Source organism: Wolbachia endosymbiont of Encarsia formosa (assembly GCF_039540065.1).
GTDB lineage: Bacteria > Pseudomonadota > Alphaproteobacteria > Rickettsiales > Anaplasmataceae > Wolbachia.
On the sequence record NZ_CP154278.1, the window covers coordinates 633,871 to 691,541 of the forward strand.

Here is a 57,671-nt window from a genome sequence, read left to right on the forward strand (position 1 = left end):
TAGACTGTTTTCGAAGCTTGAGCTCAAAGAAATTCTATAGGGCAATTAATTTAGCTTACAGAGCTCTTTTACTGCACTTACAGATTTATAAAACATCTCTTGTTCACTATCGTTCATTTTAACTTCTAGAACTTTCTCAACTCCATTTTTGCCAATAATAGTAGGAACACCAATGAATAAGTCTTTCACACCATATTCACCATTAAGATAAGCAGCGCATGGTAATATACGCCTTTTATCTTTTAAGTATGATTCTAGCATGCTTATGGCTGAAGATGCAGGAGCATAGTATGCAGATCCAGATTTAAGTAGATCAACTATTTCTTTTCCACCATTACGAGTGCGCTCAACTATTTCATCAACTTTTCCTCGCGTAATCAAACCCATCTCAATGATTTGGGTAAGTGGAATGCCAGCAATTGAAGCATAATTGATTAGTGGTACCATAGTGTCACCATGTCCTCCAAGCACAAAAGCAGATACATCTTCGACAGAAATATTTAACTCAGTTGCAAGAAAATAACGAAAACGAGCAGAGTCAAGCACTCCTGCCATACCAACAATCATATTAGTTGGCAGACTTGAAGATTTGTATACTACTGAAACCATAGAATCTAAAGGATTGGTAACCACTATTACAAATGCGTTTGGAGAATGTTTTTTAATATTTTCCCCAACCTCTTTCATTACTGCAGCATTAGTTTTCAGAAGGTCATCTCTGCTCATTCCAGGTTTTCTGGCAATGCCAGCAGTTATTATAATTGCGTCAGAGTTTTTTATATCTTCATACCTATTTGTACCAGTAATATTGACATTAGATCGATCAATAGGAGATGATTCTGTAATGTCAAGCGCTTTACCTTGTGGTATTCCATCGCTTACATCAAGCAAAATAACATCTCCTAGCTCTCTTAGTGCAATCATATGGGCAAGAGTCCCACCGATATTTCCTGCACCAATCAAAGATATTTTTTTTCTTTGTGCTGTCATTTTCTACTCCTTTATATTTACTTTTGTGGCTTTACTACCTTCCCAAGGGGATAAGCTGTCAAACATACGAAAATCTTGTGGTAAGTCTATAGGATTATATACAACCTTTTTTGCCTCTATATCGTATCTTACTTCCTCGTAGCCAGTGAGAGGAAAATCTTTTAACATTGGATGACCTTTGAATCCATAATCCGTTAAAATCCTACGTAAATCTGGGTGATCAGAAAACTCTATTCCATACATATCAAATACTTCACGCTCAGACCACGAAGCTGCGTTAAATATCTTTGCTACACTTAGAGGTATATCACCTTCACATAACTGAAGCTTTATGTGCACTCTGATATTGTGTACAACGCTGAGCAAATTGTATATTAGCTCGAAACGTTTTTCTCTATCTGGGTAATCAACTCCAAAAACGTCAACTAATAATTCAAGCCTACACTTTTCATCATCACGTAGAAAGAGTAAGTGATTTTCAATGTCATTCAAAGCTGAATATATTACAATAGTGCCATCATTTTTCTGAATACATTCACATTTAGTCTTTTTTTGTATGTATTTTGCAGTTTTATCCATGCTATATATTTTTAGTTCGTTTTATTTTATTTTGTAGACATAGCATTCCATATAGCAACGCCTCAGCAGTTGGAGGGCATCCAGGAACATACACATCAACTGGCACAATTCTATCGCAACCACGGACTACTGAGTAAGAATAATGATAATAGCCACCGCCATTTGCACAACTTCCCATAGAGACGACGTATTTGGGATCTGCCATTTGATCATAAACTTTACGCAATGCTGCTGCCATTTTATTAGTTAACGTGCCAGCAACAATCATAACATCTGCTTGCCTTGGGCTTGCACGAAAGATTATGCCATATCTATCAAGATCATAACGACTGGATGCAGTGTGCATCATCTCTACTGCGCAACATGCAAGACCAAATGTCATTGGCCACAATGAACCAGACCTTGCCCAGTTCATTATATAATCTATTAAATCGCCAAATTTAGTGATAAGAAAACCTTCTTTTTTGTAACGATTCCAGTCGCCATTAGATAAATTTATTCCCATTCCAACGCACCTTTACACCACTCATAAATAAAGCCTATAGTAAGTATTGCAAGGAATATCATCATAGACCAAAATCCGCAATAGCTTATTTTAGATAAAGAAACGGCCCAAGGGAAAAGAAAAGCAATTTCTAAATCGAATATTATGAACAATATTGCAACTAAGTAAAATTTTATGTCGAAACTTTTTCTGGCTCTTGATAAAGGATTAAAGCCACACTCATATGTAGAAAGCTTTTCACCATCTGGGTTACTGACTGCAAGAAACATAGGTAATACACCTAAAGTAAAGGATACTACAATTGATACACAGATAAAAATTAATATGGTTAAATATTCACTCATTTAAAAAACATATAACACTATGAATTTACATGCTTTCCTAATCTTTTACCACCTAAAATATGTATGTGAAAGTGCGGTATAACTTGCTCTCCATCTTTACCGTGATTAGTAACTAATCTATATCCTGTTTTTTCTAAGTTATATTTATGTGCTATTTCTCTAACAGTTTTAAAAAAACTTACTATTTCCTCTTCGGAAGCTTTCAGAACAAAATCATCGTATGAAACGTATTGAGCTTTTGGTATAACTAGAATATGAACTGGTGCATCAGGATACTTATCACGAAAAGCTAGCACATTTTCATTTTTATGTACCTTCTCACAAGGTAACTCACCTCTTAATATTTGAGCAAAGATGTTATTGCTATCATAAACTTCATTTCTCATATTTTAAGAGCGACCTTTTCCTCTTCCTTTATTTCTTTCTACATCAGGCTTAGATAGTGGTTTTATTACTTCACCAGAGGCATCTTCAAAATTCAAAAAAGTACTTCCCAATCCTTCTACTTGCTTTTTGATATCTTGTTCTGATAACAGCATATTTTTTATAGGAGAAATAGCTTCTTTACTTTTACCAAAAGGAAATTCGCTAGGATTAGTAATGTTAAAAGATTTTACTAATTCATCTGTACTTGTAACAGTTTCTGAAGACTGCCCTGGTGACTTTCCAATTTGTGCTGACCTTAGAGCTTCTGATGATTTGTTCTGGTTATCATATTCTCGATACAATTTTTCTGAAATACCATACAGCAATTTTAAGTCTGTGTGAACTTTAAATTCTCCACCAGTGATTTCTGCAAACTTCTTGAGGTCGCCTTCAACTTTATTAGCAATTCCTTTAAGAACAAGCTCTTTTATTTCTTTCTCGCTCTTGCCTTTATTATCAGGATTAGTTTTAATAGTGTTAGATATTTCCTCAACGTTAATTTCAATTACAATTTTGTTTTCTTCTCTAAATATAGTTATATTTGGCAGATCTTTCCTTATTTTATCTAATTTCTCTGGACTCAAGTAAGGTATATCCCCCGTTAAAGTTCTTGACGCTAAAAAACTTACCTTACCTTTTTCTTGTTTTGTTATTTGTATGCCAAGGTACTTACTAGCTTCTGTGGTTTTTATAGGTGGGTCATATTTCTCTTCTTCTTTAGGTACATCACTCACAGCCTTTTTTAATGAAACTTTAGCATCATGCTTCATTTCATCAATTGAAGCAAACGGTTTCTTTATAGGATAAATAAGTGCTTTAGGCGCAAGAAAAAACACGCCTTTTATCTTAGCCAAAATAGACTTTTTATTTGACTCATCTTTTGCCATACATACCTCCAAGTCACTTTATACAATCAGATAGTAAAATACACCCAATTATAGACAAAAATATTTAAGCTTGTATATCTATTATAAGATGAAATTATAGAGACAGCAATCATTATTTGTACATTACCAAAGTATGTAGTATTTTTGCTGCTTTTCTTGTTAAAATTACCTTTAAAGATAAATTATGTTAAAATGGAACGCAAATAATATTATCGATGCTACTGGCGGAAGAGGGGAGGGTGTTTGTAATTCGGTATATAGCTCAAATATTTCAACGGATACAAGAAGCATAAAAAAAGGCGATTTATTTATTGCTTTCAAGGGAAAGAAATTTGATGGGCATGATTTTCTACATGAGGCATTTTTAAAAGGAGCTGTTGCTGCGGTAGTAAGCGAAGATAAATATAGAAATTTTCCTCTAATTATTGTGCAAGATACTCTAAAAGCTTTGCATAATATGGCATCATATTACATTAGAAATGTTCTTGTTAATACTAAAGTTATTACAATTACAGGTAGTGTCGGGAAAACGACTACAAAGGACATGCTGCACACTGTTCTATCTCAATATGGAGCGTCTTATGCAAACAAAGATAACTTGAATAATAATATAGGATTACCTTTTACTATTCTAAAAGTCCCAAAAAACTGCCAGTACTTAATCCTTGAAATGGGAATGAATAGAGCTGGTGAGATAAAAGAGCTATCGAAGATTAGCAATCCGGATATTGCAGTTATTACCAACATCGAACCTGCGCATGTTGAAAATTTTTCATCTCTACTTGATATTGCGCAAGCGAAGTTAGAAGTCCTATGTGGTATGAAAAATAATGGTACTTTGATTTTGAACAAGGATAATAAACATTATGATTATCTTTTATCAAATGCTGAAAGAAATGTAGTGAGCTTTGGTAAGAATGAAAGTGCTACTGTTCGTTTGTTAGACCTAATAAGAAACGATAGCGGTATAAATTTAAAAATTAAACCGCACAACGGTCAAATTATAAACTGTAATTTACGTTTGCGGGGTGAGCATTTTACATACTCTGCATTAGTTGTGACAGCAGTTGTGCAAAGTCTAGGACTTGATTTATCGAAATTACCACTAGCACTTGAGAATTTTACTGTAACAGAAGGTAGAGGTAATGTTCATCAAGCTAAATACAATGGAAAATTAGTACATTTGATTAACGACTCCTATAATGCTAACCCTACTTCAATGAAGGCTGCAATAAGAACTTTAGGTACATATTCTAATTTAAGAAAAGTGGCACTACTCGGCGATATGTTAGAACTTGGTAATGAAAGCATAGTATTTCATACAGAATTGCTTGACTCTATAGTAGAACAAAATGTGAATAAAGTTCATACATTTGGTAAATTTATGTTAGAATTGAATAAACTTTTACCGGAGAATATAAAAGGCATGCATTTCGATGATTCTAACCAATTGAAAAGTAATTTAGCTAATATTATTCAAGGTAATGATGTAATTTTAGTTAAAGGTTCTCATGGAATGAGAATGGACCTTATAGTGCAGGAATTCACAATAGAATATTAAATAAAACTATTGTATTAATTTAAAGTTAAGTTATTGGAAGTTTTAACTGTGATAAAACGTATAGTTATTTTTGGTGGAACGGGATTTATAGGAAAACACATCGTAAGACGCTTGGCAGCGGCGGGGTATTTAATAAGAATATTTACTCGTGATCAGGAAAAAGCTGCTTGTCTAAAGTTATGTGGCAACTTAGGGCAAATATCAATACTTGAAGGAGATTTTTTTAATGAAAAATCAATTTTAGAAAGTATGGAGGGGTGTGATGTTGTTATAAACTTAGTAGGAATATTATATGAAAAAAGAAAATACGATTTCTATACAGTTCATGTTGGAATAGCTGAAAGAATAGCAAAAGCTGCGCAAATAAAAAATGTATCCATGATGATACATTTTTCTGCCATGGGAATAGAAAATGGTAAGTTATCAAAATATGCCCAAAGTAAATTGAAAGGTGAGAAAGCTGTAGCTTCGGCGTTTCAAGGAGCAATGATAATTAAGCCCAGTCTTGTATTTGGTAAAGAAGATAATTTCTTTAATAAATTTGCAAGATTAGCAACAATTCTTCCTTTTTTGCCGTTGATCGGTAGTGGAATAACGAAGTTTCAGCCGATATGTGTAACAAACTTAGCTGAAGTGGTATACCGTATTATCAGCTTTAATAAGCAAGATAAAAAAATTTATAATATAGGTGGATCAAAAGTTTACTCTTTTAAAAGCTTATTAAAGTTTATTCTGAATGTGACTAACAGAAAGTGTCTACTGATCAATGTACCTTTTCCAATGGCAAGATTGATAGCCTTTTTCTTAGAAAGTAAAGTTGTTTCTGTGCTGTTAAAACCTATAACTGGAGATGCAAGCCCTATACTTACTCGAGATCAGGTGAAAGTTATGATGAGTAGTTCAATCGAAAAGTCAGATGATCTCGAAACAATGAAAATTAGACCACTAGCAATTGAAAATGTGGTACCAGAATACTTGAAAATTTATAGAAAGCATTGATAGAAGAATGTGCCCGGTAGGATTCGAACCTACGACCCACAGCTTAGAAGGCTGTTGCTCTATCCAACTGAGCTACGGGCACACATCATATATAAAATGCTTCTTAGTACACGTGAAGTCAAGTATTTCTTGTGAATATAATGTTTGTGATAATATCTCAAAACTTTGTCAGTACAGCATGTAACGATAAAACTGAGAAAAAAGAAGCGTGGGTAATAGGAAGTCTAATAGCGCAGTAACACAGAACCCCAGGCTAAACCTGCACCTATTGAAATCAGCAATATCAGATTTCCTGACTTTATTTTTGATTCTTGTACTGCATAGTCCAAGGCTAGTGGAATTGACGCTGCTGAGGTGTTTGCATGCTTATCAACTGTATTAATTACTTTTTCTACAGGAAAATCTAATTTCTTTACTACTGCTTCAATAATGCGAATGTTTGCTTGATGGGGAATTAACCAGTCAATATCAGTAATCTTTAAACTATTGCATTTTAGAGTTTCCTCTACTGAGGCTGTTAATTTCTCTACTGCATGTTTAAACACTTCTCTTCCATTCATAAGTATCTTTCCAGAATCACGAGTAGAGGATATTCCTCCGTTTGTACATAATAAGTCCACATTGCCATCAGAGTGTAAGTTTGTTGATATAATCCTACTGCTACTCATTTCTGATTTCATTATCACTGCACCAGCACCATCACCAAAGAGTACACAAGTTGACCTATCTTCCCAATCAACAATCCTAGACATTATTTCAGCACCAATAACAAGCGCGTATTTAATTCTATCGTTAGACTTTATAAGTGCATCAGCAACTGTAACTGCATATATAAAACCAGAGCATGCTGCCTGTACATCAAAAGCAAATGCGTTTTTACACTTTAATTTACTTTGTATAATCGTTGCACAGCTAGGAAAAGTTTTGTCAGGTGTTGTTGTTGCAACTATGATTAAACCAATTTCATCTATTGAAATTTTCGCTTTTTCTATAGCATTTTTCGCTGCATTAACAGCTAAATCTGACGTTAGTTCTCCTTCATCTGCTATATGTCTTTGAACTATTCCTGTTCTTTGCCTTATCCATTCATCGTTTGTTTCAACTATCGATGCAATTTCGTTATTACTCAAAATTTTTTTTGGTAGGTAAGAACCAGTGCTCAATATGAAACTTTTATTCAATATTACTTACCCCGTTAATTATCTTCTGGTTTAAATTTTCACTGATTGCATTTACTGCAAATTTTATAGCGTGAGCAAAAGAAATAGCATCAGAATTTCCGTGGCTCTTTATAATGATACCATTTAGCCCTAGAAACATAGCTCCACTTCTAATTTTAGGATTAAAACGCTCTAATGCTTTATTTAGCTTTGGTTTCAACAATATGCCAACAAGCATTTTTGTCATCCATGAATTAAATACTTCCTGTTTTATTAGACTGATAAAAGTACCAGCAGTTGCCTCAGCTGTCTTGAGCATTACATTACCAACAAAACCATCAGCAACAATTACGTCTATATTACCATCTAAAAATTCACTTGCCTCTATATATCCTTTGAAGTTAATACTTGGAGCATTTTTGAGTAACTCAAAAGCTCCTCTTACTGAGTCAGTACCTTTCACTTCTTCTGTACCAATGTTTAGCAAAGCGACTTCAGGATTTTCAACTTTTAATGCTATTTTTGCAAATATACTCCCCATTAATGCAAATTGAAATAATGAGTCAGTATTACAGTCAACATTTGCACCAAGATCAAGCAATGCAAAGCTTTTTGTCTTAGTTGGACAGACAGATGCAATAGCAGGACGATAGATATTGGGTAATGTTCCTAAAATAAATCTGGAGATAGCCATCAATGCTCCAGTGTTGCCTGAAGACACCATTCCAAAAGCTTTACCTTTTTTCACTGCTTCAACAGCTGCCTTCATACTTGAATCTTTGCGATGTTTCAGTGCAAAAGAGGGTTTATCATTTGGAAGAACATTATCAGAGCAATGGGTGAATTCGGAGTTATCGATTACTTTTTTGTATTTTGAAAGCAAAGGAGATATTTCTTTCTGATCTCCATAAATATGAAAAAAAACTTCAACACCTGGATCAACAAGATTATCCAAGAAAAAACTAGCACCCTGAATTACGGAAAGAGGTGCAAAATCACCCCCCATAGCATCAAGTGCAATTACTATATTATTGTTGACTGTGGGTAACATATCATGAGTTACTCCGCCTTTTGTTTAATGAAAACACGTTTTCCTTTGTAACTATTGTCAACTGCTATGTTGTGAGGCAACATGAATTCTCCAGTTGTTGCACATACCACAATATTCTTAGGCTTAATAGCATGATGAGAACGATGCATATTACGCCTTGACTTTGACTTTTTTCTCTTCGGAACTGCCAAAACTTACTCCAATTCAATTATATAACACAATTTATTAGTAGCATGTTTTTTACAAGAAGTAAATAGCGAAATAAGTAATGTTTTCTTATACAATTCAGTCTTATAAACTTAAACTCAAGCATTTTGATCAAAGTATATTGAACTTAAGACATATCTTGACTATACTCTGGCGAAGTTAATAAAAATTTTAATAAAATCAGTAAAACTAATTTTAGCTAAGATAAATGTAAAGTGAGTTCCTTTAATATAGACAGCGTTAGAATAATCGGTAGATGCTTTATGAACTTTCTCTTGAGAATTGGTAACGCATTTGTATTTTTTATTCAATCTCTATATCACTGCTTTACTCCTCCATATTATTTTAGCAATGTGGCAAGACAAATTATAGAGATAGGCTTTTTCTCTTTGCCAATTGTTGGGCTAACTGGAGTTTTTATAGGAGCAGTGATAGTTTTACAGAGTAGCTTAAGTGGTATATTGATTAATCAAGAACAAGTAGTACCTAAACTTGTTACGATCACTATCATTAAAGAGTTAGGGCCAGTTTTGATCAGCTTAATAATGGTAGGAAAGGTTGGGTCCTCAATTGCAGCAGAAATTGGCACAATGCGCATTACTGAACAAATAGACGCACTTACAACTTTGGACATCAATCCTTTCAAATATTTAATTGTACCAAGAATTCTAGCGTCAGTTATAGTATTTCCAATACTTACAGTATGTGCAGATCTAATAGGAATATTTGGAGGGTATGTCACTGCAGTCTTTGAATTTAACCACAATTTAAATATATACATAAAATATACAGCTCAATTCTTTAATATGTACGATTTTATTGTTGGACTAATGAAAGCGACTGCTTTTGGCGCCATAATTTCTGTCTCAAGCTGCTATTACGGTTACCATTGCAAAGAAGGTGCACGAGGAGTGGGTGTTGCTACAACATCAACTGTTGTTTTATCGTCCATACTGATCATTTTAGCAAACTACATGATTACTTTGATACATGCGTAACCCCATAATATCAATATCGAACTTAAATTTATCTTTTGATGAAAGGACAGTACTAAAAGATCTAAGTTTCGATATATTAAAAGGGGAATCATTAGTCATACTTGGCGGATCAGGAAGTGGCAAATCTGTATTAATAAAAACAATCATTGGCTTGGTGACACCAGACTCAGGGTCTATTAAAATAAATAGTAAAAGCAAAAATAAATTTGGGGTGTTATTTCAAAATTCCGCTTTATTTGACTACGTTACAGTGTGGGAAAATATATCTTTTAATTATAAAAAGCGCTTTAATATCAGCAAAAAGGAGGCAAAACAGCTAGCAATTGAGAAGTTAAATGATGTTGGACTGGAGGAAAACATAGCAGATATGTTTCCAATAGAGCTATCAGGTGGAATGAAAAAAAGAGTGGCACTTGCAAGAGCAATTGCACACAACCCAGAAATTATTGTATTGGATGAGCCAACTTCAGGATTAGACCCAATCATGTCAGATGTAGTAAACGAGATAATAATAAAATTATCTCAAGATCTTCGCCCTACAATTATCACGATTACACATGCTATTCATAGCACATTTAAAATAGCTGATAGAATAGCAGTATTATATGAAGGGGAGATCATTTCTCACGGAACTGTTCAGGAAATACAAAATACTAACAACGAATATATAAAAAAATTCATTTATTGTATATAGCTAAAGGTTTACAAATGATATTGTGGATGCTATAACTAGAGTAACTTGAGCTATCGGCAACCTTCGGTCTGTTACTAGTGTAGTGATATAGTGTGTTAGCTATAAAACAACGCATTAAATATAGGTAAAGTAACTTATATCAATTTTTATTATCATGCCAATTCTAACTGCAGAAATTTATTGAATTTATTACTTCAAGCTAAAATAATATATTTTACTATTCAACAGCAATTACAACTGATGATTTTATTTCATTCCGCTACTTGCTGAATTACTTTCTGCTTAGCATATTCATCAAATCAGATTCTTTGAGTTTACTATGATCGACTTTACTGAACTTATTTACCATAGAGCTCATTTGATTATACTGCTTAATTAAAAGATTAACATCAGTTACACTTGTACCGGACCCTTTAGAAATTCTAAGTCTTCTTTTGCCATTTAAAATATCCGGATTTTGTCTTTCTTTTTCAGTCATTGAATTTATAATGGCTATATATTTTTTCACTTTATTATCGTCTGGTATACCACTGCTTAACTTTTTTGTGAATGAGCTAGGAATGAATTTCATTATGTTGCTAATACCATCCATTTTATTGAGGGTTTTTAACATGCCCACTAAGTCGTTCAGATCGAACTTACCCTTTTTTACTTTCTTTTGCAGTTTATCAATTTCTTCCTGACCAACAATCTCAGCAGCTTTCTCAACCAATGAGACAACATCACCCATACTCAGTATCCTTTTTGCAATTCTATCAGGATAAAAATCATCAAGGTCACTTAATTTTTCACCACAAGCAATAAATTTAATTGGACAATTGGTGATCATTTTCATAGAAAGAGCAGCACCACCACGTGCATCACCATCAACACGGGTGAGAATAATCCCAGTTACACCTATTATTTCATTGAATGATTTGGCAATGTTTACTGCATCTTGACCTATCATTGCATCGGTTACTAAAATAACCTCTGTAGGTGAGGATATTTCCTTCACATCTTTCAGTTCATTCATCATATTATCGTCAATATGAAGCCTGCCTGCGGTGTCTAGTATTAATACATCATAATTATCGTTCTTTGCTGCTGCCAGTGCCCTTTTTGTAATTGTAGTGGGCTTCTCGTCTATTACTATAGGTAAAGTTTGCACATCTATTTGTTTACCTAGCACTTCAAGTTGTTTTTGAGCAGCTGGTCTATAAATGTCCAAAGAAGCAAGCAACACTTTTTTCTTTTGTTTTTTTAACTTCAGAGCAAGTTTCCCTGAAGTAGTTGTTTTTCCCGCACCTTGCAAACCCACCATCATAATCACAGCAGGAGGTTTAACCGATAAATTTAAGTCACTTTTTTCTGATCCAAGAACTGCAACTAAATTATCCTGCACAATTTTGATTATCATTTGTGCCGGAGAAACACTTTTTATGACTTTTTCCCCAATCACTTTATCTTTAATGTCGTTGATGAATTTTTTTGCAACTTCAAGTGAAACATCAGATTCAATTAAGGCCATGCGTATTTCTCGCATGGCAAGGTTAAAATCATCTTCAGAAATAATTGACTTTCCTCTCAGTTTATTAAATACAGAATTTAAACTTTCAGTTAACGATTTAAACATAATATAATTAGTAGAATACTCATTAAAAAGAGAGAAGAAGCTGAAACAAAACTCACTGAGTTATAACTCAGCACTTCTTTAAGTTTATTAATATCATTAAAGTATAAACTAGCAGGTGAATTAGTCAAGTTTTGCAGTAGGTTGGCAGATATTTCTCTCACTTTAAAGATCAGTTGATTGAACACCAAAGCAATATATGGTATAAGAGCTCTGAAAATCCAATCAACATCCATTTTAAAATTTATTCTTGGATAAAACAACTTGCGTAAAGGAATAAACAATAAAGTGGTACATAATAACAAATTAAATTGCGACAAAATATTTTTTGTGTTGTACACAAAATCGAAAATCGAAGATTTATTGTAAATAGGTAAGTAAGGATTTCCAGCGATTACACATATAAATGCTAAAATAAGCATAGGTATTTTACCTTCCCTCTTTGCTAAAGGTTTTGACTTACTTTTTGCAATAAATATGTAGTAAAGAAATTTGAGTCCCACGCTTAAATAAAGCAGTAAATTCAGAATCTTGTATAAATTTTTATATCCTTTTAGGGCAGCACCATTTATTTCAATTTCAGCTGCAATGTATGATTTACTGACGAATCCAGCAGTTCCAGGAAATGTAGCCATTGTGAGTACTGCGATCATAGCGCACATACCTTCCACTGACATTAGTTTACCCATTCCATTAAAACTAATTGTTTTTGTTTGTGAAATAATCGAATTGCTGACTACAAATAATAGTGATTGATAAAGAAGAGAGAAAATTATGTGTAACATCAAAATTGGTATTGCATTTTCTGAAGGGATGAGTAAACCTCCTGCAATAATCAGCAAGCCCATTTGTCCTACAGCATTGTAGCATAAAAATCTACGAATATTTTGCTCAAGGGAAGCAAATATAATGCTGTAAATTACAGTAATGGCGCCTACAAGTGCTAATATTTCAGTACAATCTTGCCATAGGGTATAAGTGTGTAAAAGCATCACTAAAAAAGAGACTTTAGTGGTAAATAAAGAGAGATATGTAGTGCCATGCAGTGACGCATCAGGATACGCATCAACAACCCAAAATGAAAAAGGGAAACAAGCACAGTTTATCAATAAACCCAAAATTATCAGGTTAGTGCTTTGAGATGCCAATCCTGCTATCAATATAACTCCAACGAAAAAGTGTATACAAGCATACCTTATTGCAGATCCACTATCTTTACAGCTAGCCGCGATAACAAAAAATGCACTGATGGTCATTAACTCAAAGAATATTATAACCAATATCATATGTTCAGATAAAACTGCATAAAGTGAACTAATAGTGTAAGCAGCAAAAGATAGCATCTCTGAAAAAGTCAAATTTTGTGCTGGTAGAACAGCTAAAAATGCAACTGATAAAAAAGATATTAGTACGATACGAAAAGATAAATCAAAATTTAGAACTGGATGAGAGCAATTCAGCGTAGTACCTAAATTTTCAGGTAATATTAGGACTATCACTATTAATGTAGTCAATAGAAATAGCAATAAAAATTTATAAAGTTGCACAATGATGTAAAACAGTATGGTTTATGCTACCTCAACATACAAATAAAATCAATTTGCGTATTAACCACTAGTTAAGCTAATTACCATATAATTATATCAGGGTTTAGAAGGTCATAGAGAAACCGGTCAGATTAGGTTTTTAATCTAATCTGACCGATAGCTTTAATAGTGAGGTAATCTTTAATATAGCACTCCTAATTCACAGTGCTACACTCGTGCATAATTTATTTTTAATTTGTGCACGAGCGTTAGTAAATTATTTACTTTTTGAAATAAAGTTTGGCATCACTTTAATATCTAGAACTTCATTAAGTCTGTCAATTGAGAGTTATTTACTCGCTTTTTCTTCAGTATTTGCATAAATATAATGGAGCTGCCAGTTTTTAATGCACTCATTCGACTTTGATGCTCTTCGCAATATCTGATTCTATTAAAGAATTCTTCTTTAATTTAGTTTTTTATGTTTTTTGGATAATGATATAGATAGGTTCCGCTAACACGTAATGGAATATTAAATTGTTTATCTATAGATCCCTGTATCAAGCATTGTAATGAATGCATTCGAGTAGAGATAATGGAACCAAGAGAGCTCTGAGTAGCTGTATAATGAAAATTAGATTATATAAAAACCTCTGACAACACATTCTGTGTTGTATCATTGTCCATAACTGTGTAATCAATATTATATTTATCGAATTCATTGTGCATCCTAGTTAAATGTCCTTTATCATGATCCAAAAGAACACTTACGTAGCTCAAGCTATCATTAAAAAGATCATTATAAATTACTGGAAATTGAACTGTGTAGGATGTTGTACACTCATCTTGACCGTTATTATCTTTACAAAGGGACATTTTTCCTGTTTTGCCAGTATCATCTTTAGTAGAAATAAGAAATTTCATACCTACGTCTTCGTTTTTTGCTATAAACTCCTTACACTTTCTACTTTTTTCAGAACATGGTCCTATAGCTATAGAGTAGCTTTCTTTTGGAAGTGTGAATATTAACTGATGTGTCATAATACTACCTTAATAAAAATCATTATTGTAGTATAGATTTATTAATAAATAATATACATTATGGTATAATTAGTACAAAATAGGTTTAACCAATCTCAGTAGGACTGCCAGTTGGACCCATAAGAATTATTTGTTCACCTTTTTTAAAACATTTACATAAATTAGTGGAACCGCCAGTTTCAAGCACAATAGTAGAAATAAATCCTTTTTTTTTGTCTACTTCAGTGCCGGTTACTGCTATACCTTCCATAGTGAGGTGAGTTTTTCTGCTATTGGTTTCAAAATTTTGCAACCTAAAGAATTGTCCAGGTTTAAAATTCTTTGCCGCAAGTGGTGCTTTGATCACTATTTCCACAACTTTGTCTGTTAAATATTGAACTTTTATAACCTTTGCAGTGAATTTCTCTTTGATTCTATTAAAGAATTCTTTGTTAGCTTGACGGAACAGCGTCACTCCAGCTCGTGACGCTGGCTGATTAGCTGTTTGGATCACTCCACTCAAAAGCTGAGAAATAATAGGGTAGCCGTTCTTAGCACTTGCCATAGCTTTCACGACGCTGCCGCTATACGAAGGGTGAAGATCACCAAAAAAGCTGATTGTTTTATTGCCTTGCTTATATACTAATATTCTGTCTTTATCCTGCATCTTAGGAGAAAATATTGGATCTATTTCTTTTCCTGATGAATTCAAATGAGTAAAATACCCATTACTTAATTTAAAATGCTTTTTATCTTCTGTTGCAATAACTGTATTTGGCTCAGTACCTGCTGCTATAAAAATAGAACGTGCTTTCATGCATTTGATTTCACCGGATTTTGTGTCTATTAGTTTTATTGATTCAGCATGGTTATATTTATCCGTCACAACTTCAACTGGCTCTAAGTTTTCAACAAAGTAAATCCCTTCTGACAGTGCATTTTCCACCTCTTCGCTATTTAATCGATAACTTGGTGAATCTTTTAGCTCTTTTCTATATACAACTTTCACTCCCCCCAAGCTCTGCATTAACTCTAATATTTTTATTTCTCTATTCTCTTTTTTTGCTAACTCTTGTTCTGCTTGGATCAACTGTGCGTGCGATATGAGCTCATTTGCAATTTTGTGTTCTTCCTCTGTCCAATCTTCTTCAATATAGTCCTCTCCATACTTATCAACTAATATCTCATAACGAAGAAGAAATTTTTCTACTTGAATTGGGTAATACGCTAAAGCTTCAGTGGCAGTGTCAATCGCAGTAAGCCCCGCACCTATGACAATTATCGGCATACGAACTTGCAGATTTGCTATAGAATCAAATTTAAGAGCGCCAGTCAGCTGTAACGACATAAGAAAGTCAGATGCCATACGCACTCCACGAGCTAGTATATTCTTTATTTTGATCATTCGTGGCTTGCCAGAGCCAAGCGCTAAAGCGATGTGATCAAAACCCAAGTTGAACGCGTCATCAACATTAATCGTGCCACCAAAACGAATGCCACCATAAAGTGCGAAATTCTCACGTCTTTCCAGCAGTAATCTAATAATCTTTAAGTAATTTTTATCCCACCTAGAAGTAATGCCATATTCTGCCACTCCACCAAACCCACCTGCCGTGCGTTCACTCAATTTTTCGTGTTCAAAATCTTTAATTAGCTGGAAATTATCGATTAAAGGTTCAATCTTTAGTCCATCAATGGCGATAACGTTATGCCCATCATTCAACAAATGATGAGCTAAATTAAAACCCGCAGGACCAAGCCCTACAACTAGGACGTTTTTTCCTGTGTTTCCTTTTGGCAATGGACGCTGAAAATTTAAAGGATTCCAACGGCTAAGCAGAGAATATATTTCAAATCCATACGGTAAACTGAGCACATCATCTAGAATCCTTGTTTCAATCATTGGCACATTTACAGGCTCTTGTTTCTGATATATGCATGAGTTCATGCAATCATTGCATATTCTTTTCCCAGTAGCTGCACATAATGGGTTATCTATTACCACAATTGCAAGGCTTGCTATGCTGTACCCTTCGCTTTTCACCAGATTCATTTCTGATATTTTCTGTTCTAGTGGACAGCCGTGCAATTCAACTTTGAGTGGGGACTGTTTAAAGGTATTGTCGTTATTAATTAGCCCCTTTGAACAACTGTCCTTATTTTGCTTATGACAAAATATGCAGTAATGAGCATTATCCAATGCTTTATTCAAACTCACCTTTTCACTTGTCAAATCAAAACCATGTCGTCTTTTTGTTTTGCTTGAATACAATACCTCAACTTCGTCTACTTCTTTTTTGAAGAACGATACGAGATTTTCGTGATCAATTTTTCTGTGAATACTAAAAAGTATACTCTGTTTATTTTTCACTCTCCACGCTGCATATTGCGCTGCAAATTCTATTTCTTCTTTGTGATCCTCTTTATTTTCCAACCAACGCATCACCTGCTCAGCAAAATTTTTTTCTGTTGTTGGTAGGGCAAGAAAGCGATTTAATTTGCTGGTAACATAATCAATATCTATATCTGCTATATCAGTGTACTTCTTTAATGCATAGCGTTGAACAAATAACCTTTTACACTTATATATTGCAGCAAAGTCGTTGTGCTTTTTCTTTAGCTCCTCTGCTTCTTTTCCAATATTAAAAAGTTTTTCAATAAATTCATCAAGTAAATATGAGAGGTCTATTATTAACTGACTATCTGTCATTTGAGTGGCCAACATTGGTTGTTCTATGGATCCCAGTGTCAAGCACTGGGATGACATCAAAGAAGAAGCTGCTTTTTCTCTTGCTTCAATTAATGAACAAAACAAGCTTTCATCACATGATTTAATATAATTCAAAAATGTCTCATCCAATTTTATTAATCCACTGCGAGTATATAAATTTGAAAATGAGATATTAAGCTGCATTATACAGTATGCACACTGTCTTTTGTATATTACGTATTTTGTAGCATAGCTAAAATCGTTGCTTCTGCAACCTTTTCTTCACCAACACACGCAATACACTCAAATTTACATGCACTTAAACGTGCGTTTTTAACATTAGCTTGCAGAATCAGTGTGTCCCCTGGAGTGACTGGCTTTCTGAATTTTGCATTTTCAATAGACATAAAGTAAATAGCTTTGTTTTCTATTGTACCTTGACTTTCTTTACCAAGAACACATATAGCAGATGCTTGAGCTAGAGATTCAATTATCAAGACTCCTGGCATTATTGGATGACAAGGGAAATGACCAATAAAAAATGGCTCATTAAAAGTCACATTTTTGATTGCTTTTATACTTTTACCAGGATCACACTCTATAACCCTATCTACTAAGAGAAACGGATAAGAATGTGGTAGTATTTTTATAATATCACTGATATTAAATTGCATAAGCCTACTCAATGCTTTGCAAAGCAAATTCAGGTATTTCCTTGTTTACATTTTTTAATACCACATCCGATAAATCGACTTCATCTATGGAGTATAAAACTTGATTCTTTTTTGAAATAAATAGTACTAAATCTATATTGTTTTTTTCTGCCGTTCTTTTAGCAACTTCTTTTATCTTGTTAAAGACACTTTCTACTGCTTCTCTATAATTTTCTTCTAAATGTGACATTTTCTTAGCGTAATTATCCCTAACGCTTACAGTATGCTTACTAAATTGTTCTGTCTTTTCTTTTTTTGCTTCCTCTGACAAAAGGTCAAATTCTTCTTTCGATGGCTTAAATTTTTCTAACTCATTTTCAAATTCTTGCTGTAATCTATAATTCTGCTCCTTTATTTGTTGTTGTATATTTTGCAGACCCAGAGATTTGTTGATAACTTTGTCACTATCAATAATGGCAGCCTTTGTATTAAGCATGCTCTGAGGTTGATACCCTACAAACTTATACCCTACAAATAAGGAAACAATTAAGGCAATGACTGATGTAAATAACTGTATATATTTCATTCAAATCCCCGCTTCAATAGAAATTTTAACGTTTGGTGATGGTATTATATCATAAGTTTCCTTTACTAAAGGAAACCCAAAATCTAATCTAAGTCTACCAAAAGGAGAGGGCATTGAAAAGCCAAAACCTGGTGATACTCTTATAAGCTTACTATCGTAATATTTTCCACTATATATCTCCTTTTCATCTAAACCAAAAAGTGTTGCGTAGTCAACAAATAGTGAGCCTTTGATACCAGCATAGTCGTATAATTTAGATAGTGGAAAATCTACTTGCTGTGTTAAATTAAAATAAGTTTTGCCTCCCAATGAGCTTTTATTTTTGTCTTCTGCTCTTGGTCCAATGCCGGAAAGGTCAAATCCTCTAATTTCATTACCACCTTTAAAAAAGTGCTGGCCAATATTTAGCTCTTTATCGGTATAAGAGAAAATATGACCTGCTGCTATTTTAAAGCGCAATGTTATATCATCATCAATTTTGCTTAGTATAGGGAGTGTATAAAAAGATAAAAACTCAGATTTTAGGAAATTTACATTTCCTCCCAATCCTGAAATATCCTGATTTAAGCGCAACAAGTACCCCTCCTTTGGAGTATATAGATTATCCAATTTATTGTACGCTAACGTGTATCCAACTGATGAGATCTGATACTCACCTTTTTGATCTCTTATTATCTCAGAGATATCCTCATCTTTTCCACTCTTATTGTCCATATGTATATGGTTATATTTATAAGAATAGCTAATAGAGTTGGTTAGATTTTCTAAAATTTTATAAGATAATTTTACTGTTCCTCCCCAGTTACAAGTATCAAAAGTGGTGTTTGGCTTATCTTGTTTTTCATAAAATATACCTATGCCTAATGACGTATCAGAATCGTTAAAATTATTTTCAACAGCGTCTATACTAGTAGAAAGAACATATTGACTTTTTTCAAGAGCAAAAGATACCTCTTTACCACTACCAAATAAATTACGATCTGTGAAATCGGTTTTAACAAATACTCCACCAGGAAGAGACATGCCACCTGTTAAAGATAACGAGGCAGTTCTTTTTTCTTTGACATTTAAATCAAGATTTACTGCATTTTCATCCACTATATAACTATTTATTTTTACTGTTTCAAAAAAATCGCTATATATAAGTTTTCTACGTGATTTTTGAATCTCATATGTGTTATATGCGTCGCCTTCTGCCATGCTAAGTTTTCTTCTAATTACTTTATCTAAAGTGCGGTCATTGCCATCAATAGTAATTTGGTTTATATAAATCTTTTTACCTGGTAGCACTTTGTAAGTTACATCCAAAATATTGTTATGTTGTGTATATTCTGGATTAACTTTTGCAAATATATATCCTTTTTCGTTTAAATGTTTACTTATTTTTTCTGCTGTATTGTTAATTTTAACTCTATTAAATATTTGATTATTTTCCTCTTTGATAAATTCTAATATTTCTTCCCTTAAACTTAAATCCTGAATCTCAGTTTCAATATCAACTTCATTATTTCCAAATAAGTATTGCTGCTTTTCATCAATCAAAAAAGTTAACTCTATTTGGTTGTTATTATCAACCTCAACAATTGGTTGGATATTATTTTGAATATATCCCTTAGATGAATAGAAGAGATCAAGGAGTTCTGTGTTAATCATTAGATATTGAGGTGAATAATGAGTTCCGCTTTTAAAAATGGCTCTAAATAACTTACTAAATATATCATTGCTATGCCTTTTGATAACTTGCTCTAGCTCATTTGCTGAAAAGTTTTTATTACCTATGAATCGTAAACCCTTAATTTTAGACGTTCTTCCTTCTTTTATCTTAAAAATTAGGTTTATCCTATTGCTACCAAGCTTATCTAGCTCATATGCAATTTTAACACCAATTTTACCACTGTTCCTATAAAGAGTAGCTAGATTTATTAAATCGTTTTGTAATTTTGTTTCAGTGAAAATAGTTAGTGATTTTGACTGGATAACGTTATTTAGCAACTCTTTACTGTTAAATAACTTATTGCCTTTCAATATTACTTTGTTAATCAATGGATTCTCATGAATTTTTACTACTAAGTTTTTTTCATCATCGATATAGGCGTTAATACTAGCAAATAACTTTGTTTTGTATAAATCTTTTATAACTGAATCTACATCATCGTCATTTATATGACTACCTGGTTCTAATTTTGTATAAAACCTTATTGTTTGATCACTTACTCGCTCATTGCCAATATACTTAATATTTTTTATCTGTACTTTTTCTTTATTTTCTAGAGCAACAAGTAGAGTGGGAAAAGAAATAAGTATTATTATTAGTATGTGAAATAACTTTTTCATATGTATCTTAAAAAAGATGCCTAATATCATTTGTGATTGCAACTGCCATCAACAAAAACAGTATGGTAGCACCAAAAGTGACTGCATATTTTTGATATTTCAAACTCAAATCTCTACGTATAACTGCTTCTATAATATAATGAAATAAATGCCCACCATCTAGTAGTGGTATTGGCAGCAAGTTAATTGCAGCTAAATTAGCTGAAATAATTGCCATAAAATATAGAACCATCATAAGTCCCTTTTTAGCTGATTGCCCTGAATATTTTGCAATTTTTATTGGTCCACCTATTTCATTTATACTCCTTTTACCAACAACAATTTGAAAGAGTGCTTTGATTGTTAAACACATAGTGTGGTAGGTTTCATTCACTGATAGGCTAGCAGCTCCAAGAAAAGATGACTGTTTTAACCCTATCATATTAATTGAGGTAATTCCTATAGTTTTTCTTTCTATTATGTTACCAAAGACATCTCTATCCTCAACTGTAAACGGAGTTAGAATAGTTCTGTACTCTTCGTTATTTCTGCTATACTTAATTTCTATTCTTGTTTCAGGGTTGGACATTATCACGCGTGAAATATCTTCAAAGTATTTTATTTTGTACTCATTGATCTGTGTAATAGTGTCACCTGGTAATAGGCCAGCTTGCTTTGCTGCACTTTCTTCAATTACATTACCAATTACTGGTGGAGTACGATAATAACCTGCCACGCTGAAAAATATTGTGAAAGCTATAACGGTAAATATCATGTTTGCAAAAGGCCCTGCAAAAACTATTGCTGCTTTTTGATATCGAGGTTTTGTATGGAATGAGTATAATTTTTCTTCTTCAGTTAATTTTTGTTGATCAACAGGAACGCTTGCTGCATTAGTATCCCCTAACATTTTAACGTAGCCACCCAATGGAAAGGCACTTAATTTCCATCTAGTTCCAGATTTGTCGTTAAAACCAAAAATTTCAGGACCAAAGCCTATAGAAAAAGATTCAACTTTAACCTTGCATGCTTTAGCGACAATATAATGCCCACATTCATGCACGAATACTATGATAGAAATTATTAAAGAAAACGATAAAAAATAATATATTCCAGCGCTAAGTTGATGAGAAATTAATTCCACCTATGTTTTAAATCTTAATCAAACGTTGAGTATATTAAAATGCGCCTTGCTTGACAAGTATTTAGTTTAGTCTTTAAATTAAAAAAAAGTTTAATGACAATGATAGATATCTCCTTATTAAGAAGAAAACTGATCTATAGGAGTTGGCATAGGGGTTGTAAAGAAACTGATATACTTTTAGGGCATTTTGCATTGAAATATCTTGATAAATTTTCCTTAAGTGAACTAATTGAATACGAAAAAATAGTTGATCTTGATGATTGCGAGTTATATTGTTACATCACTCGTAAGAAACTTCTCCCCCCTGATTTGAGTAGTGAGGTAGTAGATTTGATTGCTTGCTTTAATCACTTATTCACCCAATAATCTTGTTTACCCTATCTAATACTTCAGCATATTCTACTCTTTTTTTCTCCCTATACTTTTTGTATTCTTGATTTATTTCGTCTAATCGCTTTGTTAATTCTAAAATTTTGTCTTCGAGAGTCAATGCTGCAAGTAAGAAATTTAATGCATCTGAGCCCTTACCTCCAGTTCTTTGAGATATGGAGCTAACTAGCTTGTTGAAGCTATTAGCAAGTTGTAATAAATGGTCCTTCTTTTTACTTTCGCAAGATATTTTATATGTGTTATTATGTATAACTATTTCTACTACTTGCATATGATGCTATATTGTACAACTTTCAAATCTACAATATAGATTTTCATTCATTTATCAAGAGGGATAACTTTTTACTGCTACGAAAATAAGTTTTAAAGTATTGATGTTTTGCAACCTTCTGTGACGTCAAATTACTTGCTTCTTTCAAGTTATAGATTCTAATTGAAAAAGAACCAAACCCCCTGATTTCAACTCTATTATGATATTTCAACGTGTTTGAAAACACTTGAAAAAAAATATCAACTATGGCTGCTATAATGACCTTATCTAACAAAAGGTGTTTTTTTGCCACCCTTGCTGTTATATCAGATTTCGTTGCCATTTATATGAAGCACAAGAAGTTATTTGGCAGATAATATTATATTATACTTTTCAACACCTACTACTTCAACTTGTATTTTTTCTGATATAGAAAACTTTTTATTTTCTGGTAAATGCTCTTGATCTACTAAAAGGGTTACATTGTTCTCAACCTCAACGATTAGACCATTTTCCTCTCTCTTACTTACAGTAACCTGAATTTTATCCCCTACTTTAACTTTCTCTATCAGTTCTTCAAGAGGATCATACTCTATTTGCTTTACTCCAAGATAAATTCTTGTCCGATCTACGTTAGCCCTTATCACTTTTGCTTCTATTTCATCACCTACATTATACTTTTTTATCTCATATGAATTGTTTTTCGACCAACTTAGATTTTGCATATAAATTGTTCCTTCTACGTCCTCAGATATCTCAGAATTATCAAAAGTCACAGATATTTGTGAACCATTGTTGCTTTTAACTTTACCAGAAACAATAGAACCAAGAGGATATTTATCAATAAATACTTGCCAAGGATTCTCTACGCACCTTTTTGTGCTTAAACTCATCTTATTTTTAATAATGTCAATACCGAGAATTTTTACATCCACTTCTTGTCCTATTGTTACAAAACTACTGATTGGTAAATTATTCTTGCTCCAAGTTATTTCTGATGAGTGTACCAAACCCGCAATCCCAGGTTTAATCTCAACAATGAATCCACAATCTTTTATACCCATTACACATCCTTTGTGTACGCTGTTAATTGGACATTTTGACTCTAGATCTTGCCAAGGATTGTCTCCTAATTGTTTTACACCCAGGGAGATTTTTCCATTTTCTCTATCTATTTTTATAATTTTAGTTTTTATATGCTGACCATAAGAAAAAATTGCAGATGGATGACTTACATTACTCCAAGAGATATCTGTAATATGTAGCAGCCCATCTATAACTCCCACTGTATCTGATTCATGAATGCCAACAAATGCACCGTAGTGAGTGATACTTTTTATTTTGCCTTCTACTACATCACCTTCATTTAAAGATTCTAAAAACTTAGTTTTTTCACCAGCATGCAATTTCTCCAATACCAGCTTTCTTGATACTACAATATTCCCCTGCTTCTTATCCATTTTAAGCACGATGAATTTTTGTTCAGTTTCAATAAGGTGATTAGCATCTTTTATTTGCTTCAAATCCACATGACTCAGCGGTAAAAACGCACTTATTCCATCACCAAGATCAACAATAAAACCGCATTTAATTGAGCGTTTAATGATTCCTGTTACTTCATCTTTTGTAACTGCGCTTTCTTCCAATTTATTCCATTTTTCGTCTCTGATTGCTTTCTCACGACTAAGAACAACATTACCATGGTAATCTTCAATTCTTTCAACATAAACTCTAATTTTCGAGCCAACAGTGATATCATCATTATAACTGAGCTCCTTAATCAGAATTCTTCCATCTGACTTTAAACCAACATCAACGACAATGTCATTAGAATTTCTTCTTGTGATTATACCTTCTACCACATCTCCTTCTTTGATTTTGTTAGCAAAAGAATCTTCACAAAAGTCATTATCTTGATTATCAAATTGATCTTGAAATATCTCTTCTATGAACCTATTTGATAATAGTCTCTTGATAGCAACTGTACTTTCCATACCTTTTAATTTTAACTTCATTAGAACTTATATATTATATAATATTAATAATTAGTGACAAGTAAATTCTCATTAATTCATTTCGAGAATTGTTTAATCTATAAAAGATTAAGTTATGTAAGATATGCTATCTAGGAATAATAATTGGATTAGGTCATTTTCCAGAAGATCTAGGTTGAAGTTGAATGTTTTGGAGAAGTATTCTATTAAAAACAGCAAGGAATCTATAAAAAAGATCGTAGACTTACAAAAAAGAATACTGGTAGAAATAGGTTTCGGTAATGGTGAAAATATGCTTCATCAAGCATCCAATGAACCTGATCTATTATTTATAGGATGTGAACCTTATTTAAAGGGGGTTTCTTCCTTGCTAAAAAGTATAGAAGCATACAGCATAAAAAATATTTTAATATGGAAAGAAGATGCAAGAGAATTAATTGTCAATTTTCCTGACCACAGTGTTGAAAAATTCTTTATTTTCTTTCCAGATCCATGGCCAAAAAGAAGTCACAACAAAAGACGGTTAATTAATACGGAATTTTTAAATTTATTAGCAAAAAAAATACTTATCACAGGGGAAATATTTATTGCAACTGATCATCAGGATTATGCAGAGTGGATAGAGTTACATATAAAGCAGTGTAATTCTTTAACCTACAAGGAAGGTAGTTTTCCAAATTATACTCTAACAAAATACCACAGAAAAGCGCTAGAATATCAGCGTAAAATAAAGTTTTTTAAAGTAAGTGTTATGTCTAAAATGATTTAGAATTTACCTCTACTTGTTAGTACAGATGTGTACGTGAAACTCTACAGTGCAAGCAGCTCATCATGTACTGGAAATAACAGTTCACTAAATTCTTTAATCTAACTAGGAAGATCAATAAACTATCAACATTATCAGCCAGCATTGCTTTTGCAACTTCAATTCTACCTTTTTTATGATCGGTTTGGATAATTTTATAACCTATAGCATTTTGTCTAGCAACCAATCTGGTGCTTCTCTACCTTTTTCCCACTTAGCAAATCTCATCTTTTCTTTTAGGTAATATTCTCTATATGCTTCTATTGGGTTACTACATTTATATCGATCAGGTAACGCTTGTGTAAAAGCTTGTATATCAGCTGATCGAAATATTAGCAAATCCTTGTTATTATCGCACCAATCTATAACTTCTTCGGATTTATGCGTTCTTTTGTATCGCAAGCTATATTCTATACACAATTCTTTTCCATGTTTTATTAACCAATCAAAGTTTCCTTTTGATTGTCTAGCCCATAAAGAACAAGGATGGTTTTTGTGAGTAAGTTTATATGGAACTTCTATATTCTGGTTTGTAATGCTAACTAAAGGATTTGGCTCTTTTAATGCTATTGAAAAAACACTGCTAAGCAATTGAGCAGTTTCTAGCGGCATTTTTACTATGTGCTTATCGCATAACATTTGTGCTGCAGTTACAGGATTTTCGTCTAATATAAAGATATTCATCTAAGCACCCAGAGATAGAATTTTTGCGTAGTATTTATTTCAATAAACCCTAAAATATCATTCGGAAAATGGATAAGTTAAATAAGCTCAGTTAAAAAAATTATACACAATTCCGAGGAACCTTTTCAAGCTACAATGAACGTATAGCTACCACTCTAGCAATATTATTTCTCACCCACTGAAGATATTGCACGGTACTGTCTACTTGATCGTCGTGACGGGTTTCTGGAAACATTAAAATCTCATACTCAAAGTCGCTAAGCCATACTGCTTTGTTAGGGAGAAAAACCCGCTCAGATTCTATAATTGGGACAATTCGGTGAAATCTAGTTAATTTGTCATCATGTGGTACTATTTTAATAATAGGTAAATCACTGTTTTTCCTGAGCTCCTGAACCAATTGCTGACCGCTTGCTTTTCCTTCGATTAAAATTGCGTGTGGCTTCCACCTTGCAGCCAGCGATAGAACTTTCTCTTTAAGTTTTGGATATTCAAGTTTTGCGCGATATATATCGAGTAAATAGAATGTATTATCTACTTTTGTCCAGGTAGTGCAGACACTAAAGTCACTTGTATTGTTTGTTGAAATTGCAGTATCCCAACTTTGTGTTACATGCAAGAGGCTATCAGGAAAATTTTTATAGCGCTTCAACCACTCTCGTTTAATTATACCACTTGAAAGTGGTAGAGGATTTTGTTGGTATTGAGCAGCAAAACCATAACTTCCAAGTTCAGCTTTTATCATCTCAATTTCTTCTTTTCCTTCATTGAGGTGATATAGCAACTGACCTTCTTCTCTTGAGTATAATGCCCTTTCAGGTACAGCGCGTGACCATTCTTTTACGGTTGAATGTTCTGAATCGCGTTGTCTCGGCACTGGAATGACAGGTTCGATTGAATAAATAATCTCCTTATCTTCAGCTATTATTGGTAAACAGATATGGTGCCATATGTTTTTTGGTTTACAGAGGAGGTGACCGGTTAAATCTTCCAGGTGTAACCTGTGCATTACAAGAACAATGACTCCTTTTTTTCTGTCGTTGAGTCTGGTCACTAAAGCCTGATCAAACCAGTTTGCAGCACGCTTTCTAAATGTTTCGCTCAAAGCTTGTGCGGGACTTAGTGGATCATCCACGATAATGAAATCTCCACCTTCACCGGTTAATGTTCCCCCAACTGATGTTGCAATCCTACATCCTCTTTGCACTGTTTGAAATTTATATTTAGTGTTTTGATCTTTGCATAATTCTACTTTCGGAAATAGCTCTCTATACCAATCAGATTGCATTATGCACCTTGTATCGAGTGAGTGCTTTTCGCTAAGCAACCGAGAATAACTTGCAACTATTATTCTTGCAGTTGGCTGATTTCCAAGTATCCATGCGGGCCATGCAACACTTACACAAATGGACTTCATTGAACGCGGCGGCATATTGAATATTATTATTCTTGCTTCACCAGCGCTTGCTGCTTCAAGCCTTTCTGCTATGACTTTTATATATTGATAATCATTATACTCACACCCCGGCACTACCGTTTGAAAGCATAATTCAATGAATTTGAGAAGGTTTATATTGTTCATAAAATTGAGATTTTGTTGATTTTTTAAGATTTTTTTGTATAATTATAGTGAGAGTTAAAATATGAAAGAAATAAGAGAGCAAACTGAGAGAGAATTTATAAAAACTCAAAACGGGATGAAAATTGAGACAATTACGCTTCTTGGTAAAAATCAAAATAGTAATCAAGGTGAAAAACATCTGATATAATTTATTGGCGGAAATAGAGCATTAAGTCCTAGTAAAGATTATTCCCAAAATTGGAATTGGGTCACAGAGCAATGTACATCTCTTTAATTATCCTGGACTTGATTTAAGTAAAAACAGTTCATTGATACGTAGCAATAGAGTTAAATCTGGTATAGCAGTTGTAACTAACTTGTTGGAAAAAGGTATAAAACCAGATGATATTATATTGTTTGGAGACTGCCTAGGTGGACATGTGTCTGCAGAGGTTCATAAAAATTTTAAGTGTAATGATATACATTTAAGATGCATCGTTAGCAATGCTGCAAGTTCACTTAAACAAGCTTCTCTTTATTATTTTGGATTCATAGCAAAATTAAAAATTTTTCTTGCTCCGATAATCAAATTGGTACTAAAGATTTTTGGCTGCCACTGGAAGACATATAAAATCGTAAATTCAATTACTCCTTATACAATCTACTTTAATCGAGAGGGAGATAAAACGATAAAACAGCCAGCGCAACTTGCAACAGAAATAGAAAAAATAGATCAAAGAGGTAGAAGGAAAGATTATCAAAAGAAAGAAATATTTGAAGATTTTGAGGAATATGAAGGCTTTTTTAAGCAGCATACAACATTAAGAAAGAATGATAAATGTATTGATTCTAAAAAATCTGATAAAGATATACATAAATTGCCAATTACGTGTTTAAAGTCTTCCAACAAAACTGATTACACTTTTCCTGAGTTTATATATTCACATTACAGATGAACATTTTTCTAAATATGGCTCATTAAATAATGAAGAGAAGATTAAAGCATTTAAAGAAAGTAAATTTTATAAAGATTTTTCAAGCTGCAAAAATTCAAAGGACTTTTTGCATAATTACATGAAGAAGCAAGAGCATCCTTTGATGTCATTTCAGCATGTGATAATAGAATCTGGGTAAAAAAGACCTTTCTTAACAAGTCAAAGAAGGCTATTTGCTCTTAACTTGACGCGTATACTTTTTTTAACATTTGAGCCATCTGTATCTGTTCAGATGCATGCAAATATTGAAACCAGTGTTTCTTTTCTTATCATCCGAGTACTTGGATCCAGAAGAATTAATTGTGAACAAATAGCTATACGATATTTTCAATGAAGTTACAAAAAAGCTGGATTCCAAACTGGAATGACACCGTCATAAACTGCTAGGTCTTCATGATGTCATTCCAGTCCTCATAGTGTTTATCCCGGCCTTTATAATTTCACCCCAGTGTCCTCTTTCTCTTGTCATCCCAGTACTTGATACTGGGATCCAGATGCATGGCTAATGCTGAAACCAATACTCCCTTTTCTTGTCATACGAGTACTGGGACCCAGAAGACTCAGGTAATAAGAACTAGATTCCAGCGCCACGCGCTGGAATGACACCGTCATAAACTGCTAGGTCTTCATAATATCATACTAGTACTAGTATCCAACTAAATTGGTGAACACTTTACAGCATTTTTGATGGAAAGAACTAGATGCCAGTGTCAAGCACTGACCCATTTTTCCTTAAGTTTTTGCATCTTGTGTTCTATTACAAAACCACTGTGGTACTAACGAGCGGTAAAATGGTAGCGAATCTAAACTAAAAAGAATGCATTCTTACACTGCTTGAAAGTTTACTCAATTCGATTTTAAAACAATTATTGAAACAATTCAAATATACTTTGTGTGTGGTTAAGATAGCTCTGGAATAGTATAAAGAACTATGTCATCATTGAAGAGAAATTCATCTGTTGCTGTGTACTCTTTATTAATTTTATAAGAATCATAAATATCGTAATCTGCTTTTCTATGGTAATCACAATATTGAAACTTACCCTCTTTATTAAAAACGCCAAATTGATCAATTAATGTAGCCATTTTCTTACCTTTTACACTTTTTGTTAATTCAAATACATCAGCTGGGCAGTGGCCTGAAGAATCTTGATTAGTAGTTCCTTTTGCAATAAAAAAAGATGGTTTATCGTTAAGTAACTTGCAGAAATTTTGCTTATATTCCTTTTTCATACAGTTTAAACTTATATATTGATATTTATCTGGAATATTTGAGTATTGAGAATCGTATTTTTTATGTTCAAAAAACTCATTACCTAAGAAATTACAAAACGTTAATTTATAATCATCATTATTACTAGACTTAACGACTTTAAGATAATGAAAGTCTCTAGGAATTTTTATCTCTTCTTCTGTAATGTGATTATGTATGACCAATTGGTCATCAAGCATGCAGTAACCTATTTTTGGTAAAGTAGCTACAAGCTTACCATTCAACATGATATTTGCTTGATAGATATCATCCGATAATTCTTTTCCCTTCTGCAAAGTAAAATCCTGCCCTGCCTTAGCTGGTGTACTGCACTGCTCAGTCTTAGTTAAGTTTTTTATTATTGTTGATACCTCACTAATTTCTAATATATCATGTTCATTTTTTGTGTATTGATACTTATAGCAACTACCATCTTCACATACTGGAAGACATTTTCCTTCTTCATCTGATATATAGATATAATCACCTTCTATTGTAAAATAAAGTCCACTTTTTTCTTCTTTAATCTTTTCTAGTACTGGGTCATTTTCATCGTTAAAATTGATAAAATTGAGTACTCCAGTTATATCTCTACCAGACAATTTGAGGCCAAAGTCAGGACTATCTTTTATGTTGTAAAGCGAAATCAAGATAGGTTTTGATTCAAGCTTTTCTATAATATTGTTTCTATTTGTACTTATTATAGCTTCTTGTTATACAATAAGATCCTCTTTAATAGAGTTTCCACTTTCATCAGATCTTTCTTCCTGCAGGGGTAAGTTTCCTTCATATAAAGATATTTTATCTCCCTGCTTCTTTAACTTTAAACCATTAATATTCTATACTTTAATTGGACCAATATGTGAATGGATAACCTTACTATTTTTGTTTAATATATAATATTCAGCAGGAAGTTTAATCAATTTTTTATAGAGCGGATTTTTATCCTCTATTTTAAATATATGTTTTTCCATGATATTACCTTAAATAACCAACAACTTTCTGATTAATGGCACTTAGGCTACTAGGAGGAGAGACATAACTCATAAAACTCCTTGGCTGCTCATTATCTGCAACTATTTTTTCAGTATTAACGAAAGCTCTTTGCTGCTCATTTAATCTTTTTTCCATATGATCTTTGAAATTAGCCAAACATTTACTAGTTTGTTTGTAATCAGGTAATGATTTTTTCGCAGCTACACATAAGAGCTTCAACAACTCATTATGATTTTCATCATTAGATAATGACTTATTTATAATGGTTGACTGCAGTTCTACTGGATTAAAATTTAGACTTTTCTTTGAAATGCCGCATTTCACAGCTGTTTCTCCTAATACTTCTTCAAATTTTTTTACAATATCTACTGCATCTATTATTTTTGTCACTCGATTAAGCTCCTCTATTTCATTTTTTACTTTATATTCGTCCTGTCCTACCGCAGGGTAAAAGAAATTTATTACTTGAGATATAAATGAAGTTGGTCTGCTTGCTCAGCTTGTCACTGATGATTTTTTAGCTTCCCTCCTTCTTCTACGTGCACTACAAACTTGATCTGTAGGATTTGCTGTGCAAAACATATCTCTTACGCTATCATGAAATGCTTCCGCGTTGTTTGCGGATTGCAGTGCTTGATCAGAAGAATCTTCAGCTTCTCCTGTAAGATTCACTGTTTGATTGTGTAGTATTTTAACCTTATCTTCCGTATCTTTAGCTTGTTTGGCAAAACCTTCTGAAGCATTTTTAGCTGCCTCTGCTGCTTTTTTAGCATCCAGAGTTTCATTTTTTGCTTTTCTTATCTCACGTAAAAACTGATCAACTAATGTAGCACCTATTCCATCTTCTCCCTTGGAACCTGGCAATCCATTCGCACCTGGAGCTCCGGTATCTCCTTTTGGACCTTGTGGACCTGGCATACCCTTAAGACCAGATCTACCAACCTGACCTTTGGGCCCTTGAAGACCTATATCACCTTTGTCACCTTTTGATCCATTTATGCCGGATGCTCCAATTTCTCCTTTCTCACCCATATCACCTTTTATTCCCATGGCTCCGTCTAATCCTTTAGGACCAATATCTCCCTTTGTTCCATTTATACCTGGCTCACCTTTTATGCCTGGCTCTCCCTTAGGACCTTCTGGACCTTGCAATCCATCTGTTCCGGTATCTCCTTTATCACCTTTAGAACCAGTATCTCCTCTCTCACCTTTTAGACCTTGAGAACCAGGCTCACCTTTCCAACCCCTTGGCCCACTCGTTCCACTTTCACCTCGCACACCTCTATCACCCTTTATACCTTTTGTTCCATCTATACCTGGCTTACCCTGAGAACCAGATTTTCCCTTGTTGCCTTTTGGACCCAAATGGCCTGGTTCACCTTTAGACCCAGTATCTCCTTTGGGACCTTTTATCTTTCCTGGATTTTGTCTCAACTCTTCTGCTATTCCTTCACGTAAGACTGGATCATTTACCAGCACTTTTTTATCTTGATCATCTTTTGCTTCTAGTACTGCTCTTCCTAATTCACCTACTTTTTGAGTGTCAAAGAACTGATGAACAATATTTTCAACTATTGTTTTTGCTGCATTCACATCGCTTTTTAATTTGGCATACTCAAGCAAATACTCAACTAATTTTTCCTTGTCTATTTCTTGATTCACGATTTCTAGAGCCTCTGGCTGCTTATTTAAATCACTATGAAGCAGAAGATACTTAGCAAGTGCCCAATTGCTCACCTTACCTTTTATAAGGTCGTTAACTTCTATCTAGCTCATACTGCTTCTATCAACAAGTAGTTTAGCAAGATTTTCTGCAAATTTTTCATATTTTTGGAAGGCTATAGGATCGGGATTATTTTTCTTTGTGGCATCGCTTGTTATCTTACTCACAGTATCTTTTATAATGTTTTCTGCTTCCTCTAAAGAAAGTTTACTTACTACTCCTTCAGTAAGTTTTGCTACATCAATTTTATTCACAAGTTCCTGCGAATTAAGATTAATTTTACCGGCAATCTGAGTTGCAAGATTTTCACCTTTGATACCATTTGCGTTAAGAACTGCTTCTCCTAGCTCAGCTTTTTTACTGGTAACTAATTCAGTTGCAATTTCTATAGCACTTGAGGCATCTCCCTTCTCACCTTTTGAGCCAGAGTATTTCCTTTAGAACCTTCTGGACCAGGAAAACCTCGGTCACCCTTATTACCTTTGGAACCTTGTTCGCCCTTTAACCCCCGTTCACCGTTACGACCTGGTTCGCCCTTTTGGCCTGGAGGACCTTGTATGCCCTTAACTAACGCTTTTAAAGAATCTTCTTGCTTTACACGCTCACCAAAAAAATGTGCTATTCTTTCTGAAAATCCCATGGAATTACGCTGATCTTCTTCCATTATAGCTGCTGCTAAAGGATATAGATGGGCTCTGTTAGAAGAAAATTCGGTAACAACTTGATTAATACTTGGAGTTATTCCATTAGTGCCTTGATTTCCTTTTTCTCCTTTAGGTCCTTGATCGCCTTTTGATCCATGCGCACCTGACGATCCAGTATCCCCCTTGTTACCTTGAGGACCAGGCGCTCCATCGAAGCCTCTATCACCTTTTTGTCCCCTTTCACCTGGCTCACCTTTAGGACCTTGTACACCAGTACGTTCTAATCTGTCTATTCTGCGTTTTAAAAGTGCAATTTCTGTTTATAAATTTATATGTTCTTGAATATTCACATCAACCTCCAAAAAGTTATCGAAATTTTCTAAGTTATAATAATAAGGATATGGACCTGGTCTATTGTCGTGCTCATACCTAAAAGAATTAGGGTTAAAATTATAAAAATTTTTGCATGTGCTATTTTCATGCGATATGCAACCAACATAACTATTGCCTAACTTTTTTACTGCGAAATAGGTATCTTGCGCTTTCAAGCTCTCCATTTCATGAAAAGGGAATAGCTGGAATATATTGTTTATACGAGTAAATGCTGAAAGGATATCATTCAATATGCCAATTTTTCTACCAGTGAAATTATATACCTGAGCTCTCCTATATGATTTGTATATATTTATTGATTCTTTAAACAAATAGTCTCCTATTTTTATTTTGAGTCTTTTATCAGGTGAACTTTTAAGATCTTACAAAATAAGACTGACATTTTCGCTACTAATTATGTCTTTTGGATCTATTAAAACTTTCCTGTTTTCTAGCAGTTCATAATAAATACTACAGCTTTCACGATTATATGCCTTAACATGTAAACCATCTGTGTAACCATGAGGTATACGATCAATAGTATCTATCATAGTATCGTTGCCATCATAGTAATAATAAGGTTGATCAGAGGTAGTAACTAAAGCAAATTTGTAATCATTTCTTACGCTTTCTAGCTTTAGTTGTAGCCCTTGAGATAAGTCGTTTAGTATACTTCCCACGTCATGCTTCAAATCCCAAATTTGAAAACGCAGATCAATATTGTTGTCGATGATAATGTAAGATACACTAGGCAGGCTAAATGTTGTTTTGTTATTTAATCTTATTTGTGCAGGTATCCTACGACCAGTTCTATTATTACAATCGTTTTGTGGAATATCTTCCTTTTCTAGTTTAAAACGCATCTCCACCTCCCTTTGCGATTAGATATAATTAATTTATGGGTATTAATTATTGATTAATACTGATGATCAGTAAATATAATTATATTTTATACTAATTTAATTATAAATTAACTTGTGAAAGAGAGTTGTTTTTTTACAACTGACCATAAAAATGCTTTGTATTATCGAACTTCTTACCACTCCAGCTCTTTCATCTTATGGATGATATCGTTCCAGTGCTTGATACTGAAATCTAGTTCTTCTATAACCTCGTTGGAAAGGTTTTCAGTATAGGGACAAATTTTATTAATCTACAGAAACACCCTTACCCTCAGGATAAAGAAGCTAGTTAAATTTGTCAAGCAATTTTTTCATGACCAGCTAGATAAATAGCTACTTCTTCAATTTGATTGAGGTGAAAAATTGATTGCCGTTGCGGTAAATAAGCAACATTACTGAATCTTTGCCGTCTTTTTTTACTGCTGAATCAATTTGTTTTTGAAAATCATTAGTATTTTCAATATCGATTCCATCTAGTTGGATAATTATATCACCTTTCTTAATAACACGTAGTGTAGAATTACTACTACTATCTACACTAGTAACTACTACACCCTTTGTGGGTGCATTATTTTTTAGTTCTTTTGGCAAATTTGAAACGGTTAAACCACTTATATAACTAGATGTTGATTTATTTTCTTCTTGATTATTACCTGAATCATCATTTGTAGATTCCTCGATTGCAACCTTGATATTGACTTCTTTACCTTTTCTAAGTAACTTAACCTGTACTTTCTTTCCGGGCTCAGTTCGTGAAACCATATGAGGTAATTGCGTCATTCTATCAATTTTTTTGCCGTCAAATTCTAATAGTATATCACCTACTTTGATTCCTCCTTTCTCTGCAGGACTTCCCTTTACTACGCTTGCAACTAATGCACCTTTGATATCTTTTAAACCCAAGGATTCAGCAAATTCTTTTGTTATAGGCTGAACTTGCACACCAAGCCAACCATGTTTTATTTTTTTACCACTTTTTAATGTGTCAATAATTGAAATAGCTAGATTAGATGGTATAGCAAAGCCTATACCAACATTACCACCAGACTCAGATGGGGAATAAATAGCAGTATTAATACCTATAACTTTTCCATTTAGATGAAATAGTGGTCCTCCTGAATTTCCTCTGTTAATTGCAGCATCAGTTTGAATAAATTCATTCATAGTACCAATACTAATGTCTCTAGATCTTGCAGATATAATTCCTGTACTCACAGATCCACCTAAACCAAATGGGTTACCTATTGCAATAACTGTATCACCAACTCTTGCTTTATCAGAATTACCAAATTCAACAAAAGGAAGATCTTTATCAGAATTAATCTTAAGCACAGCAAGGTCAGTTTTTGCATCATAGCCTAAAACTTCTGCTTTGAAATAAGTATTATCGTTCATAGTAACTGTAATATCTTGAGCATTTTTAATAACGTGATAGTTGGTTACTATGGTTCCACTTTTATCTATAATAAATCCAGAGCCAAGCAATGTTACCTCTCTGTTAACACTAGGAGCTCTATCAAAAAATTGATCAAAATGCTCAAAAAATTCTCTAAAATCATCAAAGAAATTATTTCTTGGTGTAAAAGGAATTTTAGTTCTACTGTTATTCTCTTGCTTAACTATTTGCTCACTTGAAATATTTACAACTGCAGGAATCAGTTCTTCCACTGTGTCAGCAAGACCTTGGTTACAATTGCATACAGAATCTGCAACTGTTTTTGCAAACAGATTAGCATATGAAGAAAATGAAATTAAAAAATATGCAAATATAGATAAAATAATTTTCATAAACTATTTCCATCCCTTGTTCAAAATATCTAAGAAATTATTATTTGGTGAAAGCACAAATTTAGTATTATCCTCAGCAAATGATTTACTGTAAGCTTTCATAGAGCGATAAAAGTTAAAAAACTCTTCATCAACCTTGAATGCCTCATTATAGATTCTAGTTGCTTCAGCATAACCACGGCCTCTTATTTCATGCGATTCTTTTACTGCACTAGAGACAATTCCCCTTTTTAATTTATCAGCCTTTGATCTAATTTCTTGCCCAGCTTGTTCTCCTTCTGCTCTAATTTCTTTTGCTTCCTTTTCCCTTTCAGTTTGCATACGGCGGAATATTGCAGAACTATTTTCTTCTGGTAGATCTGCTCTCTTAATTCTTACGTCTATTATTTCTATGCCAAATTTTCCAGCTTCAGAATAAACTCCACGTTGAATTAATTGCATAACTTCTGATCTCTTTTCATTCAATAAACTAATTAATGAAAATCTTCCTATATTCTCCCTTATGTGAGCTTCTATGACAGGATATAATCTTCTAACTAGCCCTGATTCATTTTTCACAGTTTGATAAAAAGTGATAGGATTCACTATTTTATATTTTGCATAAGCATCTACTATGATACGCTTTTGATCTGCAGTTATCACTTCCCTTGGAGTTTTATCAGGACTTAGATCTAAAATTCTCTTATCAAGAAATTCTACGTTATTTATAAATGGCAATTTAAAATATAAACCACTGTCCCTAACATCTTTTACGACTTTACCGAGTTGTATAACTATTGCTTGTTTTGTTTCTTGAACAACGAAGATTGAATTAGATAAGGCAATCAATAATACAACAAATATAAAAGCAAAAACAATTTTTATATTACTACTCATGGCTATTTTCCTAAATTTGTAAGAGGTAAATAAGAGAACATACCTTTCAGATCGTCTGTTATAACAAACTTATCTACCTTGCTGAAAATATTTTCCATAGTTTCAAGATAAATACGATTCTTAACAAGAGAAGGATTTTGTCTATATTCTTCGTAAAGAGATAAAAAGCGATTTGCATTACCTTTTGCTTCATTTGTTATTTCGTTCTCATACGCTTCTGCATCTAACTTTATCTTTATTGCCTCACCTTTTGCACGAGGTATAATATCATTACTGTAAGCATATGCTTCGTTTATAGTACGCTCCTTATCTGCACGAGCACTTTGTACATCCCTAAATGAGCTAATCACTTTTTCTGGTGGGTCAATTTTTTTCATTTGAACAGATAAAATTTCTATACCCATTTGATATCCATCAAGAATCTGTTGCAATAAAATTCTAGTATCTCTGGAGATTTCAGCCCTACCTTGACCTTCGAGTGCAAAAGAGATCGTATTTTTACCTATTATTTCTCTCATAGCACTTTCAGCAGCATTTTTAACGCTGAAACCAGGTTTATAATCCCGCACTTTGAATAAATAATCTTTGGCATCTCTAACTCGCCACTGGACCTCAAAGTTAACGTTGACTATATTCTCATCTCCGGTAAGCATCACTCCTTCACCACGATCTGTATCTCGCTCATAAGAGCTGCTTATCCCAATTTCTTCACGATTTACTTCTTTAACATTCACTTTAAAAACCTTACCAATAGGGTAGGGAAAGTGATAACGCAAACCAGATGTTTCTGTATTGGAATATTTGCCAAAAGTAAGTTCTATACCTTCCTCACTCGGATGGACAATATAGAAACCAGTACAAAAATAAAACAACAAAACAATGAAAATGATGAAATAAGGTTTTTTCCCTCTATTTCTGGTTAAGCCATTAAAAAAGCATCTTATATCAGACACAGCTTTACTTAAAATATCTTCATTACTTGGACCTGACGGTTTCTTTCCAAGATTCCAAGGATTATGCTCATCCATAAAAATTATTAATTGTATAACTAATACGCTGATATTACTTAATCTTATCGAAAAATGCAAAACTATTTTGTTTGCAAATTGAAACGAAGAATATTATCATACTCTTTCTTTTCTCTATATAGTACGGTTGATTCTATAGAATTTTCTGCCTTTTTTTAAACTCTTTATTGTCGTTTTTGATAAGTATTTTTAGTTGTATATTAATTATTAACATAAAAGACAATGCCTGGGATTTAGGAAACTTAATTTTAATCAAGTAGCTGCGTAATAAATCATTGTCAAGTGATGGAATGACATTATCTACTATGCAAATTACCTGCAAATTGCAATGTTCAAACAATTGTGTATATGAGTTTTGAGATGACGAAACTAGGGTTGTATAATCTATACATATTTGTGATAACTTCTCACCTTCGCTCAAATAACTTTTCAATATCGCTTAATTTCATTTCTATATAGGTGGGCCTTCCGTGATTACATTGTCCAGAATAAGGTGTCTTTTCCATTTGCCTCAATAATTCATTCATCTCCTCCAATTTCATCTTTCTGCCTGCTCTTATTGATCCATAACAAGCAATTGTGGCTAGTATTTTATTCACCTTATCCTCTATAGGTAATATATCTTCTATTTCTGTTAGTCTATCCACTATATCAATGAGCATTCTCTTTGTGTCTACTGTTCCTAAGATTGCAGGCACTTCTTTTATTATGATCTTATTTTCTGATTTAATTTCAATCTCAAAACCCATCTCAAAAAGTTTATCTTTATAAGTTTTAATCATCTCCATTCCAGCTTGATTTTTGATTTCAACCATTTCAGGCAAAAGAAGTTTTTGTCTTTTTATACTTGATTTCTCCTTTAAGCACTCGTATACTAGTCTTTCATGGGCTGCATGATGATCTACTATAATTAGTTTGTCTCTTACCTCGGCAATAATATAAGTATTGTAGATTTGACAGTGTGCAAACCCAAGTGGATAGTCCCTTATTAGATCGGTTTGTTTCTTTTCCAAAATTGTAGTTTCCGCTCGCGGAGGAGATTTTTGCATACCAGTATAATCAAACGATTTTGAATGTTCTGATAAGCTTTTTGTCTCTATATTTGGAGAAGTAAATTCTCTCGTTAACTGGTTTTCAAAAGGATCAGACCTTCTTCCATAAAATTCATTTTTAAGACTAGACCTACTAAAAGGATCTGATGATAGATGATCCCTTGTTATCTCAGTCTGGCTCACCACAGTTTCTGCAAGATCTATTCTCTTTGATAATACTTTTATTAGCCCTCTTCTCACTATTTCATATATTAGCCTCTTGTTCTGAAACCTTACCTCTGATTTATTTGGATGCACATTTACATCTACTTGATCATACGGTATCTCTAAGTGCAACGCTGCAAAGGGATATCTATTGCTTGGAATAAGATCATGATACGCATAACGGATTGCGCCAATAAGTAGATTGTCTTTAATTGGTCTACCATTAACAAATGTATAGATCTGAGTTGAATTGCTACGATTGAGAGTAGGTTTACAGATGTATCCTGTAAGTCTAATGCCATCTTCTTCTTCATTAATTTGCAAAGAGTTTTCATGAAATTCTTTTTCTACTTCGCATAGCCTGCTAAATAATGAGGTCTGCTTAGCATACTTAAGAAGTTTCTTATTATCGGAGATAAGAGTAAACTCAATTCCATAATTGATCATTGCTAAGTTGTTTACAATATCAACAATGCTTTGTGTTTCTGCCCTTTCGGTTTTGAGAAATTTTAGTCTATTTGGTGTGGCAAAAAATAAATCTCGTACTTCAATATATGTTCCTATCGATAAAGGATAAGGAACAAGCTCTCCTATTTTTTCTCCTCCCTCATACCTTATAGACCATGCTTGATCTGCTTTGCTTGCCTTAGATGATAATTTTATTCTGCTTACTGCTGCAATTGAAGGCAAAGCTTCTCCTCTAAAGCCAAGATGCTTGATCTCTATCAACTCACTGTCACTCAATTTTGAAGTAGCATGGCGCATAAAAGCAAGTTCTAAATCATCCTTTTTTACTCCGCTACCATCATCGATTACAGTAATGAGGTTACGCCCACCACTTTCTATCTTAATTTCTATCTCTGAGCTTCTGGCATCTATTGCATTTTCGACTAATTCCTTTACCACACTTGCAGGCCTTTCTATTACCTCTCCTGCTGCTATACGATTTATGGTTTTTGTATCTAAAAGAACTATTGCCATTATAATGTTGGTTTTTCTTTTACTGCTTGAGTTTGCTCCTCTCTCCATTTTTTTAATCTATCTGCAATTTCACTATTAGAAATCGACAATATAGATGCAGCAGTAATAGCGGCATTGCATGATCCACTCTCTCCTATAGACATTGTTGCAACTGGAACACCTTTTGGCATCTGCACTATAGATAATAGACTATCTAGCCCATTTAATTGTTTGCTATGCACAGGAATACCGATAACAGGTAAATAAGTGAGCGATGCAACCATACCAGGTAAATGAGCCGCTCCTCCTGCACCAGCTATAATAACCTTAAAGCCTTTTTCTTGAGCAGACTTAGTAAAATTAAAGAGTCTCTCTGGCGTTCTATGTGCGGATATTATAAATACATCATGTGAAATTTCCAATTCTTTTAATAGGTTAATAGCATGCACCATAGTGCCATAATCCGACTCGCTTCCCATAATTACAGCAACATCCTTTTTCATTTTTTCTGTATTAGACATGATTTTATTTACTAACCAAATAGTATTTCAGAAGCAACAGATATTTAAATTAAATTACGAATATGATATAGCATTCTCATTAAATAGAAACTTTAAAAATTGAAATGAATCCCTATATTAAAATATAAAGGTATAAATTTCGGATATTAAGGGTCTATTCATAATCTTTTTAGAAGCAAAGCCGTGGAAGCAAGAAGACGATTTGTAAGCTAGTATTGAATTTTGCTTATCACAATTGTCTACACTTTTCTATAAGAGTATTAGAGACTTACCTTTTGACAATACGGCAAAGATCTCTACAGTTACATCCTTCTATTTGTTTCTTTGCAACTACTTTTTTATATATTTTTCAAAACACTTTCTTTACTTCCGCTATGTTTTTTACTTCATTTATTAAAATAATCTTGCCATTTTGAAAACATTGTTGATTCACTGAAGCCACTTTTTAGGACCTGTAACACTATGTAAAATACATCCTAAATCTTCTTGATTTTGTTTCTTTCTACAGAACTATACTTAGTTTTTTTCCTACTCATCTTGCTCTGTTTTCATAATTTACATACTCTATCTCCTGCTTTATTCCTTTCTTGAGATCATGTACAGTCTCTAAAACGAGTTTGTAAAATGATTATTTCTGTATTTTAAACTTTGCAATTTCAACTTATTCTCTTTAATAGTAAGTTTTTTACAAAATAATAGTTTGAAATTACTAGTATTTTGATAAAAATTATATTCAATTTAAAATTTTGAGTATCAGTATATCATTATAGTTATTGACAAATTATATAGTATTAATATATTGGTATATTAAGTATTATGTTTAATATAGCTAGTTAGTATGTGAGAATAAAAATTATGGAAATAATATCATTAAATAATCTGGATAGTGAAGTAATAAAAAAAAAATTGCTTGGCATAATAAGTAAAATTATAGGAAAAAATACTTGGACTCAAGCTTGTGCGGCTGAGAAACTTGGTATTGATCAACCAAAGGTGTCACAAATTAAAAGTGGTAAGACAAGTGGTTTTTCTTTAGAGAGACTGTTAGGTTTTTTGAAAAAGCTTGATCATGAAATAATAATTACAATAACAGAAAATCAATCAGTAAAAGCTAAAGAAGAAAAAGTAGAATGTAGAATTGGATCTCAATAGATGCGAAGTTGACATCTTATTTTTTGTGATATAGTATAAAGCTTATCAAGGTAGTATTTTATGGTTGAGTCTATTGTAGAAAAGTGTGTAGAGCAGGTACACAATCGTTTTAAATTGGTTCTGCTAGCGAGTCAAAGAACACATGATTTGAGTACAGGGGCAAGCGATCCCGTTGAAATGGTTAAGTTTAAAGGTCATAAGGATACCATAGTTTCTTTATATGAAATAGCAGAAAAGAAGGTGAATACTCATGAGTTGTTTAACCTTTTGGTGAAAAGGTGCAAGGAGTACATGAAAGGAAACACAAATAATGCTTATAGTAGTAGTTCAAGTAAGCTAGCAAGTTTGTTAAATTTTTCTGATCATCAATTTAATACAAATCTGGATATAAGTCAAAAAAGCCAAGATGATGAAATAGATGATCAAGATAATAATGAAGAAGTACTGATTTAGAAATCTGCAGAGGTTATAATAGCTTATAAATGATTAGTATTGCTATCTATGCCCTTTTATTCTGTATGAGTGTAATGTTATGTTGTATAGTATTTAGATCAAGTGATGTGTACAATAAGGTTTTAGCATTCAATAATTTATCAACACAAGTAGTTTTACTCATAACAGCAATATCGATTATTCTGAATGATTTTTTTTTAATTGATATAGCATTACTATATGCTAGCATCAGCTTTATATCAACTATAGCACTAATGAGATTAATGTTGTTTTGATAATTTATGGTAGCATCCATTCTCATATTTTTAGGTATTTGTTTAATAGTCATTTCAAGCGTAGGAGTAATAGTATTTCCTAATTTCTATACTAGGCTACATGCTGCAGGTATTGCAGATTCTAGTGGCGCAATGTTGTTGTTGATGGGTTTTGCTTGGCAAAATGAACTTTCAATCAATACTATTAAAATTATATTATTGATTTTTATAATATGGATAGCCAATTCAACTAACAGTTATATTTTAGCGCGTACTCATTATAAAAGTAAAGACTATTAAAGAAGGTTAAGATGCTGGAAATACTGAATCTAATATTACTTTTACTGTTACTCACGGTTACAGTTTTTATAGTTCTTTCGAAACATTTGGTTGTAAGTGCTGTTCTAATGTGTGTATTTAGTGCACTTATTGCACTTATGTACTTGATTATGAATGCGCCAGATGTTGCAATTACTGAAGCTTCTGTTGGTGCAGGATTGAGCACAGTCTTTACGTTTGCAGCACTCTCTTTGGTAAAGAATCACAAAGCAAATTTATCTCATAGCCCCGCCACACTTTTTTTTATGTTATCTTTGACTGCATGTTTATCATATTTTATGATTCAATTGCCAGATTTTGGCAGTCATGATGCTCCAATCCACTTGCACATTGCTCCTTATTATGTAGAAAATACTGAAAAGGCTATTGGTATTCCTAATATAGTGACAGCTATTTTAGCAAGCTTTCGTGGATATGACACATTTGGAGAAACTATAGTAGTTTTTACTGCCGCACTTTGTATAATGTTAATATTAAAAGAAGAGAAAGAAAGTGATTAAAGATCCGGTGTTAAGTGTAGTAACATTTTTGATGATACCTTTTATCATTTTATTTGGTTTATACATACAGTTTCACGGTGATTACACTCCAGGTGGAGGTTTTCAGGCAGGAATAATTGTTGCTTCTGGGATAATATTATATTCAATGTTATTTGGTATATCTACAACTTTACAAGCAATACCTTACTCTACGATCAAATTTACTAACGTGCTAGGTATTTTAATCTATGGAGGAACGGGTATTGTAACAGTTTTGTTTGACCAAAATTTTTTATCCTATAGTATATTATCAACTGACAGTAGGACAGGTCAAAAATTGGGTATTTTCTTAGTGGAGCTGGGTGTATTACTTACCGTCTCTTCTTCCATGTTAATCATATATATAAATTTTGCTCGTAAGAAAAAATAATGAATCTATATAATTATGTAAGCATTACTATATTAATGGTGCTAGGTTTCTATATCATTGTAAATGATAAAAACTTAATCAAAAAAATGATGGGATTAAGTGTCTTACAAGCATCTGTTTTGTTATTTTACATATCTTTGGGATATATAAAAAGTTCTTTACCTCCTATATTGACTTCAAATTTTCACTTATATACCAATCCTATACCTCACGTCTTAATGCTTACTGCTATAGTGGTTGGAATTGCAACATTTTCAGTTGGATTGTCCATAGCAGTAAGAATGGAGAGAGTAGTTGATTAAGAAGAGTATGAATAAATTGACAGTATCTTGAACTATATGAAGTAGGAAGTAACTATAAATTAAGAATAAAACTATAAGCTTGCTAATTGTAAGTTTATTTGATAATTAAGAAATAAAATTATAAACTGTAAAGGTAATGATGTCAGCTATTAATGATACGGAAGATAGGAAAAAAATCATCAAAGATCTTGTAGCTAAAAGTATGAGAAAGGGTGGTGTTATCACTTTTGATGATATAAATGATAAGTTGTCAGATGAAAATTTTTCACATGATTTTATAGATGATACTATAGCTTTATTGCAAGACTCTGGAATTAAGATACTGGAAAGTAGTGAAGATGAGGAAGAAGCTCCTTCTAATGATGATGGTAATAAGCTTGATGATGATGAGACATCGTTGAATACTACTACAATTTTAGTGCAAAATGATGATCCGGTAAGGATTTATTTACAAGATATGAGCTCTGTAAAGCTTTTGTCACGAGCAGATGAAATTAAGATAGCAAAAAAAATTGAATCTGAAAAGCATAACATGTTACGTGCAATAATTGAAACATCAGTGGCATTTAACATGATCAAAACATGGCGTGATGATTTAAGTGGTGGAGCTTTTTTGCTGAGAGAAATTATAAATCTGGATGCAATTTATAACTCTGATTTCAATATGGTAGACAAAGAAGAAAGTGAAGCTGAAGATGCTGGAGATTGTATTAATGATGATGAAAAGGGAAATGAGAGTGAAGACATAAGTTCAGCTAACTTAAATATTTCTGTTCTTGAAATGGAAAGTGATTTATTGCCAAAGGTTATCACGGCATTGGATGAGATCATTGCTTTAACAAATGAAGCATTGGTATTGAAAAAAAGTTCTAAAGATTTCTCTAATGAGCTAGAAAATTTATATAATCAAATATGGTCTGTAGCATTACAAATTCAGTTTAGTGATGCTGCTATTACCAAAATTACACAAAAACTTTACGAAATAAATAGGCTAATCACGTTTGAAGAAGCTAATCTTATTACTGAGGCTAGAAAGTACGATATTGATACAGAAAGTTTCTATAATATTTATTGTGCTGTGTTTTTAGAGCATGAATTGAGCGAAATCAATCTTCTAAAGAAGAATAAAAATCAATCCCTTTTTACAGGTGAATTAAAAAATAAATTCTTAAGGTTTGTAAACGACAACTATGAATATATAGCTAGTGCCTTAAGAAATATTAAGAATTATGTACAAGGAGATAAGGTACAAGAGTTTAAGGAGCTAATCAAGAGAATACAAAAACACGAACGAGAAGTCTCTGAAGCAAAGCAAGAGATGATAAAGGCTAATTTAAGGCTAGTGGTTTCAATTGCTAAAAAGTATTCAAAAAGAGGCCTTGATCTGCTTGATTTGATACAAGAAGGTAATATTGGTCTTATGAAAGCTGTGGATAAGTTTGATTACAAACGTGGGTATAAATTTTCGACTTATGGTACTTGGTGGGTAAAACAATCAATCACTAGGGCAATACCTGAACAGTCTAAAGTAGTTAGAATACCAGTACATATGGTGGAAATTATCAGTAAAATCAACAAAGCATTAAGAAAGATGACTCATGGAATGGGTAGAGAGCCTACATTAGAGGAATTGGGTATAGAATTGGAGATGCCGATAGAAAGAATACGCAAAGTTATGAAGATAGCAAGAGATCCGGTAAGTCTTGAAGCTCCAACAGGAAAGGATGATAGTAGTACCTTCGGTGATTGTATAGAAGATAAGCGAGTTTCTAAACCAGAGGATGCTGCAATACTTGCCGACTTGCGTGGCATTACGACCAATGTTCTTGCAACTTTAACACCAAAAGAAGAAAGAATTCTAAGGATGCGCTTTGGCCTTGGTAAAGATGGAAAGGAGCATACATTAGAAGAAGTAGGAAAAATTTTTAATGTTACACGTGAGAGAATTAGGCAAATAGAGGCAAAAGCACTACGTAAGTTGAAACATCCAAGCCGTGCTAAAAAACTTAGGGGTTTCTTTTAAGGCAGAAGGGCTACTAAAAAAATAGGTAAAATTCATCCAAAGTTCTATAGTTTTACCCTATTTTTCTTTTTTTATAGGTTTCATAGAGCAGTATGATTAGATATTGAATGTTATGGCAAATAAAAATAATAACTCTAATTCAGAGTGTAAAAATTTTTGTGTTCTGGGTGATAGTTTATCTGATGATGGTGCAATTATTGAAATTTTAAATAACTTATCCTTTGTAAGAAACGTAAAACTTAATGCCCTTTTTTATTAAGGAGGATCTTTTAGCAATGGCCTTGCTGTTGTTGAATATGTAGCAAAGTATTTAGGTTTAGAAGAATTTAAGCCATCATGGAGATGCTCATTTTTTGATCGATACTATGAACAACAAGGTCATAACTATGAGATTTTATATGCAACAGCATCTGAAATTCTTAACCCTATTTTTTCTTATTTCCTCAATAAATTTCGTTTAGTTAATCAGCTAAACGGAGTAATTAAACATCATCCAGACGTAGGTAAAGGAGATTCATTTTTCATTATAATCGACAGAAATAATATTATGGGTGCCACTGCTTATACCAATGTTAAAACCCCAGTTATGGATTAATTAAAGCAATAAAGCTTAGAAATAGAAGGCTTTTTTGACTGAATGGAATATGAAATTAATGTTGAAAAATATGTACCATAAAATTTATTGGCGATCTGTGGCGTAAGCTCAAATTTGTTTTTCAAACAACCAAAAACCGTCTCAATAATCGACCTTTTTCTCAATAAAATCTTCTCTTTTAGTAAAATCAATGCGTTTTTCATGCCTTTTTTCACTTTAGTGATAAGTTTTAGGCCTCTGTCGAAGAGTTTCTCAAAGAGCTCTTTCTTTATATAGCCCTTATCTCCGAACAAAAGTCCTGTCAAATTTTAGTCAAATTTGGTACAGGTTTTCTGTCATCAACGTTGCCTTTAGTTAGTGTAATAGCTTGAACTTCGCCTATTTCATTAATTACCAGATGTAATTTAAAACCTAAAAACCATCCATAGATAGTCTTTCCTATATTTGCTAACTCTTTGAAAGCTTTATTTTTGAAATCCTTTTTGTGTGGCAAACAGCGATTGCAGTTGTATCAATATAGGAAATTCAGTAATTTTCGCTTGCTTGCAGAACCACTGCAAAAGCAAAGCTAAATACCATAAAACTCTCGATTTTAAAGCAACAAACCTATGATATGACGGGAGTTTTGAAAACTCAGAATTGTACAATAATTTAAGATATTTCAAGTAAAAAAAACTTGAAATTTTTGCACGGCGATTGGTGATAAAGTAAGATTATAGTAAGTATTTCTGATACAGTAATTTCAGGTATTCTTGTTGGTTTTTTGCTACTTGATATGAGCTTTTCTGAAAATTTTTCATCAGCAATGCGACAAAAATCTTCTATAAAACAGTAAAATATCTTTTTTCATGGGTAACCTCTTAATTATTGCTAAAATATTCGAGTTTACCCTATTTCCCTCTTTATTAATTCTACTTTTATCTGTTTTCTAATCCATAACTAGGGTTTAAAGCAGAAAAAGTATTGAAATAAAGCGGTTAGTGAAATATGTAATGCATTTGGTTCTAAATGAATATGGTGTAAAGCATGTGATTGTTGCAAATGTGACTGAGGTTGTTTGGTTAGCTATAAAATGAAAAGTATGCTTGGTAAATATAAGAGCAAAGGGTTAAATGATCGAGATGTATACCTATCAAACATCACAGACCAGTTTGGGGGAGGGTGATTTGGAAAAAGTATAAACATACTTTTGTTGATATTTAAAGTAGGGCTTGATACTTACTATAATTCTGGACGCATCAAAGAAATACTAAAGGATTATTTCTTTTTTGATTATTTTTATCCAACTGCAGAACCTTGTTGTGAAGTTGGTAATGAAATGTATGAGTTGATAAAAATTAGATTTCTTTTAAACATCTTTGCGGTTTGTAGTAACTATCTGCATAGCTGAATGGTAAAGGGGGGAACAAAGTAATCTAAAACATAGAGAAAATACGACGGTGCTTGATACGTAGCTATTGCGATTTTATTCTCTTTTTGTAATTCTAATACTAGAATGATATTCTACTAGTGAAGTTTATTCTTTGATATATTAACTATAAATATAGAGAAGTCTTATTAAATAAAAAAGGTAAAAGAACCTATGAGTAGTAAAGTTTTGACTCTATATTACTGTAAGTGGTGCTGTAATAATGTTCTAACAAGAGTGACTTGGCTGAGTATAGAAAAAATTTAAAAAAACCGCTATAATTTTACGTAATCTACCAATAAACACCTAAGTTTTTACTGGATTTTGTGATTGATTCTGCAGGTCAAAAACAAATTTTGAGTCATAACTACTTTTAGTGCTATAATAAAATAGAGAGGCTTGTCAAGTAAAGCTCTTTATTTCATCGGATGCGCTGCCAAATTGTTATGCAAGCAAGTTTTTAGTTTTCGTATACTAGAAGTAATTCTTGTGCATTGGCCTTGATTATAGGAGGACATTCTCTATCATTTAATAATGAATGCAATATTTCAATTGCACCTTTAATGTCGTTATTATGTATCTTTACTACAGCGATAGCTTCTTGGCTTGAATAAGGGTACACTGCACTTGATTCTAAATTATCAATTTTATCTTTATTTATTTTTTCATCGTTGGAGTGAAGTAAGCTCATTACCTCTAAGTATTGTGCTAACTCACGCAAAACATTAGGAGCATCTTTATCATCTGCCAAATCATTATAAATAATAGATGATATGTCTGTTGGCATTGAATCTGAGATATGATTGAATGCGTGTTCAAAATTTGCTAAATATCCCCAGTTTGAATCTATTTCTTCTAGAAGCGGCTTACTATCTTTTTTTAAGAATAATACTTCGTAAAATTTGTCACCTGCAGTTATAGATTGTTTTTTGTTATCAATGTTGCGCAATAAGTATAATGTGATGCCAACTAACATTGGTGCGAGTGCAAGCAGAAAGATGTATTTTTTCATGGTAATATTCCAAATAGTTATATATTTATACATTAATGCTTTTGATTTGCAAAAACATATTGACATAGTGATTATATCACATAATAATATTCTTAGAGTTGTTTGAATAGTTGGAGATTAAAATATTTCTAAAGTAGAAATAAAGACAGCAGTATTAAGCTAAATTATTTTTTGTCGGATTTATCCGATGTACCCTCAACCTTTTATAGGTTGAAGTCTAAATTTGAGAGTTTGATCCTGGCTCAGAATGAACGCTGGCGGCAGGCCTAACACATGCAAGTCGAACGGAGTTATATTATAGCTTGCTATGGTATAACTTAGTGGCAGACGGGTGAGTAATGTATAGGAATCTACCTAGTAGTACGGAATAATTGCTGGAAACGGCAGCTAATACCGTATACGCCCTACGGGGGAAAAATTTATTGCTATTAGATGAGCCTATATTAGATTAGCTAGTTGGTGGAGTAATAGCCTACCAAGGCAATGATCTATAGCTGATCTGAGAGGATGATCAGCCACACTGGAACTGAGATACGGTCCAGACTTCTACGGGAGGCAGCAGTGGGGAATATTGGACAATGGGCGAAAGCCTGATCCAGCCATGTCGCATGAGTGAAGAAGGCCTTTGGGTTGTAAAGCTCTTTTAGTGAGGAAGATAATGACGGTACTCACAGAAGAAGTCCTGGCTAACTCCGTGCCAGCAGCCGCGGTAATACGGAGAGGGCTAGCGTTATTCGGAATTATTGGGCGTAAAGGGCGCGTAGGCTGATTAATAAGTTAAAAGTGAAATCCCGAGGCTTAACCTTGGAATTGCTTTTAAAACTATTAATCTAGAGATTGAAAGAGGATAGAGGAATTCCTGATGTAGAGGTAAAATTCGTAAATATTAGGAGGAACACCAGTGGCGAAGGCGTCTATCTGGTTCAAATCTGACGCTGAGGCGCGAAGGCGTGGGGAGCAAACAGGATTAGATACCCTGGTAGTCCACGCTGTAAACGATGAATGTTAAATATGGGAAGTTTACTTTCTGTATTACAGCTAACGCGTTAAACATTCCGCCTGGGGACTACGGTCGCAAGATTAAAACTCAAAGGAATTGACGGGGACCCGCACAAGCGGTGGAGCATGTGGTTTAATTCGATGCAACGCGAAAAACCTTACCACTTCTTGACATGGAAATCATACCTATTCGAAGGGATAGGGTCGGTTCTGCCGGATTTTACACAGGTGTTGCATGGCTGTCGTCAGCTCGTGTCGTGAGATGTTGGGTTAAGTCCCGCAACGAGCGCAACCCTCATCCTTAGTTGCCATCAGGTAATGCTGAGTACTTTAAGGAAACTGCCAGTGATAAGCTGGAGGAAGGTGGGGATGATGTCAAGTCATCATGGCCTTTATGAAGTGGGCTACACACGTGCTACAATGGTGTCTACAATGGGCTGCAAGGTGCGCAAGCCTAAGCTAATCCCTAAAAGACATCTCAGTTCGGATTGTACTCTGCAACTCGAGTGCATGAAGTTGGAATCGCTAGTAATCGTGGATCAGCATGCCACGGTGAATACGTTCTCGGGTCTTGTACACACTGCCCGTCACGCCATGGGAATTGGTTTCACTCGAAGCTAATGGCCTAACCGCAAGGAAGGAGTTATTTAAAGTGGGATCAGTGACTGGGGTGAAGTCGTAACAAGGTAGCAGTAGGGGAATCTGCAGCTGGATTACCTCCTTAGGCTTTGTACGTAATTCACCATTTCAAATAATAGTGTCATTATGTACTATACTGCTGTCTTTACTTCTACTTTATTTTTTAATTTCTCGATAACGAAATTTTATGAGTAATAGGCCTCTTTCCCCGCATCTACAAATATATAAAGTACGAGTTACTAGTTTTTTTTCTATTATGCATAGATTGACTGGTATCTTGCTATTTCTTTTATTAATCATACTTTCTTGGTATTTTATATTATATGTTTACTCCCCTAAGTTAGTTGTAGTAAGGTGCTTAAATGTATTATTGTTCACTCCCCTTGCTAAATTAGCTTATATCTTATGCTTTATAAGCTTTATGCATCATTTTCTTAATGGTATTCGTCATTTGCTGTGGGATGCTGGGCTTAATTTAGAAATTGCTAGTGTTTCAAAAAGTGCTATGTTAGTAACAATAATGCTATTTCTTTCTACTATGGCTTTTTTATTTATGTGTATATGAGTCAATCTGTAAATTCAGTACATCATTGGTGGATCCAGCGTGTTTCTTCGGTAATTTTACTGTTCCTGTTTCCTTGGTTTATCTATTCGTTTTCTTGCACATTTTATACTGATAGTTCTTTGTCTTTTAGTGAGAAATTTATTAATTATCCACTAGAGCTTTTGTTTTTTGTTATACTGGTGTTTTGCATTTTTTGGCATGCAGTTCTCGGAATGCAGGTGGTGTGTGAAGATTATATAGACAGCGTACCTCTAAGAATTTTTACAATTACATGCATAAAATACTTATCAAGCATTACTTATATAGTACTTGCTTTTACGACTTTTTTCTTTTATAGGCATATTTTCTTGTAAAATTGTTAGTTCTGTGTTAATATATTATTAGTTTACTAATTTTATTATTGAACTATAGCAATTTTGGTTTGACAACATGTTCAGAGTGTTAAAAAAAGGAGTAGCAGATTTTACGCTTAAAGCAAAAGGTTTATTTGCTTCATCTGAATCTCAAATTTATGTCAAGGATCTTAGAAAGGTAATGACATATACAGATGGAAGAAAATGCAAATATCCAAAGAATTACGATCAGATTGTAAAATCTGGGAAAATTACAGAAGATGAGAATAGTAATGGTGAAACTATATATAAACTTTTATATGGCAAGACAGACACAGATGGAAGAAAACAAAGTTTTGAATTGATTCTTGTCAAGGAAACGGACGATAGGTCTTATTTTACTATTGATTTTTTAGTTAATCGGGAAAAAAACAAGGATGTTAAGCATGATGATGGCTACTATAAACCATTTGAGTTTTCAAAAATCGATCTTGAAAAACACTTGCCGGTCTTTGAGGTTGATACTAAGTTACTTAGATTAACTAATTCTTCTTTTCTTGCTAAAAAAGGTTGCTTCATCAATGATGACACGGGAGAAGTTGATGAGAAAGATAGAGATGAAAAAGGAAGAAATGGAGAATTATTATACACTAGTAATTACAAGAAGCTAAGCACCCATTTTTCAGAAATTAGAGATCAGGATGGTAATCTAGAGCTAGATAAAAGTCTTATATCTGTTCCTATCGTTTTTGTTACAAGCTTGGCTAAAGTTTGTACTAAATTGTTGACCTCTCCTCCTATAAAGTTATCGGAGTATTTAATAAGCAAACAAAACCCAATTGCAAAGTCTTTTGGATATCTTTTGTTCACCCCTGCAATGGCAGTAAAAAATTTAGTAAATATGGGAGCTACCATACTTAAGGCTCCAATTTTATTATTTGTAGCAGATAAGAAGAAGTATGGTGATGCTTATCTTACTATGTGGAAACACCAATTGAAAGAATGTTGGAAAGAAGTAAAAAGCAACTTTAATGTTGTTACAAATGGGGAAAGGCCAAAGCCGAAGCAGAAGGATCATAAGCCACTTAGCATAGCGGGTACATGGAAAGAGCTTAACGCTAGAAAATCAGATATTGAAAAAAACTTAGAGAAGGGGTTGAGCAAAAATAGTCAAAGTATAGACAAATCTAGAGAACTAGGTTTTGGAGAAAGCTTAAAGGAAAAGTTGCAAAACAAAACTGATGAAAAAGTAGCTGCAGCCGTTAATCAAAAAAGCAACACTCCTTATATTGATAGAGAGATAGAAAGAAGACAAGACTCATCACGAAATGTAGGGACTCCATCACGCTCGTAGTCAACCATCACTTTAAATTACTTTTTACTTTAATCATCTCACAATAAAAACTTGCATGCATTTTGCCGTTAGTATAAGATATTAATCAAATAATTAATATCTTAATTAAATGCGCCCTGTAATACTGTGTGGTGGTAGTGGCAGCAGACTTTGGCCTCTATCTAAGCCAAAGCAATTTCAGAAAATATTTAGTCAGAATACTATGTTTCACAACACTTTGTTGAGGCTAAAAGGCGATTATATGCCACCCATCATTACCACAAATATACAATATGAGTCATTATTGATGCAGGAATTACATTCATTACAGGAATGTAAAGTAGTTTTTGAACCAGTTAAAATTGGGACAGCGGCAGCAACACTAATTGCTGTGCTTCTCTGCGATAGGAACGAGACAATCTTAGTTCTGCCTTCAGACCATTTTATAGGTGATTTGAATAGTTTTTATGTTTCTATTGAGAAAGCGTCTAAGCTAGCCTCTGAAACTGACTCTATAGTCACTTTTGGGGTAAAGCATCATGAATTCAATTATGAATACGGCTATATAAATGCAGTATATGGTCAGAAAGAAAAATGTCATATAGTAAAAGATTTTACAGAAAAACCCGAGCGTAAGGTAAGTAACGATCATTATTGGAACTCTGGAATATTTGTGTTTAGAGCAAAACGCTATATAGATGAGATAAAAAAAATTGCTCCGACTCTCTATAATTTATGTTGTGAAAGTATGAAGCATTTTGTATCACGAGAGAGATTTCTGTATTTAGAACAGCAAAATTGTGCAGGAATGGGTGATACATCTATTGATCACCTAGTGATAGAAAAAGCAGAAAATATTGTAATGATAGAAGCCAATTTCGATTGGATGGATGTTGGCACTTGGGGTTCAGTTTTAGAGTTAAGTAAGAGATTTAATAAGAATTTTGAGTCGTTTCAAGCTGTAACCAAAGGAAGAGAGCCAGTTTTGATGACAGAAAATGATGCAAAAAATTTACTAGGTAGAGTTTATAAACGGCCAAGTAAGAGCCTAATGTTGTTCATTAATAAAGTTAAGGAAGTAAAGCCAATAAGGAAAGAGATTAAGCCATGGGGATTTTATAGTGTAGTTTTAATGGGCAAGGATTTTCTTATAAAATACCTTTTTATAAATCCACTGAGCTGCACTTCTAAGCAATTTCACCACTATAGAGATGAGTACCATATAATACTATCAGGGGTTGGATGCGTGAGTTTAGATGACAAAACATATGCTATAACAAAAAATCATGTAGTAGAGATTCCAAGGAAGGTGTTTCATAAAATTGAGAATAAAAGTACAAGATTTCCTCTTGAGATAGTTGAGTTTCAGGTAGGAAAGTTTTTATCTGATAATGATATAGTAAGATTGGACGATATATATGGAAGGTCTTAATATATAATATTGAATATATTCTATAAGCTTGCTAAATTTAGACAACCTAATTTGAGGTAAAGGAAAAATTACAGTTATATGAAGCATAAAAAGTATGATATTTAAATCTTAGTATAATGTCTATTGCCTTTGAATTTACTATGGCTATTCGCTATTTGCGAGCAAAGAATTCTAGATTTTGCTCTATAATGGCCTTGTTTTCTATTATTGGTATTGCTCTTGGAGTTGCAACGCTAATAGTAGTAATGTCTGTAATGAATGGGTTCAGAGCAAAGCTGCTCGACTCTGTACTTGGCATTAATGGTCATATTAATGTTTACTTTGATAGAAGCATAAATTCAGATTACCACGCAGTGTTAAAATCTATTGAGAAAATCCCAGGTGTATTAAAAGCTACTTCTATGACCAATGATCAAGTGATCGTTGCAGCAAATGGTGGAATTGTGGGTAGCGTAGTCCGTGGTGTGTCAACTAAAGACTTACTTAATAATACTACCGTTAAGAATAATGTAATTATGGGTAACGTGAAAAAATTCGATGAAGGTATCATAATAGGGGCAAGATTAGCAGAAGCTTTGAATATTGATTATGGTGATAACATTATGCTTATATCACCTGAAGGATTTGACGCATTGTCTGGTGAAATACCAAAAATTAAAGAATATAAAGTTGTAGCAATATTTGATATGGGTATGTTTGAGTATGATAATACTTTGGTGTATATGCCCATAAAGTCAGCTCAAGCTTTTTTTAATTATAAAGATAATGTGAGAAGTATAGAAGTGTTTGTAGATGATATTGCTATGGCTAATAAGCTAGCAAACGCTATAGCAAAAGAAACAGGAATGAGAGCTGAAAGTTGGCAATCTCAGCAAAGCCATTATGTTAATGCTTTAAAGACTGAAAGAAATGTGATGTTTTTAATTCTTACTTTAATTATAGTTGTAGCAGCATTCAATATTGTTTCAAGTTTGATGATGATAGTGCAAGAAAAGAAATCTGCAATTGCAATTATGCGTACGTTTGGTGCAACAAGCGGAAGTATTATGCGCATATTTTGTGCTTGTGGATTGCTCATTGGTTTCACAGGGACTTGTCTTGGCTCTATTATAGGGGTTGTTTTTTCTCTCAATATTGAAAATATTAGAGTGTTTTTAGAAAACATTACCAACATCAAGCTGTTTGATCCCATGATATACTTTTTTTCAAGTTTGCCAGTGATATTAGTCTCTCAAGATGTAGTGAACATTTCTGCGCTTGCATTGTTCTTATCATTTTTAGCGACAATTCCTCCTGCATTGAAGGCAGCTGCGCAAGATCCTGTGGAGATATTACGTTATGAATGATACTTGGAAAAAATGCATAGGTTGGTCCTTAATTATATTGTTGTTTGTTAGCTATATTGCAATAAATGACATAATATTTTTTAAAATAAACCAACAAGAAAGTGAAGGCAGTATGAATGTTTTAACGGAAAAGATAGATGAACTTAGAACGTTGCTTGAAGTGAATCAATCTAGGGTAGAAAAAAGGATATTTGACTTAAAGAGAAATCTGCACACTCAATGTGAGCAAGGTGATGGTAGTTTAAGGCACAAGAACCTTGCAAAGTTGCTGCTACTTGTGATTAAGATGAAGAATTCGTTATTGCGAGAAGTGAAGTTTGATAATCATATAAATTCAATAAAGCCTTTGATATCAGAGCTTGACGATCCAGAAATAGAAAATGCAGTGAGTGAACTGGAAAATTTGAAAGAAGTAGATACTTTACACGAGTTAAAATTATCTTTTGAGAAGAATGTTACTGTTATTAACTGCAATAAAAGTAACTTGTTTAAAAAAATCATTTCAAATTGGATAAAGATAGATGATCGTAGTGATCCACTCAGGTTAAAGCTTGCAGAAATTGAAGAATTAATAAGCGATAATGATTGGCAGAGCATAGCTACTACAATAGGTGACTTAACACATCCAGAATTCAAACCATGGCTTAATAAATTGAATGATTTTATTGTAGCTTTCAAGAATACTTCAATAATATATCGTCACTTATTACAATACATCTCATGATTTATTTTATAATTTTTGCTTTTTCGTTTTTATTTGGCATATGGATCAAGGTAAGTGGTGAAGTAATAAAATTGGAATTAGGCAATTACACTATAAGTATTGATCTATATTTCGTTATTCTTGCTTGCGTAGTCTTATTATTTTTATTGATTGCAGTTGCACGTTTTTGTTCTTCTATTTCATCAACATTTGCTAACATAAAAAATAGAAGAAGAAGTAGGGAAGAATTGCTTCTCTTTGAAGCTTTCTTTAGCTTAGACTTAGGTAATATAGAGAACACCAATAAACTAATTAAAAATCTAAATGAAGAAAGTGGTAAATTATCTTTAGTAAAGCTCTTTAATTCAGGTAAAACGGGAAATTACAGCTTTTTCAGCCATAATTTAACGAGTATTGCAAGTAAAAATCGCAACTTAGCTCTACTTCTGATCAATAAACTGATTATTCACCTAAAGCAAGAAAGGTTAGTCTTTCAAAAATTTATAGAATATTGCTCTAGTTCAATTAATGATAAAATTTTGTCTATTCCCTTTCAAATAGAGCATTGTATATTGCAAGAAGATTGGATAAATGCAATTTCAAAGTTAAAGGAAGCTATCAAATTCAATATTTTTCTTCCCTTTGATCGTAAAAAGATGTTAGCGGTTTTTTATTGCGCTTTAGCAAAGCAATACGAAAGTAAAGGAAGTTTTTACAAAGCTATAGATTATTTAGCTAAAGCACAAAGTTATTATGCAACTTTTCAGCCCATCAATTATTTAAAGGCAGAATTATATATCAAGCTTGAAAAAATCAAAAAAGCTTCCACAGTATTAGAGGAAGAGTATAGAGTAAATCCTACTCCTCAATCAGCTAGAATGTATATCAAGTTAAATAATAAAGGCGCTGAAAG

Annotated in this window: 60 protein-coding genes, 1 tRNA gene, 1 rRNA gene and 1 pseudogene (2 of these 63 only partly in view); 26 read left to right on the forward strand and 37 right to left on the reverse strand. The window is 33.2% G+C overall.

Features of this window, described 5'->3' with window-relative positions; genetic code table 11:
- Positions 1-40, forward strand: partial view of a TatD family hydrolase gene (locus tag AAE962_RS03410; protein ID WP_343288581.1) — the end only. 749 nt of this gene lie to the left of the window's left edge; the window shows 40 of its 789 coding nt (coding positions 750-789); its start codon lies beyond the left edge, outside the window; its stop codon occupies positions 38-40.
- Positions 41-45: 5 nt separating this feature from the next.
- Here AAE962_RS03410 and mdh read toward each other — a convergent pair whose 3' ends face one another.
- From mdh to AAE962_RS03440, 6 genes are read right to left on the reverse strand one after another with little or no spacing between them, the layout of a single operon-like run.
- Complete coding sequence (gene mdh / locus AAE962_RS03415; RefSeq protein ID WP_343288582.1) at positions 46-990, reverse strand: malate dehydrogenase; 945 nt, start codon at positions 988-990, stop codon at positions 46-48.
- Positions 991-993: 3 nt separating this feature from the next.
- Positions 994-1,569, reverse strand: coding sequence for an NADH-quinone oxidoreductase subunit C (locus AAE962_RS03420; protein ID WP_343288583.1), 576 nt, complete (start codon positions 1,567-1,569; stop codon positions 994-996).
- Between the two features lies 1 nt (position 1,570).
- Positions 1,571-2,074 carry a NuoB/complex I 20 kDa subunit family protein gene (locus AAE962_RS03425; RefSeq protein ID WP_007302257.1) on the reverse strand — a complete coding sequence of 168 codons (504 nt, stop codon included), beginning with the start codon at positions 2,072-2,074 and terminating at the stop codon, positions 1,571-1,573.
- On the reverse strand, positions 2,065-2,418 hold the full coding sequence (locus AAE962_RS03430) for an NADH-quinone oxidoreductase subunit A (RefSeq protein WP_064085468.1): 354 nt from the start codon (positions 2,416-2,418) through the stop codon (positions 2,065-2,067). The genes AAE962_RS03425 and AAE962_RS03430 overlap by 10 nt, the downstream gene beginning before the upstream one ends.
- A gap of 17 nt (positions 2,419-2,435) precedes the next feature.
- Entirely contained in the window at positions 2,436-2,804 is a 369-nt protein-coding gene (locus AAE962_RS03435; protein WP_343288584.1) for an HIT domain-containing protein, read from the reverse strand.
- Between the two features lie 3 nt (positions 2,805-2,807).
- The gene (locus AAE962_RS03440; RefSeq protein WP_343288585.1) at positions 2,808-3,731 is read right to left on the reverse strand and encodes a hypothetical protein; all 924 of its coding nucleotides are present in this window, start codon (positions 3,729-3,731) and stop codon (positions 2,808-2,810) included.
- 184 nt (positions 3,732-3,915) lie between these two features.
- Here AAE962_RS03440 and AAE962_RS03445 point away from each other — a divergent pair, with 184 nt between their 5' ends.
- Both AAE962_RS03445 and AAE962_RS03450 read left to right on the forward strand, forming a co-directional pair.
- Entirely contained in the window at positions 3,916-5,292 is a 1,377-nt protein-coding gene (locus AAE962_RS03445; protein ID WP_343288586.1) for a UDP-N-acetylmuramoyl-tripeptide--D-alanyl-D-alanine ligase, read from the forward strand.
- Positions 5,293-5,340: 48 nt separating this feature from the next.
- A complete protein-coding gene (locus tag AAE962_RS03450; protein ID WP_343288587.1) occupies positions 5,341-6,291 on the forward strand; it encodes a complex I NDUFA9 subunit family protein in 951 nt (316 codons plus the stop codon).
- An 8-nt stretch (positions 6,292-6,299) separates the two neighbouring features.
- On the opposite strand, the gene AAE962_RS03455 is transcribed toward AAE962_RS03450, so the two are convergent.
- From AAE962_RS03455 to rpmF, 4 genes are all read right to left on the reverse strand, one after another.
- Positions 6,300-6,373, reverse strand: a tRNA-Arg gene (locus AAE962_RS03455).
- A 142-nt stretch (positions 6,374-6,515) separates the two neighbouring features.
- Positions 6,516-7,472, reverse strand: coding sequence for a beta-ketoacyl-ACP synthase III (locus tag AAE962_RS03460; protein ID WP_343288588.1), 957 nt, complete (start codon positions 7,470-7,472; stop codon positions 6,516-6,518).
- Positions 7,465-8,502: a phosphate acyltransferase PlsX gene (plsX, locus tag AAE962_RS03465; RefSeq protein WP_343288589.1), complete on the reverse strand. Its 1,038-nt coding sequence runs from the start codon at positions 8,500-8,502 to the stop codon at positions 7,465-7,467. Before plsX ends, AAE962_RS03460 begins: the two co-directional genes overlap by 8 nt.
- A gap of 8 nt (positions 8,503-8,510) precedes the next feature.
- A complete protein-coding gene (gene rpmF, locus AAE962_RS03470; protein WP_006014434.1) occupies positions 8,511-8,693 on the reverse strand; it encodes a 50S ribosomal protein L32 in 183 nt (60 codons plus the stop codon).
- 231 nt (positions 8,694-8,924) lie between these two features.
- Between rpmF and AAE962_RS03475 the strand changes: the two genes are divergently transcribed.
- Together AAE962_RS03475 and AAE962_RS03480 are read left to right on the forward strand one after the other, a co-directional pair.
- Positions 8,925-9,707, forward strand: coding sequence for an MlaE family ABC transporter permease (locus AAE962_RS03475; RefSeq protein ID WP_264336533.1), 783 nt, complete (start codon positions 8,925-8,927; stop codon positions 9,705-9,707).
- A complete protein-coding gene (locus AAE962_RS03480) occupies positions 9,700-10,401 on the forward strand; it encodes an ABC transporter ATP-binding protein (protein WP_343288590.1) in 702 nt (233 codons plus the stop codon). Before AAE962_RS03475 ends, AAE962_RS03480 begins: the two co-directional genes overlap by 8 nt.
- Positions 10,402-10,672: 271 nt before the next feature.
- Here AAE962_RS03480 and ffh read toward each other — a convergent pair whose 3' ends face one another.
- The 8 genes from ffh to rseP form a co-directional block, all read right to left on the reverse strand.
- Positions 10,673-12,016, reverse strand: a complete 1,344-nt coding sequence (ffh, locus tag AAE962_RS03485; protein ID WP_343288591.1) for a signal recognition particle protein — start codon at positions 12,014-12,016, stop codon at positions 10,673-10,675.
- Positions 12,001-13,560 (reverse strand): proton-conducting transporter membrane subunit, encoded by a 1,560-nt coding sequence (locus AAE962_RS03490; RefSeq protein WP_343288592.1) that lies wholly within the window; start codon positions 13,558-13,560, stop codon positions 12,001-12,003. The genes ffh and AAE962_RS03490 overlap by 16 nt, the downstream gene beginning before the upstream one ends.
- 618 nt (positions 13,561-14,178) lie before the next feature.
- Positions 14,179-14,580, reverse strand: coding sequence for a hypothetical protein (locus tag AAE962_RS03495; protein ID WP_343288593.1), 402 nt, complete (start codon positions 14,578-14,580; stop codon positions 14,179-14,181).
- A gap of 85 nt (positions 14,581-14,665) precedes the next feature.
- On the reverse strand, positions 14,666-17,473 hold the full coding sequence (locus tag AAE962_RS03500) for an FAD-dependent oxidoreductase (RefSeq protein ID WP_343288594.1): 2,808 nt from the start codon (positions 17,471-17,473) through the stop codon (positions 14,666-14,668).
- A gap of 29 nt (positions 17,474-17,502) precedes the next feature.
- Entirely contained in the window at positions 17,503-17,943 is a 441-nt protein-coding gene (gene fabZ, locus AAE962_RS03505; RefSeq protein WP_343288595.1) for a 3-hydroxyacyl-ACP dehydratase FabZ, read from the reverse strand.
- 4 nt (positions 17,944-17,947) lie between these two features.
- Positions 17,948-18,508 carry an OmpH family outer membrane protein gene (locus AAE962_RS03510; RefSeq protein WP_343288596.1) on the reverse strand — a complete coding sequence of 187 codons (561 nt, stop codon included), beginning with the start codon at positions 18,506-18,508 and terminating at the stop codon, positions 17,948-17,950.
- Entirely contained in the window at positions 18,509-20,842 is a 2,334-nt protein-coding gene (bamA, locus tag AAE962_RS03515; protein ID WP_343288597.1) for an outer membrane protein assembly factor BamA, read from the reverse strand.
- A 7-nt stretch (positions 20,843-20,849) separates the two neighbouring features.
- Entirely contained in the window at positions 20,850-21,965 is a 1,116-nt protein-coding gene (gene rseP, locus AAE962_RS03520; RefSeq protein ID WP_064085479.1) for an RIP metalloprotease RseP, read from the reverse strand.
- Between the two features lie 99 nt (positions 21,966-22,064).
- On the opposite strand from rseP, the gene AAE962_RS03525 reads away from it, so the two are divergent.
- Positions 22,065-22,331 (forward strand): succinate dehydrogenase assembly factor 2, encoded by a 267-nt coding sequence (locus AAE962_RS03525; protein ID WP_343289574.1) that lies wholly within the window; start codon positions 22,065-22,067, stop codon positions 22,329-22,331.
- Here the strand turns inward: AAE962_RS03525 and AAE962_RS03530 are convergent.
- Genes AAE962_RS03530 through AAE962_RS03540 form a run of 3 tightly spaced genes read right to left on the reverse strand, consistent with a single transcriptional unit; the run spans position 22,321 to position 24,620 of the window.
- Positions 22,321-22,626: a cell division protein ZapA gene (locus AAE962_RS03530; RefSeq protein ID WP_343288598.1), complete on the reverse strand. Its 306-nt coding sequence runs from the start codon at positions 22,624-22,626 to the stop codon at positions 22,321-22,323. The two genes, AAE962_RS03525 and AAE962_RS03530, sit on opposite strands and share 11 nt — an antisense overlap.
- 43 nt (positions 22,627-22,669) lie before the next feature.
- A complete protein-coding gene (locus tag AAE962_RS03535; protein WP_343288599.1) occupies positions 22,670-22,948 on the reverse strand; it encodes an HU family DNA-binding protein in 279 nt (92 codons plus the stop codon).
- A gap of 19 nt (positions 22,949-22,967) precedes the next feature.
- Positions 22,968-24,620: a 30S ribosomal protein S1 gene (locus AAE962_RS03540; protein ID WP_343288600.1), complete on the reverse strand. Its 1,653-nt coding sequence runs from the start codon at positions 24,618-24,620 to the stop codon at positions 22,968-22,970.
- A gap of 103 nt (positions 24,621-24,723) precedes the next feature.
- Between AAE962_RS03540 and trmB the strand changes: the two genes are divergently transcribed.
- Positions 24,724-25,368 (forward strand): tRNA (guanosine(46)-N7)-methyltransferase TrmB, encoded by a 645-nt coding sequence (gene trmB / locus AAE962_RS03545; protein WP_343288601.1) that lies wholly within the window; start codon positions 24,724-24,726, stop codon positions 25,366-25,368.
- A gap of 198 nt (positions 25,369-25,566) precedes the next feature.
- Here the strand turns inward: trmB and AAE962_RS03550 are convergent, their stop codons facing one another.
- Together AAE962_RS03550 and terL are read right to left on the reverse strand one after the other, a co-directional pair.
- Entirely contained in the window at positions 25,567-26,088 is a 522-nt protein-coding gene (locus AAE962_RS03550; protein WP_006013204.1) for a pyrimidine dimer DNA glycosylase/endonuclease V, read from the reverse strand.
- A gap of 130 nt (positions 26,089-26,218) precedes the next feature.
- Complete coding sequence (gene terL, locus AAE962_RS03555; RefSeq protein WP_343288602.1) at positions 26,219-27,670, reverse strand: phage terminase large subunit; 1,452 nt, start codon at positions 27,668-27,670, stop codon at positions 26,219-26,221.
- Between the two features lie 61 nt (positions 27,671-27,731).
- Here terL and AAE962_RS03560 point away from each other — a divergent pair, with 61 nt between their 5' ends.
- Together AAE962_RS03560 and AAE962_RS03565 are read left to right on the forward strand one after the other, a co-directional pair.
- Positions 27,732-27,857 carry a hypothetical protein gene (locus AAE962_RS03560; RefSeq protein WP_343288603.1) on the forward strand — a complete coding sequence of 42 codons (126 nt, stop codon included), beginning with the start codon at positions 27,732-27,734 and terminating at the stop codon, positions 27,855-27,857.
- A 121-nt stretch (positions 27,858-27,978) separates the two neighbouring features.
- On the forward strand, positions 27,979-28,605 hold the full coding sequence (locus AAE962_RS03565) for an alpha/beta hydrolase (RefSeq protein WP_343288604.1): 627 nt from the start codon (positions 27,979-27,981) through the stop codon (positions 28,603-28,605).
- A 939-nt stretch (positions 28,606-29,544) separates the two neighbouring features.
- On the opposite strand, the gene AAE962_RS03570 is transcribed toward AAE962_RS03565, so the two are convergent.
- The 12 genes from AAE962_RS03570 to purE all read right to left on the reverse strand — a co-directional run bounded on the left by AAE962_RS03570 (position 29,545) and on the right by purE (position 40,962).
- Positions 29,545-30,546 (reverse strand): hypothetical protein, encoded by a 1,002-nt coding sequence (locus AAE962_RS03570; RefSeq protein ID WP_343288605.1) that lies wholly within the window; start codon positions 30,544-30,546, stop codon positions 29,545-29,547.
- Positions 30,547-30,874: 328 nt separating this feature from the next.
- Positions 30,875-31,282 (reverse strand): hypothetical protein, encoded by a 408-nt coding sequence (locus tag AAE962_RS03575; protein WP_343288606.1) that lies wholly within the window; start codon positions 31,280-31,282, stop codon positions 30,875-30,877.
- 105 nt (positions 31,283-31,387) lie between these two features.
- Positions 31,388-32,629, reverse strand: coding sequence for a hypothetical protein (locus AAE962_RS03580; RefSeq protein ID WP_343288607.1), 1,242 nt, complete (start codon positions 32,627-32,629; stop codon positions 31,388-31,390).
- Positions 32,630-32,659: 30 nt separating this feature from the next.
- On the reverse strand, positions 32,660-32,869 hold the full coding sequence (locus tag AAE962_RS03585; RefSeq protein ID WP_343288608.1) for a hypothetical protein: 210 nt from the start codon (positions 32,867-32,869) through the stop codon (positions 32,660-32,662).
- 131 nt (positions 32,870-33,000) lie between these two features.
- Positions 33,001-33,255: a collagen-like protein gene (locus tag AAE962_RS03590; protein ID WP_343288609.1), complete on the reverse strand. Its 255-nt coding sequence runs from the start codon at positions 33,253-33,255 to the stop codon at positions 33,001-33,003.
- A 324-nt stretch (positions 33,256-33,579) separates the two neighbouring features.
- Positions 33,580-33,963, reverse strand: a complete 384-nt coding sequence (locus AAE962_RS03595) for a hypothetical protein (RefSeq protein WP_343288610.1) — start codon at positions 33,961-33,963, stop codon at positions 33,580-33,582.
- A gap of 51 nt (positions 33,964-34,014) precedes the next feature.
- On the reverse strand, positions 34,015-34,494 hold the full coding sequence (locus AAE962_RS03600; RefSeq protein WP_343288611.1) for a hypothetical protein: 480 nt from the start codon (positions 34,492-34,494) through the stop codon (positions 34,015-34,017).
- 372 nt (positions 34,495-34,866) lie between these two features.
- Positions 34,867-36,321, reverse strand: a complete 1,455-nt coding sequence (locus tag AAE962_RS03605; RefSeq protein WP_341813204.1) for a DegQ family serine endoprotease — start codon at positions 36,319-36,321, stop codon at positions 34,867-34,869.
- 3 nt (positions 36,322-36,324) lie between these two features.
- The gene (locus AAE962_RS03610; protein WP_343288612.1) at positions 36,325-37,197 is read right to left on the reverse strand and encodes a protease modulator HflC; all 873 of its coding nucleotides are present in this window, start codon (positions 37,195-37,197) and stop codon (positions 36,325-36,327) included.
- Positions 37,198-37,199: 2 nt separating this feature from the next.
- On the reverse strand, positions 37,200-38,225 hold the full coding sequence (gene hflK / locus AAE962_RS03615; protein WP_343288613.1) for an FtsH protease activity modulator HflK: 1,026 nt from the start codon (positions 38,223-38,225) through the stop codon (positions 37,200-37,202).
- A gap of 407 nt (positions 38,226-38,632) precedes the next feature.
- On the reverse strand, positions 38,633-40,510 hold the full coding sequence (gene mutL, locus AAE962_RS03620) for a DNA mismatch repair endonuclease MutL (RefSeq protein WP_410543823.1): 1,878 nt from the start codon (positions 40,508-40,510) through the stop codon (positions 38,633-38,635).
- Entirely contained in the window at positions 40,462-40,962 is a 501-nt protein-coding gene (gene purE / locus AAE962_RS03625) for a 5-(carboxyamino)imidazole ribonucleotide mutase (protein ID WP_343288614.1), read from the reverse strand. The genes mutL and purE overlap by 49 nt, the downstream gene beginning before the upstream one ends.
- Before the next feature lie 855 nt (positions 40,963-41,817).
- Here purE and AAE962_RS03630 point away from each other — a divergent pair.
- The 9 genes from AAE962_RS03630 (at position 41,818) to AAE962_RS03670 (ending at position 46,653) form a co-directional block, all read left to right on the forward strand.
- Positions 41,818-42,114 carry a helix-turn-helix domain-containing protein gene (locus AAE962_RS03630; RefSeq protein ID WP_343288615.1) on the forward strand — a complete coding sequence of 99 codons (297 nt, stop codon included), beginning with the start codon at positions 41,818-41,820 and terminating at the stop codon, positions 42,112-42,114.
- A gap of 60 nt (positions 42,115-42,174) precedes the next feature.
- Positions 42,175-42,567, forward strand: a complete 393-nt coding sequence (rpoZ, locus tag AAE962_RS03635; RefSeq protein WP_343288616.1) for a DNA-directed RNA polymerase subunit omega — start codon at positions 42,175-42,177, stop codon at positions 42,565-42,567.
- 29 nt (positions 42,568-42,596) lie between these two features.
- Positions 42,597-42,842, forward strand: a complete 246-nt coding sequence (locus tag AAE962_RS03640; protein ID WP_143689209.1) for a monovalent cation/H+ antiporter complex subunit F — start codon at positions 42,597-42,599, stop codon at positions 42,840-42,842.
- Positions 42,843-42,848: 6 nt separating this feature from the next.
- The gene (locus AAE962_RS03645; RefSeq protein WP_006015677.1) at positions 42,849-43,121 is read left to right on the forward strand and encodes a monovalent cation/H(+) antiporter subunit G; all 273 of its coding nucleotides are present in this window, start codon (positions 42,849-42,851) and stop codon (positions 43,119-43,121) included.
- Between the two features lie 11 nt (positions 43,122-43,132).
- Entirely contained in the window at positions 43,133-43,660 is a 528-nt protein-coding gene (locus tag AAE962_RS03650; protein WP_264719657.1) for a DUF4040 domain-containing protein, read from the forward strand.
- On the forward strand, positions 43,653-44,069 hold the full coding sequence (locus AAE962_RS03655) for a Na(+)/H(+) antiporter subunit B (RefSeq protein ID WP_264336551.1): 417 nt from the start codon (positions 43,653-43,655) through the stop codon (positions 44,067-44,069). The genes AAE962_RS03650 and AAE962_RS03655 overlap by 8 nt, the downstream gene beginning before the upstream one ends.
- Positions 44,069-44,371, forward strand: coding sequence for a cation:proton antiporter subunit C (locus AAE962_RS03660; RefSeq protein ID WP_343288617.1), 303 nt, complete (start codon positions 44,069-44,071; stop codon positions 44,369-44,371). The genes AAE962_RS03655 and AAE962_RS03660 overlap by 1 nt, the downstream gene beginning before the upstream one ends.
- 139 nt (positions 44,372-44,510) lie before the next feature.
- Positions 44,511-46,394, forward strand: coding sequence for an RNA polymerase sigma factor RpoD (gene rpoD, locus AAE962_RS03665; protein ID WP_343288618.1), 1,884 nt, complete (start codon positions 44,511-44,513; stop codon positions 46,392-46,394).
- 112 nt (positions 46,395-46,506) lie between these two features.
- Complete coding sequence (locus AAE962_RS03670) at positions 46,507-46,653, forward strand: hypothetical protein (RefSeq protein ID WP_006015692.1); 147 nt, start codon at positions 46,507-46,509, stop codon at positions 46,651-46,653.
- A gap of 332 nt (positions 46,654-46,985) precedes the next feature.
- On the opposite strand, the pseudogene AAE962_RS03675 reads toward AAE962_RS03670, so the two are convergent.
- Both AAE962_RS03675 and AAE962_RS03680 read right to left on the reverse strand, forming a co-directional pair.
- Positions 46,986-47,829 (reverse strand): annotated as a pseudogene (locus AAE962_RS03675) (IS982 family transposase).
- Between the two features lie 1,028 nt (positions 47,830-48,857).
- The gene (locus AAE962_RS03680) at positions 48,858-49,475 is read right to left on the reverse strand and encodes a hypothetical protein (protein ID WP_343288619.1); all 618 of its coding nucleotides are present in this window, start codon (positions 49,473-49,475) and stop codon (positions 48,858-48,860) included.
- A 153-nt stretch (positions 49,476-49,628) separates the two neighbouring features.
- Between AAE962_RS03680 and AAE962_RS03685 the strand changes: the two genes are divergently transcribed.
- From AAE962_RS03685 to AAE962_RS03720, 8 genes are all read left to right on the forward strand, one after another.
- A 16S ribosomal RNA gene (locus AAE962_RS03685) occupies positions 49,629-51,132 on the forward strand.
- Between the two features lie 102 nt (positions 51,133-51,234).
- Entirely contained in the window at positions 51,235-51,612 is a 378-nt protein-coding gene (gene sdhC / locus AAE962_RS03690) for a succinate dehydrogenase, cytochrome b556 subunit (protein WP_343288620.1), read from the forward strand.
- Positions 51,609-51,965 carry a succinate dehydrogenase, hydrophobic membrane anchor protein gene (sdhD, locus tag AAE962_RS03695; RefSeq protein ID WP_343288621.1) on the forward strand — a complete coding sequence of 119 codons (357 nt, stop codon included), beginning with the start codon at positions 51,609-51,611 and terminating at the stop codon, positions 51,963-51,965. The genes sdhC and sdhD overlap by 4 nt, the downstream gene beginning before the upstream one ends.
- 76 nt (positions 51,966-52,041) lie before the next feature.
- The gene (locus AAE962_RS03700; RefSeq protein WP_343288622.1) at positions 52,042-53,298 is read left to right on the forward strand and encodes a hypothetical protein; all 1,257 of its coding nucleotides are present in this window, start codon (positions 52,042-52,044) and stop codon (positions 53,296-53,298) included.
- A gap of 109 nt (positions 53,299-53,407) precedes the next feature.
- Positions 53,408-54,709, forward strand: coding sequence for a sugar phosphate nucleotidyltransferase (locus tag AAE962_RS03705; RefSeq protein WP_343288623.1), 1,302 nt, complete (start codon positions 53,408-53,410; stop codon positions 54,707-54,709).
- Positions 54,710-54,825: 116 nt separating this feature from the next.
- Entirely contained in the window at positions 54,826-56,055 is a 1,230-nt protein-coding gene (locus tag AAE962_RS03710) for a lipoprotein-releasing ABC transporter permease subunit (protein ID WP_343288624.1), read from the forward strand.
- A complete protein-coding gene (locus tag AAE962_RS03715) occupies positions 56,048-56,779 on the forward strand; it encodes a hypothetical protein (protein ID WP_343288625.1) in 732 nt (243 codons plus the stop codon). The genes AAE962_RS03710 and AAE962_RS03715 overlap by 8 nt, the downstream gene beginning before the upstream one ends.
- Positions 56,776-57,671, forward strand: the 5' portion of a protein-coding gene (locus AAE962_RS03720) for a tetratricopeptide repeat protein (RefSeq protein ID WP_264719650.1). Its footprint extends 325 nt past the window's final position; 896 of the gene's 1,221 nt are visible here — the first part of the coding sequence; its start codon is at positions 56,776-56,778; the stop codon falls past the right edge of the window. The genes AAE962_RS03715 and AAE962_RS03720 overlap by 4 nt, the downstream gene beginning before the upstream one ends.

Coding starts and splice junctions, on each gene's coding strand:
- AAE962_RS03425 (WP_007302257.1), bottom strand. CDS start 2,074: ATGGGAATAAATTTATCTAATGGCGACTGGAATCGTTACAAAAAAGAA.
- sdhD (WP_343288621.1), top strand. CDS start 51,609: ATGAGTCAATCTGTAAATTCAGTACATCATTGGTGGATCCAGCGTGTT.
- AAE962_RS03535 (WP_343288599.1), bottom strand. CDS start 22,948: ATGGCAACGAAATCTGATATAACAGCAAGGGTGGCAAAAAAACACCTT.
- AAE962_RS03495 (WP_343288593.1), bottom strand. CDS start 14,580: ATGACACATCAGTTAATATTCACACTTCCAAAAGAAAGCTACTCTATA.
- AAE962_RS03670 (WP_006015692.1), top strand. CDS start 46,507: ATGGCAAATAAAAATAATAACTCTAATTCAGAGTGTAAAAATTTTTGT.
- AAE962_RS03710 (WP_343288624.1), top strand. CDS start 54,826: ATGTCTATTGCCTTTGAATTTACTATGGCTATTCGCTATTTGCGAGCA.
- AAE962_RS03540 (WP_343288600.1), bottom strand. CDS start 24,620: ATGAAGTTAAAATTAAAAGGTATGGAAAGTACAGTTGCTATCAAGAGA.
- AAE962_RS03605 (WP_341813204.1), bottom strand. CDS start 36,321: ATGAAAATTATTTTATCTATATTTGCATATTTTTTAATTTCATTTTCT.
- AAE962_RS03560 (WP_343288603.1), top strand. CDS start 27,732: ATGAAAGAAATAAGAGAGCAAACTGAGAGAGAATTTATAAAAACTCAA.
- AAE962_RS03610 (WP_343288612.1), bottom strand. CDS start 37,197: ATGAGTAGTAATATAAAAATTGTTTTTGCTTTTATATTTGTTGTATTA.
- bamA (WP_343288597.1), bottom strand. CDS start 20,842: ATGAAAAAGTTATTTCACATACTAATAATAATACTTATTTCTTTTCCC.
- trmB (WP_343288601.1), top strand. CDS start 24,724: ATGCTATCTAGGAATAATAATTGGATTAGGTCATTTTCCAGAAGATCT.
- AAE962_RS03645 (WP_006015677.1), top strand. CDS start 42,849: ATGGTAGCATCCATTCTCATATTTTTAGGTATTTGTTTAATAGTCATT.
- AAE962_RS03430 (WP_064085468.1), bottom strand. CDS start 2,418: ATGAGTGAATATTTAACCATATTAATTTTTATCTGTGTATCAATTGTA.
- AAE962_RS03600 (WP_343288611.1), bottom strand. CDS start 34,494: ATGCGTTTTAAACTAGAAAAGGAAGATATTCCACAAAACGATTGTAAT.
- AAE962_RS03590 (WP_343288609.1), bottom strand. CDS start 33,255: ATGGGATTTTCAGAAAGAATAGCACATTTTTTTGGTGAGCGTGTAAAG.
- AAE962_RS03680 (WP_343288619.1), bottom strand. CDS start 49,475: ATGTCAATATGTTTTTGCAAATCAAAAGCATTAATGTATAAATATATA.
- AAE962_RS03445 (WP_343288586.1), top strand. CDS start 3,916: ATGTTAAAATGGAACGCAAATAATATTATCGATGCTACTGGCGGAAGA.
- AAE962_RS03480 (WP_343288590.1), top strand. CDS start 9,700: ATGCGTAACCCCATAATATCAATATCGAACTTAAATTTATCTTTTGAT.
- AAE962_RS03525 (WP_343289574.1), top strand. CDS start 22,065: ATGATAGATATCTCCTTATTAAGAAGAAAACTGATCTATAGGAGTTGG.
- AAE962_RS03530 (WP_343288598.1), bottom strand. CDS start 22,626: ATGCAAGTAGTAGAAATAGTTATACATAATAACACATATAAAATATCT.
- fabZ (WP_343288595.1), bottom strand. CDS start 17,943: ATGCAATTTAATATCAGTGATATTATAAAAATACTACCACATTCTTAT.
- rpoZ (WP_343288616.1), top strand. CDS start 42,175: ATGGTTGAGTCTATTGTAGAAAAGTGTGTAGAGCAGGTACACAATCGT.
- AAE962_RS03500 (WP_343288594.1), bottom strand. CDS start 17,473: ATGCAGCTTAATATCTCATTTTCAAATTTATATACTCGCAGTGGATTA.
- AAE962_RS03440 (WP_343288585.1), bottom strand. CDS start 3,731: ATGGCAAAAGATGAGTCAAATAAAAAGTCTATTTTGGCTAAGATAAAA.
- purE (WP_343288614.1), bottom strand. CDS start 40,962: ATGTCTAATACAGAAAAAATGAAAAAGGATGTTGCTGTAATTATGGGA.
- AAE962_RS03705 (WP_343288623.1), top strand. CDS start 53,408: ATGCGCCCTGTAATACTGTGTGGTGGTAGTGGCAGCAGACTTTGGCCT.
- sdhC (WP_343288620.1), top strand. CDS start 51,235: ATGAGTAATAGGCCTCTTTCCCCGCATCTACAAATATATAAAGTACGA.
- rpoD (WP_343288618.1), top strand. CDS start 44,511: ATGTCAGCTATTAATGATACGGAAGATAGGAAAAAAATCATCAAAGAT.
- AAE962_RS03550 (WP_006013204.1), bottom strand. CDS start 26,088: ATGAATATCTTTATATTAGACGAAAATCCTGTAACTGCAGCACAAATG.
- AAE962_RS03650 (WP_264719657.1), top strand. CDS start 43,133: ATGCTGGAAATACTGAATCTAATATTACTTTTACTGTTACTCACGGTT.
- terL (WP_343288602.1), bottom strand. CDS start 27,670: ATGAACAATATAAACCTTCTCAAATTCATTGAATTATGCTTTCAAACG.
- AAE962_RS03420 (WP_343288583.1), bottom strand. CDS start 1,569: ATGGATAAAACTGCAAAATACATACAAAAAAAGACTAAATGTGAATGT.
- AAE962_RS03435 (WP_343288584.1), bottom strand. CDS start 2,804: ATGAGAAATGAAGTTTATGATAGCAATAACATCTTTGCTCAAATATTA.
- AAE962_RS03640 (WP_143689209.1), top strand. CDS start 42,597: ATGATTAGTATTGCTATCTATGCCCTTTTATTCTGTATGAGTGTAATG.
- mutL (WP_410543823.1), bottom strand. CDS start 40,510: ATGGAGAGAGGAGCAAACTCAAGCAGTAAAAGAAAAACCAACATTATA.
- hflK (WP_343288613.1), bottom strand. CDS start 38,225: ATGGATGAGCATAATCCTTGGAATCTTGGAAAGAAACCGTCAGGTCCA.
- AAE962_RS03630 (WP_343288615.1), top strand. CDS start 41,818: ATGGAAATAATATCATTAAATAATCTGGATAGTGAAGTAATAAAAAAA.
- AAE962_RS03700 (WP_343288622.1), top strand. CDS start 52,042: ATGTTCAGAGTGTTAAAAAAAGGAGTAGCAGATTTTACGCTTAAAGCA.
- AAE962_RS03715 (WP_343288625.1), top strand. CDS start 56,048: ATGAATGATACTTGGAAAAAATGCATAGGTTGGTCCTTAATTATATTG.
- AAE962_RS03510 (WP_343288596.1), bottom strand. CDS start 18,508: ATGAAATATATACAGTTATTTACATCAGTCATTGCCTTAATTGTTTCC.
- AAE962_RS03660 (WP_343288617.1), top strand. CDS start 44,069: ATGAATCTATATAATTATGTAAGCATTACTATATTAATGGTGCTAGGT.
- mdh (WP_343288582.1), bottom strand. CDS start 990: ATGACAGCACAAAGAAAAAAAATATCTTTGATTGGTGCAGGAAATATC.
- plsX (WP_343288589.1), bottom strand. CDS start 8,502: ATGTTACCCACAGTCAACAATAATATAGTAATTGCACTTGATGCTATG.
- ffh (WP_343288591.1), bottom strand. CDS start 12,016: ATGTTTAAATCGTTAACTGAAAGTTTAAATTCTGTATTTAATAAACTG.